Raw genomic sequence first — 57,671 nt, 5'->3', positions numbered from 1 at the left:
GCTGCTGAACACGTCCGAGGTGCACATGACGCTGTTCCTGCCGACCGACGTGGCGGGCGGACTCAAGCTGGGTGACGAGGCCCGCATCGTGCTGGACGCGGCGCCGCAGTTCGTCATCCCGGCGGTGGTGTCCTTCGTTGCTTCGGAGGCGCAGTTCACGCCCAAGTACGTGGAGACGGCAGCTGAGCGCGAGAAGCTGGTTTTTCGCGTCAAGCTCAAGGTGGCACCTGAGCTGGCCCGCCGCCATGCGCCCCATGTGAAAGCGGGGCTGACCGGGTATGGGCATGTGCGCAGCGATGCCAGCAAGCCCTGGCCAGCATCGCTGATGGTGAGGCTGCCCGCTGAGCGGGCTGGTCCAAGCGATCATCAACCGCGTTGACAGCATGAGTCACCCCAGTGAGATCGCCATCGCCGTGGATGTGCGAGACCTTGGCCACCGATACGGTGACACCCGGGCGCTTGAACATGTCAGCCTGCAACTGCCCGCAGGGCGCACCATCGCGCTGGTGGGGCCGGACGGCGTCGGCAAGTCGACCTTGCTGTCGCTCATCGCCGGCGTGAAGGTGATCCAGCATGGCCGTGTCCACGTGCTGGGTGAAGACCTGTCCAGTGCGTCGGCACGCGCCCGCTTGTCGCCTCGCGTGGCTTTCATGCCGCAGGGCCTGGGCCGCAACCTCTACCCGACGCTGTCGGTGGCCGAGAACATCGACTTCTTTGCGCGGCTGTTCGGCCAGGGCGCGGCCGAGCGCGAGGCGCGCATCCAGCGGCTGCTCGACGCCACGGGCCTGGCGCCCTTTCGCGATCGGCCTGCGGGCAAGTTGTCCGGTGGCATGAAGCAGAAACTCGGCCTGTGTTGCTCGCTGGTGCACGACCCCGATCTGCTCATCCTCGATGAGCCCACCACGGGCGTGGACCCGCTGTCACGGCGGCAGTTCTGGGCCCTGGTCGAAGCCCTGCGCGCCGAGCGCCCCGGCATGACGGTGATCGTGGCGACGGCCTACATGGAAGAGGCCGAACGCTTCGAGCACCTGGTGGCCATGAACGCAGGGCAGGTGCTGGTGTTCGACCGCACCGAGAACGTGCTGGCGCGCACGCCGCAGCACACGCTTGAAGCGGCCTACATCGAGTTGCTGCCGGAGGATGCGCGTGGCAGCAGCGAGCCGCTGATCATCCCGCCTCGCCCCGCAGCGGATGGGCCGCCCGCCATCGAGGCCCAGGGCCTGACGCGCCGCTTCGGTGACTTCATCGCCGTGGACAACGTGAGCTTTCGCATCGAGCGTGGCGAGATCTTCGGCTTCCTGGGCTCGAACGGTTGCGGCAAGACGACGACCATGAAGATGCTCACGGGGCTGCTGGACATCAGCTCGGGCTCGGCACAGTTGCTGGGCGCGCCCATCGACCCACGCAACCTCGAGACGCGCATGAAGGTGGGCTACATGTCGCAGGCCTTCTCTCTGTATGACGAGCTGAGCGTTCGGCAGAACCTGGTGCTGCACGCGCGCCTGTATCGCATGGAAGGTGATGTGGCCGAGCACGCCATCGGCGACGCACTGCAGCGCTTCGACCTGAGCGAACACGCCGAGGCCCGGCCCAGCGAGCTGTCGCTGGGCATCCGCCAACGCCTGCAACTGGCCGCTGCCTGCCTGCACAAACCCGAGGTGCTGATCCTCGATGAGCCCACCTCGGGCGTTGACCCGGCCGCGCGTGACCTGTTCTGGCGTCAGCTCGTGCAGCTGTCCAGGCAAGAGCAGGTCACCATCTTCGTGTCGACCCATTTCATGAACGAGGCCGAGCGATGTGACCGCATCTCGCTGATGCACCGAGGGCGGGTGCTGGCCGTGGGTTCGCCCCAGGCGCTGCAGCAAGCTCAAGGCGCCACGTCGCTGGAAGACGCCTTCGTGGCGCACCTGCAGGCGGCCGACACGACGGTGCAGGCGGCCCAGATGGCGGCCACGGCTCGCACGCCAGCCGCGCCTGCACAGAACACCCTCGCTGCCTCCCATGCGCCTGGTCCGACCTCGTTGCATGCTCAGGATGCCGCCGACACTTTGAGAAGCTCGGTGCGTGCGATGCGCGAGCGCACGCTGCTCGACTGGTGGGCCCGCACCTGGGCTTTCGCGCGCCGCGAGGCCATGGAACTCAAGCGCGACCCGATCCGCCTGACCTTCGCCCTGCTGGGTCCGATCATCCTGCTGGTCACGGCAGCGTGGAGCATCTCCTTCGACATCCAGAAGGCCAGCTTCACCGTGCTCGACCGCGACCAGACGCACGACAGCAGGCAGCTGGTCGAGCACTTCGAGGGCTCGCGCTACTTTCAACGCAAAGGCTCGGTGCAGACGATCGAAGACGGCGATGCCCTGCTGCGCGCACACGAGGTGGTGCTGGTGATCGAGATTCCGCCGGGTTTCGGGCGCGACCTTGTCCAAGGACGGCGCCCCGATGTGGCCCTGTACATCGATGGCGCACAGACCTTCACCGCCGAGAACGTTCGCGGTTATGCCCGAGGCATCCTGCTGGAGCACGCCATGCGCTTCGCACAGGAAACCCCGGGTCTGAAGGTGCCGACCTTGCCCGCGCGCCTGGAGCCCCGCTTTTCGTACAACCAGGCCTTTCGCAGCATCTACGCCTCCACACCAGGCCTTCTGATGCTGTGCCTGATCATCATCCCGGCCATGCTGACAGCGCTGGGCGTGGTGCGCGAGAAAGAGATGGGCTCCATCCTCAACCTCTATGCCTCGCCGGCCAGCGTGGGGCAGTTCCTGGTGGGCAAGCAACTGCCCTACATCTGCCTGGCCATGCTGAGCTACCTCAGCCTGGTGTTCCTGACCATCGTGGTGCTGCAGGTGCCGCTCAAGGGCAACTTCTTTGCGCTGAGCCTGGGGGCGCTGTGCTTCGTCTTCGCCACCACGGCGCTGGGCCTGCTGATCTCGGCCTTTTTGAAGTCGCAGGTGGCGGCCACCTTCGCCACGGCCATCGTCTGCCTGATCCCCTCCATCAACTTTTCGGGCCTGCTGTATCCGGTGTCCACGCTCACGGGTGCGGCGCTTTGGGTGGGCCAGGGCTTTCCGGCCTCGTGGTTCCAGCTCATCAGCCTGGGCAGCTTCACCAAGGGCCTGAGTTTTGACAGCTTCGGACCCATGTACGCGGCGCTGCTGGCTTTCGGCCTGGGCTACCTGGCGTTGGCGCGGCTGGCTGTGCGCAAGCAGGAGGCTTGAGACATGGGGCACGACACCCGCCAATGGCTGCTCAACGTCGCCAAGCTGTCGGCGAAAGAGCTGCGCAGCCTGCTGGGCGACCTGCCCCTGGTCGCGCTGATCCTGTTTGCGTTCACGATCTCGGTCTACACGACGGCCAAGGGCGTCAAGGCCGAGGTCTCGCACGCCTCGGTGGGCTGGATCGATGCCGACCAGTCGGCGCTGTCCATGCGACTGCGCGACGCCATCCGCGCGCCCTATTTCCAGCCACCGCGAGACATCACCACGCAGCAGGCCGGCCCGGCGCTGGACCGCGGCGACGTCATCTTCGTCATCGACGTGCCGCCGCATTTCGAGGCCGACGTGCTGGCCGGGCGCGCGCCCGCCATCCAGGTCACCGTGGACGCCACGGCCATGACGCAGGCGGGCCTGGGGGTGGCCTACCTCAATGAGGTCTTCCTGCAAGAGCTGCTCGGCTACTTCCACCAACAGGGCATCGACAGCCTGCTGCCTGCCCGCCCTGTCATCCACCTCGAGTTCAACCCCAACAACCAGTCGCACTGGTTCACCTCGGTGATGCTCATCATCACCAACATCACGGTGCTGGCCATCATCCTGGTGGGCGCAGCCGTCATCCGCGAGCGCGAACACGGCACCATCGAGCACCTGCTGGTGATGCCGGTGCGCCCCTCTGAAATCGCAATGGCCAAAATCCTCGCCAATGGCGGTGTGATCCTGCTGGCGGTGTGGCTGTCGCTGATGTTCGTGGTGCGGGGCTGGCTGGGCGTGCCGCTGCTGGGCTCGATCACCTTGTTCCTGCTTGGGACAGCGGCCTACCTGTTTGCCGTGACCTCGCTGGGCGTGCTGCTGGCCACGGTCACCTCGTCGATGCCGCAATTCGGTTTGCTGGCCGCACCGGTCTACGTCGTGCTGTACCTGCTCTCGGGCGCTGCCACGCCGGTCGAGAGCATGCCCGAGCTGATGCAGGGCGTGGTGCAGGTCTCGCCCACCACGCAGTTCGTCAAACTCACCCACGCCGTGCTGTACCGCGGCGCGGGCCTGGACATCGTCTGGCCGCAACTGCTCGCCGTCTCTGTGGCCGGGGCGGTCTTCCTCTTCATCGCGTTGTCGCGATTCCGTTCGATGCTGGCGCGGCAAGGCTGAAGCCGGCATCGTCAGCACAAGCCTGGAGCAAACCATGAGCGAATGCCCCCCGAAAGACATGAGCTGGAACGACTGGGTCCGCGCGCTGGACCGCCAGGTGCATGGCGACATCGGCCAGTTGATGAGCGGCATCTCGCCCATCCAGACCACGCTGGTCTACCTGGACTGGCTCTCGCACCTGATGATCTCGCCAGGCAAGCAGCTCGACCTCATCAAGCAGACCGCAGAAGACCTGAGTGCAGCCGTCACCAACCCGGCTCATGCGCACCTGGGCACCGACCCCCAGGGCCGGCCCTCAGACCTGCCCGACCGTCGCTTTGCCAGCGAGGGCTGGCAGCAATGGCCTTTCAACGCCTGGTCTCAGGGCTTTCACATCCTCGAGCGGGCCTGGCACCGCGCCACCCATGGCGTGCCGGGACTGAACCACCGCCACCAGGACATCGCCGCTTTCGCCGCCCGCCAGTGGCTCGACGTCTTCAACCCGGCCAACATCCCCTGGCTGAACCCGGACGTCATCTCCACCACCGCCCGCGAAGGCGGCATGAACCTCGTGCGCGGTGCCGCCAACTGGGCCGATGACCTGCAGCGCATCGCGCGCAACCTGCCGCCCGCTGGGGCAGAGGCCTTCAAGCCGGGCGAGAACGTGGCCATCACGCCAGGCAGGGTCGTGTTTCGCAACGACCTCATCGAGCTGATCCAGTACAGCCCCACCACCGAGACCGTGCACCCCGAACCCGTGCTCATCGTGCCGGCCTGGATCATGAAGTACTACATCCTCGACCTGGCGCCACACAACTCGCTGGTCAAGCACCTGGTTGACCAAGGCCACACGGTGTTCATGATTTCCTGGAAGAACCCCACGGAGGACGACCGCTGCAAGGGCCTGGACGACTACCGCCAGGATGGCGTGATGGCCGCGCTCGACACCATCGGCCGCATCGTGCCCGGCCAGAAGGTGCACGCCACCGGCTATTGCCTGGGCGGCACGCTGCTGATGATCGCCGCCGCCACCATGGGCCGCGAAAAGGACGATCGCCTCGCGTCGATGACGCTGTTCGCCGCGCAGGGCGACTTCACCGAGGCCGGCGAGCTGCTCATGTTCATCAACGAGAGCGAGGTCGAGCTCATCGAGTCGATGATGGCTCAGCAGGGCTACCTCAAGGGCTCGCAGATGGCTGGCACCTTCCAGCTGCTGCACGCCGACGACCTGATCTGGTCGCGCGCGCTCAAGAACTACATGCTCGGCCAGCGTGACCGCCCCAACGACTTGATGGCCTGGAACGCCGACACCACGCGCATGCCTTACCGCATGCATTCGGAGTACCTGCACAAGCTCTTCTTGCACAACGACCTGGCCGGTGGCCGCTACGAGGTCGATGGCCGCCCCATCTGGTTCACCGACATCCATGTGCCCTGCTTCGCAGTGGGCACCGTGACCGACCACGTCGCGCCCTGGAAGTCCGTCTACAAGCTGCACCTGCTGCCGCTGGACATCACCTTCGTGCTCACCAGCGGCGGCCACAACGCCGGCATCGTCAGCGAGCCCGGGCACAAGGGCCGCCACTTCCAGGTTCACCACCGCCCACCCACCGAAGCCTACGTCTCGCCCGAGCGCTGGCAGGCCGAGGTGCCCCACACAGAAGGCTCTTGGTGGCCCACATGGCAGGCTTGGCTGGCCACTCACTCGGGGACGCGCCAAGCGCCTCCGCCCATGGGCGTGCCGGGCCGCAAGCAGAAGCTGCCCGACGCACCAGGCCACTATGTCAAGCAAGCCTGACCCTCGCGCAAGCAGACAAGCGAGCAAACAGCCAAGGCCGAGACCATGAGCACGCCCGACACCCCCCGGCTGCTGGAAAACCGCTGCTACGACGAACTCGCCATCGGCGAGTCGGCCAGCCTCACCCGCACACTGACTCAGCAGGACATCGAGCTCTTCGCGCTGCTCAGCGGGGACGTCAACCCCGCGCACCTGGACGAGGCCTACGCCCGCGAGACGCCCTTTCACAAGGTCATCGCGCACGGCATGTGGGGTGGCACCCTCATTTCCACGGTGCTGGGCACGCGCCTGCCCGGCCCGGGCACCATCTACGTCAAACAGTCGCTGGCCTTCGTGCGGCCGGTGGGGCTGGGCGACGTGGTCACCGTCACCGTGACGGTGAAGCACAAGCTCGAGAACCACCGCGTCGTCCTCGACTGCCTGTGCAGCAACCAGGCCGGCAAGCCCGTCATCACCGGCGAGGCCGAGGTCATCGCGCCCGACGTGAAGGTGTGCCGCCCTGCCGCCCCCCTGCCTGAACTGCAGCTGCGTCACCACGAGGGTTTCACGCGGTTGATGCAACGTGTGCAAGACCTGAGGCCCATGCGCTGCGCCGTCATCCACCCGCTCGAGGCCACGGCCTTGCAAGCCGCCATGCAGGCCCAACGTGCCGGCCTGATCGAACCTTGGCTCGTGGGGCCGCGTGCTGACATCGAAGCCCTTGCGCAGACCCACGGCATCGACCTCTCGCCTGCACGCTGGCAGGACGGCGGCCCTGCTCAGAACCGAGCACCTGATGCAAGCACCAGCCTGCGCGAGGGACTGCAACTGATCCACCTAGGCAAAGCCGAGGTGCTGATGCAAGGCGCCGTGCCCACCCGTGAATTGCTGCAGGCCCTCATGGCTCGTGAAGGTGGGCTGCGTGCCACCCGCCGGATCAGCCATGCCTTCATCGCCGACGTGCCAGGCCGAGACGAGCCCCTGCTCATCACCGACGCCGCCCTCAACATCCAGCCCACCCTCGAAGCCAAACGCGACATCGCCCAGAACGCCATGGACCTGGCCCTGCAGATGGGACTGAGCCCACGCCTGGCGGTGCTCTCGGCCGCCAACGAGCCTGGCAGCACACTGACGTCGTCGGTGGACGCCCTGGCCCTGTGCAAACTGGCACAGCAAGGCCAGGTCACGGGTGGCCTCGTCGATGGCCCCCTGCCCTTCGATGCCGCCATCAGCCCGGAAGCCGCTCGGGTGCGACACGCCGATTCGCTCGTGGCGGGCCAGGCCAACGTGCTGCTCGTGCCCAACCTCGAAACCGGCGACATGCTGGTCAAGCAGCTGATCCACCTGGCCCACGCCGACGTGGCCGGCATCGTGCTGGGCGCCCAAGTGCCCGTGATCCTGCACAGCGCAACCGACACACCGCGCACACGCCTGGCGTCGGCCGCACTCGCATTGCTGCAGGCCCGCACCACCACCGCATCGAAGACCTGAACCTGAACCATGCATCAGCCACTTCAAGCCCTTGCGCCCCTCATCAGGCGTCCATTCCTGCCGCTCACCATCGGCGCATGGCTGCTGACCCTCACGGCCTGCACCACCATCGAAGTGAACTTGCCCCCTGGCCAGGTCCACGCTCCCGATCGCTTCACGCAAGTCAAGCCAGCCCCCCCCACCGATGACGAGCCGACTGACCTCTCTCGCTGGTGGCAAGGCATCCCCGATCCGACCCTGCATGCGCTGATCGAAAAAGGCCTGACCGCCAACGCCGACGTGCGCATCGCTGCGGCGCGCGTTCGCGAAGCCCGGGCCGTCGTCACCCAGGCCGAATCGGCCCTCTACCCCACCCTGGCCGCACTGGGCTATGCCGGACGCACCCAGCAGAACGAGGCGGGCGTGCAAACACCCAGCCAAGTGCAAGCGCCCACGTCGGTGCCAGGCCTGCCCTTGCCCCTGCCTAACCTGCCCCCCATCAGCCTGCCCAGCATCAACGCGCCCAAGCTGCCCATCAGCGCCTACAGCGGGCATGGCTTCGCGGCCACCTGGGAAGTCGACATCTTCGGCTCGCGCCGCAGCGACGCAGAAGCCGCCCGCAGCGCGGCCCTGGCCAACGAAGAGCGCCTGCACGGCGCCCAGTTGATGGTGGCTGGCGACATCGCCGCCAACTACGTCGAGGCGCGCAGCCTGGAGCGACGCATCGGCGTGCTCCAGCGCACCATCTCGCAGGCCGAGCGACTGCAACGCTACGCACAGGGTCGCTTCGACGCGGGCCAGGCCACGCGCTACGACGTCGACCGCGTGAGCGCGCAAGTGCAAGCCCTGCGCGGTGGCGCCGCCCCCCTGCAGACCTTGCTGCAATCGCGCCTGCGCCGCATGGCCGTGCTGACCGGTCAGGCACCTGAGCAGCTGCCCCAACTGCCCGCCCCCACCGCCCAGGCCCCCGCAGACGGCAGCGCCATCCCATCGAAGCTGCCCGCCGTGCTGCCCTCCGACGTGCTGGAGCGCCGCCCGGACGTGCGCGGCACCGCGCAGCTCGTGCGGGCCCGCGCGGCCCAACTTGGCAGCGCCAAGGCCGACCTGCTGCCGCGCTTTTACCTGGGCTTCCTGGCCAACGACGGTCGCATCGAGATTGGCGACCTCGGCGCCTCGGGCCGCTTCACCTCCTGGGGCGCAGGCTTGTACCTGCCCATCTTCGAGGCCGGCCGCATCCGCGCGCGCATCCGTGCCTCCGACGCCCAGCTGGAAGCCGCCATCGCTCAGCACGAGCAGACCGTGCTCACCGCGCTGGAAGACGTCGAGAACGCCTACGGCACCCGTCGTGCGCTGGATCAACGCTCCACTCAATTGCAATCGGCCTGGCTGACTGCAGATCAGGGCGCACGGCACGCCCAACGCCTCTTCGATGAAGGCAGCGGCCTGCTTCAGGGTGCCATCGAAGCCCGACTCTCTGCCCTGCAACGCGAAGACGAGCTCATCCAGGCAGAAACCGCGCGCGCCCTCGTCACCGTGGCCTTGTACAAAGCCGTCGGTGGCGGGTGGTCGGATCAACCCGCGCAGGACGCCAAACCTTAGTTGGCCATGCGGCATGACGCCGTGGCTGAATCAAGGCGCCCATCGACGCCCTCACGCCCACCCAAACAAACAGGCCGCGAAGGTTGCCCCTCGCGGCCTGCTTTGAAGATCAGATCAATTCAGATCAGTTCTTCGACTGGTCAACCAGCTTGTTCTTGGCGATCCAGGGCATCATGGCGCGCAGCTCGGCACCCACGGTCTCGATCGGGTGCACGGCGTTCAGGCGACGGCGAGCGGTCATGCTCGGGTAGTTCGTGCGGCCTTCCAGGATGAACATCTTGGCGTATTCGCCGGTCTGGATGCGCTTCAGAGCAGCGCGCATGGCTTCGCGCGACTTCTCGTTGATCACTTCCGTGCCCGTCACGTACTCGCCGTATTCGGCGTTGTTCGAGATCGAGTAGTTCATGTTGGCGATGCCGCCTTCGTACATGAGGTCAACGATCAGCTTGAGCTCGTGCAGGCACTCGAAGTAGGCCATTTCCGGAGCATAACCAGCTTCGGTCAGGGTCTCGAAGCCCATCTTCACCAGCTCGACAGCGCCACCGCACAGCACGGCTTGTTCGCCGAACAGGTCGGTTTCGGTTTCTTCGCGGAAGTTGGTCTCGATCACGCCACCCTTGGTGCCGCCGTTGGCAGCCGCGTAGGACAGGGCGATGTCACGGGCCTTGCCCGACTTGTCCTGGTACACAGCGATCAGCGAAGGCACGCCGCCGCCCTTGAGGTACTCGGAGCGCACGGTGTGGCCGGGGCCCTTGGGGGCGACCATGATCACGTCCAGGTCAGCACGGGGCACGACCTGGTTGTAGTGCACGTTGAAGCCGTGGGCGAAGGCCAGGGTGGCGCCTTGCTTGATGTTCGGGGCGACGTTGTTGTTGTACACCTCGGGGATGTTCTCGTCGGGCAGCAGGATCATGACGACATCGGCGCCCTTGACGGCGTCGTTGACTTCAGCGACCTTGATGCCAGCGGCTTCCACCTTGGACCAGGAAGCGCCGCCCTTGCGCAGGCCAACGGTCACGTTGACGCCGGAATCGCGCAGGTTCTGGGCGTGGGCATGGCCTTGCGAGCCGTAACCGATGATGGCGACGTTCTTGCCCTTGATCAGGCTCAGGTCGGCGTCCTTGTCGTAATAGACCTTCATGGGGTTCTCCGTAAGTCTCGGGCCGGTTGCGCACCGGCCTCGGTTCAGTGAGGGGTCAAAGAAAAGCGGGAAAATTCAGACGTTTGCACGCAAGCCGTCAAGCCTGCAGGCAGCCAAGCGTCATCACACGCGCAGGATGCGCTCGCCGCGCCCGATCCCGCTGGTCCCGGTGCGCACGGTTTCAAGGATGGCAGCGCGGTCGATCGCTTCGATGAAAGCGTCGAGCTTGGCAGCGTCGCCAGTGAGTTCGATGGTGTAGGTTTTGTCGGTGACGTCGATGATGCGACCGCGGAAAATGTCGGCCATGCGCTTCATCTCTTCACGCTCCTTGCCCACGGCGCGAACCTTGATGAGCATGAGTTCGCGCTCGGTGTAGGGGCCTTCGGACAGGTCCACCACCTTGACCACTTCGATGAGGCGGTTGAGGTGCTTGGTGATCTGCTCGATGACGTCGTCGGAGCCGGTGGTCACGATGGTCATGCGCGACAGCGAGGGGTCTTCGGTGGTGGCCACCGTCAGGCTCTCGATGTTGTAGCCACGGGCCGAGAACAGTCCCACCACGCGGGACAGGGCTCCGGCTTCGTTTTCCAGCAGCAGGGCAATGATGTGTTTCATGTTGATCGTCCTGGCAAGGCTCCTGGGTCATCGGGGCGGTAACCCCGGCGCTGTGGCCTCGCGGTTCGATGTGATTCGGTTGTGTCGTTCAGCCCGGTCGCTGCGGTCTGCCACCCGATGCGGGCGCCGGCAAGCGCCCGTCTGTGGCAGCCTGGGTCGGCCAGGCTCTCGTCTCGTTTCAGTGGATCAGAGGTCTTCCGAGCCCAGCAGCATCTCGGAGATGCCTTTGCCGGCCTGCACCATCGGCCACACGTTCTCGGTGGGGTCGGTGCGGATGTCCAGGAACACCGAGCGGTCCTTGAGCTTGATGGCTTCGCGCAGCGCGCCTTCCACGTCGGACGGGCGCTCGATCAGCATGCCGACGTGGCCATAGGCCTCGGCGAGCTTGACGAAGTCGGGCAACGCGTCCATGTAGGAGTGCGAGTAGCGGCTGCCGTAGTCCAGCTGCTGCCACTGGCGCACCATGCCCAGGTAGCGGTTGTTGAGCGACAGCACCTTGACGGGCGTGCGGTACTGCAGGCAGGTCGAGAGCTCCTGGATGCACATCTGGATCGAGCCTTCGCCGGTGATGCAGAACACATCGGCGTCGGGCTTGGCCAGCTTGATGCCCATGGCGTAAGGCAGGCCCACGCCCATGGTGCCCAAACCACCGGAGTTGATCCAGCGGCGCGGCTCTTCGAACTTGCTGTACTGGGCCGCGAACATCTGGTGCTGGCCCACGTCCGAGGTGATGTAGTAGTCGGTGCCAGCGGTCAGCTCGGCCAGCTTCTGCACCACGTACTGAGGCTTGATGACCTCATTCGAAGTCTTGAACTTCAGGCAGTCGCGCTTCTTCCACTCGTTGACCTGGTTCCACCAGGCAGCCAGCGCGTTCTGGTCCGGCTTGACCTGCGACTCCTTGATCTGGGCGATCATCTCGATCAGCACGTCCTTGACGTCACCGACGATGGGGATGTCGACTTTCACGCGCTTGGAGATCGAAGACGGGTCGATGTCGATGTGGATGATCTTGCGCTCGACCTGGGCAAAGTGCTTGGGGTTGCCGATCACGCGGTCGTCGAAGCGGGCGCCCACGGCGATCACCACGTCGGCGTTCTGCATGGTCATGTTGGCTTCGTACGTGCCATGCATGCCCAGCATGCCCAGGAAGGTCTTGTCGGACGCGGGGATGGCGCCCAGGCCCATCAGGGTGCTGGTGCTGGGGTAGCCCAGCATGTTGACCAGTTCACGCAGCTCGTTGGAGGCCTCGCCCAGGATCACGCCGCCACCGGTGTAGATGTAGGGGCGCTTGGCGCCCAGCAGCAGCTGCACGGCCTTGCGGATCTGACCGCCATGGCCCTTGCGAACCGGGTTGTACGAGCGCATTTCCACCGACTCGGGGTAGTGGAAGGCGGTGGTCTTGAGCGAGACGTCCTTGGGCACGTCCACCACCACGGGGCCAGGGCGGCCGGTGCGGGCGATGTGGAAGGCCTTCTTCATGGTCGCGGCCAGCTCGGACACGTCCTTGACAAGGAAGTTGTGCTTGACGATGGGGCGGGTGATGCCGACTGTGTCGCATTCCTGGAAGGCGTCCAGGCCGATGGCCGGGGTGGGCACCTGACCCGTGATGATCACCATCGGGATCGAGTCCATGTAGGCGGTGGCGATGCCGGTGATGGCATTCGTCACACCCGGGCCCGAGGTGACCAGGGCGACGCCGACGTCGCCGGTGGCACGGGCGTAGCCGTCGGCAGCGTGAACGGCGGCCTGTTCGTGGCGCACGAGCACGTGCTCGATGGTGTCTTGTTTGTACAGCGCGTCGTAGATGTACAGCACGGCGCCACCGGGGTAGCCCCACATGTACTTGACGCCTTCTGCCTGCAGGCAGCGCACGAGGATTTCAGAGCCGTTGATGACGTCGCCGGTGTTGGCGATCGCGGCTTGGGACATTTCCATGATGGAAGAACCTTTCAGAATTTCTCTAACGAAAAACGATCGGTGCCCCTCTACACCGACGCGCCCCGCATCAAAAATGCATGGGGAACGGCAGCAGCACTGCGACCACGGATGGCCGTGTGCTCGCCCTTGTGAGGCGGATTTGGAGCCTGCGCGGCCTGCCACGGATGCCCTGTGGGGCAAACGACTCAGGCCAGATCGAGATGACGCAAAACAAACATTATCGCACCCCTGCGAGCCAATTCAAGTCAAACCCGGCTTGACAAGGGCTGGTGCCATAATGCGGCCGGCTCGAAACCACGGCCCGAAGCGGCCCGCCCCAGCGCTTGACCCCCCTGCCCACGCCATCCCGAGAAGAAGAACTCAACGCCTTCCTCAAAGGTGTCGAGTCGCGCGCCTTCCGGCGCACGGTGTACGCGGTTCGCCAGGACGACGCCGCGCTCGACATCGTTCAGGACGCCATGATCCGGCTGGCGCAAAGCTACGCCGACCGCCCGGCCAACGAATGGCCGATGCTGTTCCAGCGCATCCTCTCGAACGCCACCCTGGACTGGTTTCGGCGCCAGAAGGTGCGCAACGCGGTGTTCACCAGCATGGAAGAGATGGCGGGCTCTGCCGGTGGCGAAGATGGGGACTTTGACCTGCTGGAGGTCCTGGACGTGGAGGACACCGGCACGGAAGCTGCTGAAGTTCAGGTCAGCCGAGCCGAAACACTGAAACAAATCGAAGAAGAAATCGGGCAGCTGCCAGCGCGTCAACGGGAAGCGTTTCTGTTGCGTTACTGGGAGGAACTGGATGTTGCAGAAACGGCTGCGGCCATGGGGTGCTCCGAAGGGAGCGTCAAAACCCATTGTTCGCGAGCGGTTGCCGCACTGTCCAAGGCCCTGCAAGCCAGAGGGATCACATTGTGAAAACGCGCCAGACCACCCAGCTGAATGACGCCCAGCGCGAAGCGCTGCAGGCTCGCTTTGCGCTGCGCGTGACAGCGCGCCTGAACGAGGGCAACCAGGGGTTGCCGCACGACATCACCGAGCGTCTGCGCATCGCGCGTGAGCAGGCGGTTGACGCCGCACGCCTGGCCCAGCAGACCCGCTTGGGCGCGGTGGTCACTGGCGAGCTTGCCCCGGTGGGCTCGGCCGCCCTGGCCGGGGTGGGCGCCCAAGGCACCACCGTGCTGGGCGGCTGGAGTGAGGCCGGTCAGGCGCGCCAACCTGGCCACGGTCGCCGCCTCGACGACGGCCCGCTCTCGTGGGGGTGGAAGCTGGCCACGGCTTTGCCGGTGCTGGCCCTGGTGGCCGGACTTTGGCTGGTGCACGCCTACCACGACCAGGAAAAAGTCGAAGCCACGGCCGACATCGACACCGCCATCCTGACCGACGAGTTGCCCCCGGACGCCTACGCGGACCCGGGCTTCGAAGAGTTCCTGCGAGGGGACGAGCGCACGCCGATGCGCCCCATCGAAGAAGCGATTCCCGAAGCAGATGGTGACCTCAGCAGCACCGACACCGAAGCCGCCGAGATCACCCCCTGAGGACGCCCAGCGCATGATTGATTCGTCCTCACCATCCCGATCGCTCTTGTTGGGCAGCCTGCTGGCACTGGGCTGCCTGGGCCTGCTCGGCGGCCTGGCCTGGCACCCCTCGGCGCAAGCGACCACCAACGCACAGCCTGCCGTCGCCTCGACGTTGGGGGCACCCAGCGACTGGTCCCAGCTCAGCGCCTCGCAGCGCAAGGCGCTGGCCCCCCTGGCCTCGCAATGGGCCAGCCTGGCACCGTCCAGCCGCGTGAAATGGGTTGAAGTGGCTCGCCGGTTCGATCAACTGGCGCCATCCGAACAGGCGCGCGTGCAAGAGCGCATGGCCAGTTGGGCAGCCCTGCCGTCCGACCAGCGGGGCGAAGCCCGCCTGCGCTATCAGCAGTCGCGCCAGCTGCCAGCCGGTCAGCGGCAGGAAAAGTGGCAGGCCTACCAGGCCCTGTCCAGCGAAGAAAAGCAGGACCTCGGCCGCCAGGCCCAGCGCCGCAGCAAACCGGTGATGCTGCCCGATCGGGTGGCCGGCCCGCGCGAGCCCGCCCAGGCCTTTGGCAACAAGCGCACGGCCAGCACCGCCGGCTCCCCCGCCAAGTCCAACACGGTGCCCAATGCCGTGACGGCCAGCCCTCGCCAGCCCACGGTCGTCTCGCCCGCCACCGTCAAGGCGGGCTCTGGCGCCACCACCAACCTGGTGACACGACAGCCTTCGCCCCCCATGCACCAGCAGGTGGGCATGCCCAAGGTCAACGCCGCCAGGGGCTCGGTCGATCCGGTGACCTTGCTGCCACGCACGGGTGCCCAGGGTGCAGCCATGGCCAGCCTGCCGGCTTCAGGACAGCGTCCTTGAATCGGCCCCGGCCAGGCTGTCGACAGCGGTGATATCGTTCGCGGCTGTTGATCGTCACCTCCCATGTCCGTCTTTTCCATCCCATCCCAGGGCGGTCTGAGCTCGGCTCAATTGACCGCCCGAGCCCAGGGCCCCGCCGCTCCGCTCGCCCGCCGCATGGCTGCCTTCACCTACGAGGGCGTTCTGCTTTTTGGCCTTGTGATGGCGGTGGGCGCGCTCTATAGCATCGCAGTCGGGCAGCGCCACGGTCTGCAAGGGCGCGAAGGCATGATGGCGGCTCAATTCGTGTCGCTGGCCGCCTACTTCATGTGGTTCTGGACCCATGGGGGCCAGACCCTGGCGATGCGCACTTGGCAAATTCGCCTGCTCGACGCCTCGGGCGGTCCGATCTCCTTGTGGCAGGCGCTGACGCGCTTTCTGCTTTGCTGGCTGTGGTTCATGCCCGCCTGGCTGGCCGGCTGGCTGGCTGGCTGGCACCAATCCAAGTACCTGCTTGGGGGCATGCTGGTCTGGGCCCTGTTCTACGCCGGCATCTCTCGCTTGCTGCCCAGGCAGCAGTTCCTGCATGACCTCGTTTGCGGCACCCGGGTCATCGACCACCGAGACCAGCTGCCCACCTGAGTCACCGATGGCGCATCACGGCGCCCTGCCCCTTATTCGAGCCTCCTCATGACCTTTTCTCTCTGTGTTTACTGCGGCTCCCGCGATGGCCTGGATCCAGCGCACCTGGCGGCTGCGCGCGAGGTCGGGCGTGAAATCGGTCAACGTGGCTGGCGCCTGGTCTACGGTGGTGGGCACACCGGGCTGATGGGTGCGGTGGCCGACGCAGCGCTGGCCGCTGGCGCCGAGGTCATCGGCATCATCCCCGACAGGCTGATCGAGCGCGAACTCGGTCACGGTGGGGTCACCGAGTTGCAGGTGGTCGGCAGCATGCACGAGCGCAAGCAGAGAATGGCCGAGCAGTCGGATGCTTTCATCGCCCTGCCCGGCGGCATCGGCACCATGGAAGAGATTTTCGAGATCTGGACCTGGCGCCAGCTCGGCTACCACCGCAAGGCCTTGTGCCTGCTCAACGTGGGCGGCTACTACGATGACTTGTTGCGCTTCATCGATCGCAGCGAGGACAGTGGCTTCCTGTGGCCTGACGTGAAGGCCTTGCTGCAAGTGGGCACCGACATCGGCACGCTGCTTGACAGCCTCGCGGCCGAAGCGGCAAGCCTCCAAGCACAAACGCCACCCGACCAGCTGACTGGCACGGGTGGCGTTGCGCCGGGAACCTGAGCCTGCCGAGGGCCGATCAGGCGATCAGCCCTGCAAGCTTGGCCGCGGGATCAGACTGCGGCTTCGTCGGTCTCGCCGGTGCGGATGCGCACGACCTGCTCGACCGAGGTCACGAAAATCTTGCCGTCACCGATCTTGCCGGTCTTGGCGGCCTTGATGATGGCCTCGATGCAGCGCTCGACGTCATCGCCCTTGACCACGACTTCGATCTTGACCTTGGGCAGGAAGTCGACCACGTACTCGGCGCCACGGTACAGCTCGGTGTGCCCCTTCTGGCGACCAAAGCCCTTGACCTCGGTGACGGTCAGGCCAGTCACGCCCACTTCAGCCAGCGCCTCACGGACTTCTTCGAGCTTGAACGGTTTGATGACGGCTGTGATTTGTTTCATGGTGAGAACTCCGGAAGATGCGTCGGTACTGAGGCTTGATTTAAGCACGACTGCCGTCATGCACGAAAGCGGGAGGTGATGGGATAACGCCAGTCTCGTCCGAAGGCCCGGTGTGTGATGCGGATGCCGATGGGGGCCTGGCGGCGCTTGTATTCGTTGACCTTGATGAGGCGGGTGACCTTGTCGACATCGGCGGGGGCAAAACCGGCGGCCACGATCTGCTCGATGGACTGGTCCTGCTCCATGTATCGCTCCAGGATGGCGTCGAGCACGTCGTACTCGGGCAGGCTGTCCTGGTCGGTCTGGTCGGGGCGCAGCTCGGCCGAAGGCGGGCGGGTGATGATGCGCTCGGGGATGGGCTCGACCTGGCCGGCGGCCGCGGCCTGGGCGTTGCGCCAGCGCGAAAGGCGGTACACCAGCGTCTTGGCCAGGTCCTTGATGACGGCAAAACCGCCGGCCATGTCGCCGTAGAGCGTGCAGTAGCCCGTGGCCATCTCGCTCTTGTTGCCGGTGGTCAACACGATGGCACCGGTCTTGTTGGACAGGGCCATGAGCAGCGTGCCGCGAATGCGGGCCTGGATGTTTTCTTCGGTGGTGTCTTCCGCCCGGCCCACGAAGAGCGGCGCCAGAGAGGTCTTGAAGGCCTCGAACTCGGGAGCGATGGCGATCTCGTCGTGGCGCACGCCCAGGCGCTCGGCCATGTCGCGCGCGTCGATCCAGGAGATGTCGGCCGTGTAGGGCGACGGCATCATCACGGTGCGCACCTTGTCGGCGCCCAGGGCATCGACCGCGATCGCCAGCACCAGGGCCGAGTCGATGCCGCCGGACAGACCGATGATGGCGCCGGGGAAGCCGTTCTTGCCCAGGTAGTCGCGCACGCCGGTGACCAGGGCCTGCCAGATCTCGGCTTCAGGCGGCAAGGGCGCGGTCATGGCACCACCAACGTGCCCACCCACCTGCACTCGCAGGTGCAAGGTGGCGACCTCGAAGCTGGGTGCACGGGCCATGACCTGGCCCGACGCATCGACCGCGAACGAAGCGCCATCGAAGACGACCTCATCCTGCCCGCCCACGAGGTGGGCGTACAACAACGGCAGGCGAACCTGGCGGGCGCGCTCGCCCATGCGCTGCTCGCGTTCGGCCAGCTTGCCGGCGTGGAAGGGCGAGGCGTTGAGCACGACCAGGACTTGGGCGCCGGCGGCCGCAGCAACTTGGGCCGGCTCCTCGAACCAGGCGTCTTCGCAGATCAGCACGCCCACCTTCCAGCCATCGGCATCCACCACCAGAGGCTGCAGGCCCGCATCGCGCCCGCTGGCGAAGTAGCGGCGCTCGTCGAAGACCTGGTAATTGGGCAGCTCGCGTTTGGCATAGGTGCCCACCACCTGACCGCCCCGCAGGGCGCTGGCGGCGTTGAGCAGGCGGGGCACGGCGTGCGAGCGGGTGCGCACACCTTCGTCGCGCTGGCGCTGCGGATGACCGATGATCAGCGTCAGGCCGACCAGGTCGGCCAGGTCGGCCGCGAGCTGGGACAAAGCCGCTTCACAGGCCCCCAGGAAGGCTGGGCGCAGCAGCAGGTCCTCAGGGGGGTAGCCGCACAGGGCCATTTCCGGCGTCACCACCAGGCGAGCGCCTTCGGCGTAGGCTTGGCGGGTCGCTTCGGCGATGAGGCGAGCGTTGCCGGCCAGGTCGCCGACAACAGGGTTGATTTGCAGCAGGGCTGCGTGAAGCACAGGAGCGGCCGCAGGGGTCACAGCGTTCATGGACATGGATCGGGCAGACAGCGCACCAGGCGCACAAGGGCAGGCCAACATGGTACCGGCAGCCGGCCGGCTGGCGTGGCTCGACCACCCTTCGCAGGTGGATTCAAGTGAGTGGGACACCTTGGTGGCGGGCATCGAAGGCGGCACGCCTTTCCTGCGTCATGGCTTCCTGAGCGCCATGGTCGACAGTGGCAGTGCCTGCTCGGAAACCGGCTGGCGACCGCGCTTCCTCATCGTGATCGATGCACAAGGCCACCTGCTCGGGGCCTGCCCGGTGTTCTTGAAGTCGCACTCCTATGGTGAGTACGTCTTCGACTGGGCCTGGGCCGACGCTCACGACCGCGCGCTGGCTGCTCACGGACACACCTACTTTCCCAAGCTGCTTTCGGCCTCGCCTTTTTCACCGATCCCCGGGGTGCGGCTGCTGGTGCGCCCCGGGCTGTCTGTGGCCGATGTGGCTTCGGTGCGGCGGCAGATGCTCCGGGCACTGAGCCAAGCCTGCGAAGAAAAGGGCTGGTCGTCGGCGCACCTGCTGTTCACGTCGCCCGACGAAACCAGGCTGGCCCAGGAGGCGGGCTGGCTCGTGCGGCAGGGCGTGCAGTTCCACTGGCACAACCGCGAACCCGAGCCTTACGCCAGCTTCGAAGACTTCCTGGCCAGCTTGCAGCGAGACAAGCGCAAAAAGATCCAGCAGGAGCGGCGCAAGGTGCGCGACGCCGGCGTCACCTTCGAGGTGCTGGAGGGCGCGGCCATCACCGAGGCGGACTGGGATTTCTTTCACCGCTGCTACACGCGCACCTACCTCGAACACGGTCAGCGTCCCTACCTGGATCGCCGCTTCTGGACGTTGGCCAGCCAGGCGGGGCCCGATCAGTGGATGATGTTCATCGCCAGCCTGGGCGGCGAACGCATCGCGGCATCGCTGCTGGCTGTCGATCCGCTCAACCGACTGGCTTTTGGTCGCTACTGGGGCGCCGTGCACGCGGTGTCATGCCTGCACTTCGAGGCCTGCTATCACCTGCCGCTGTCCTGGTGCATCGAGCGGGGCATGCGCCGCTTCGAAGGGGGCGCGCAAGGCGAGCACAAACTGGCCAGAGGCCTGCTGCCCAGCCCGACGCGCTCGGTGCACTGGCTGCGCCACCCTGGCCTGCGTGAAGCCGTGGCCGATTTCTTGCAACGGGAGTCGCAAGGCATCGGTCGCTACGTGGACGAGCTCGAGGACAGGGCACCGTTCAAACCCTCTGGCGAGTCGACGCAAGCAGGTACAACATCCACTGAATAAAACAGGCTGAGACAACCCGCCATGCAAGGCACCCCATCGCCAAGCCCCCCCGCCCCGGTCTTGCCCACCATCCTCGACATCGAGGCCTCCGGCTTCGGCCCGGGCAGCTACCCCATTGAGGTCGGCTTTGTCACCAGCGAGGGAAAAGCGTGGTGCAGCCTCATCCGACCCGAAGCCGACTGGCAACACTGGGACGACGAAGCCGCCTCCATGCACGGCATCACCCGCGCGCACATCGAGCGACACGGCCGCAGCGTCGCTGACATCGCCAACGCGCTGAACGAGCGCCTGCGCGGCCAGACCGTCTACTCGGACGCCTGGGCTCACGACTACGCCTGGCTCAATCGCATCTACGAGTCGGCCAAGCGCAGCCCCAGCTTCAAGCTCGACAACCTGCGCGCCCTGCTCGATGAGCAACAGGCCGCGCACTGGCACGAGGTCAAGGCATCGCTGACCGGCACGCTGGGCAGTCAGGGCCACCGCGCCAGCGCCGACGCCCGGCTGCTGCAGCAAACCTTCCTGGCCGTGCAGGCTTGGCGCATGGCCGAGGTCTGAGTCAAGTTCAGGTCGGCGCAAAAAAACCCCTTGGGCACTCAAGTCACCGCGGGCGTGACCGAAATCCCCATCACTGTCCTCTCAACAGTCGGGGTGTCCATGTCGTCGCTGATGTCTTCGGTGAACATGGGGACGCCCACCAGCCCTTTCCACCCAGCACACCGCGCCTCCGGGCTGGTTTCGCTGGCCTGCCTCGCGGCAGGGCTCGCGTTGACGTCCTCTCATCAAGTGCCGGTCCAGGTGGCCGGCCTGTTCCTGGCCGGGGCCTCCGGCTGGATGAGCTGGCGGGCCCACGCCCGCATGCGTCGGGCGCTGGAGCTGGCCCACCGCAACGAGTCCACCTGGCAGGCCTGCCTGCAGGGCAGCCAGGACGCGGTCATGGTGCTGGAGCGCCGCAACGACATGATGGGCCGCTTCATGGGCTACACGGTCGTGCAGGCCAACCACCAGGCGCATCAGCTGTTCCGCACAGATGGGCTGCCGCTGGTGGGGCAGTTGCTCAAGGACGTCGTGCCAGAGAGCGAACATGGCAACTTCCACCAACGGGTGCGGCTGGCCGCCGAATCCGGGCAAGCCCAGGTCGACGAACACGCCAGCGCCTCGCCTGAGCGCCAGCAAGCCCAGCGCTGGCTGCACCATCAAATCATCCCCTTGCCGTCCGGCATGGCGCTGATCTCGCGGGACACCACCGAGGTCCACGAATCCATCCAGGCCTTGCGCGAACAGGAAACCTTCTACCGCAGCGCGGTCGACAGCCTGCCGATGGCGCTCTACGCCCGCAGCGCCCGAGCGCACAACCAGGGCCGCTACATCGTCTGGAACCGACAGGCGGCCGAGACCATGCAGATGTCGGCGGAGCAGGTCCTGGGGCGGCGGGCCTGCGACGTCATGCCCAGCGAGATCGCGCAGCGGGGTGACGCGCACGACCAGTTGGTGGTGCGGGAGCCTCGCACGCGCTTCTTCCCCAACCTGCCCTTCCAAACGCCTCAAGGCGAACGCCTGATCGACCTGATCAAGACACCGGTCTACGGCGTTGACGGGCAACTGGACCACATCCTGTCGATCGCCACCGACGTGACCGAGAGCCGGCGCGCGGCCGAGCAGCTCAAGCTGGCATCCCGCGTGATGGATGAAACCGCCGACGCCGTGGTGGTCAGCGATGCGCTCGACCGCATCGTGATGGTCAACCCGGCATTCCTCAAGCTGATGGGATTGAGCCGTCAGGAGGTCATCGGTCAGGGTGCGGAGTTGCTGGGTTTGACCCCGCTGCGCGAAAGCCACCTGCCCGGCGTCGAGGCCGCTTTGAAGTCAGGCCAACGGTGGGCGGGAGAGTGCGCGCTGGTGGGTGCGGACGGGCGCTCACTGGAGACCTGGCTGGCCGTGACCACCCTGCGAGGTGAAGACCAGCGCCTGTCACAACACATCCGCGTGCTGACCGACATCTCCGTGCTCAAGGCTCAGCAGCGCGAGCTGGCCGAGCAAGCGCGCCGCGACAGCCTCACCGGCTTGCCCAACCGCCGCGTGTTCGTCGAGCGCCTGCGCCAGGCCATGGCCCGCGCACGCCGCAAGCCTCAGACGCTGGCCGTCATGTTCATCGACCTGGACGGTTTCAAGGCCATCAACGACCGCCTCGGCCACGCAGCCGGCGACAAGCTGCTCATCGAGGTCGCGACACGACTGGAGTCCTGCGTGCGCGACACCGACTGCGTCTGCCGCCTGGCGGGTGACGAGTTCACCATCATCCTCGAAGGAGCAGGCCACCCGACCGAGGTGCACCGCATCGGCCAGCGCATCCTGGAGCGCCTGGGTCAGCCCTGCGTGATCGGCGAGGAAACGATCTGGCCATGCGCCAGCGTGGGCGCGGCGTTGTTCGAAGCGCAAGACAGCCACGACAGCCTGTGTCAGCGCGCCGACGCCGCGATGTACACCGCCAAACGCGCGGGCAAAGCCCGCTTCGTGCTGCAGGGTGACGAGCTGGCACCGCATCGCCCCCCATCGGCGCAACAAGCCTGCGCCTGAGGCCTGCATTCCCCGCGATCGAGGGGCGCACCACAACGGTGCCACGCGCCCGCCATCCGGATCACCCTGGTATAAACACCAAGCCCCAACGGACAGCCTGCTGGATGCAGGCTGTCGTCGTTTCGCCCAACCTTCCCTTTTGTCGCGCATGCAGCCTCACGACCGCCCCGCTTCTCACTTCGTCGCCACACAAAAAGTGCCGACCAGTCGACCTGCGGGGACCCAGCGGCAGCGTGTCGTCATCGTCGGCTGCGGCTTCGGAGGCCTGGAAGCCGCCAAAGCGCTGGAGGGCGCCAATGTGGACGTGGTCGTCATCGACCGCACCAACCACCACCTGTTTCAGCCCTTGCTCTACCAGGTGGCGACCGCCGGCCTGCCCGCACCCGCCATCGCCGCGCCCATCCGGCACGTGTTGCGCAAGCAGATCGCCCAGGGTCACCTGACGGTGCTGATGGGCGAGGTCACGTCGATCGACACCGCCTCGTCGTGCGTGGTGCTCGATGGCGGCGAACACCTGCACTACGACCAGCTCATCGTGGCCGCTGGCGCCACCCACAGCTACTTCGGGCGGGACGACTGGGCCAAGTACGCGCCCGGCCTCAAGACCCTGGGCGATGCCTTCACCATCCGTCGCCGGGTGCTGACCGCGTTCGAGCAAGCCGAGCGCGAGCCCGATCCGGCCAAGCGCGTACCCTGGCTGACCTTCGCCGTGGTCGGTGCCGGCCCCACCGGCGTCGAGATGGCCGGCACCATGTCCGAGATCGCTCAGCACACCCTGAGCGCCGAATTCCGCCGCATCGACTCGCGCGACGCCCGCGTCATCCTGCTCGAAGGCGCACCGCGCGTGCTCGGCACCTTCACCGAAGACCTGTCACAGCGCGCCAAGGAACAACTCGAAGGCCTGGGCGCCGAGGTGCTGCCCGGCGCCAAGGTGACCAACATCACCGCCTTCGGCATCCACTACGACGTGGCCGAGAAGCAGCCCGATGGCAGCAGCCGCAACGTCTCGCACTTCTTGCCCACCCGCACGGTGATCTGGGCTGCCGGCGTGGCGGCCTCACCGCTGGGCAAGGCCCTGGCCAAGAGCACCGGCTGCGAGCTCGACCGCGCTGGTCGCGTGGTGGTGCAACCTGACCTGACCATCCCCGGCCACCCCAACATCCACGTGGTGGGCGACCTGGCCAGCGCCAAGAGCTACCTCGACCCGCACAACCCCACGCCCGTGCCAGGCGTGAGTCCCGGCGCCAAGCAGATGGGCCGCAAGGCCGCCTTCAACATCATGCGCCGCATGAAGGGCCTGGAGCCTCAGGCCTTCCGCTACTTCGACTACGGCTCGCTGGCCACCATCGGCAAGCGCGCGGCCGTGGCCATGATCGACCTGCCCTTCACCAAAAAGCAGGTGCGCTTCAGCGGCTTCTCAGCCTGGCTGTTCTGGCTCTTCGTGCACGTGTACTTCCTGATCGGGTTCCGCAACCGCATGGTGGTGATGATGGACTGGGCCTGGGCCTACTTCACCTCGCAGCGCCACGCCCGCGTCTTCCCAGACCCGCACGCGCTGGAGCCGCACAAGGTGCTGGTGAGCGTGGCAGATGCGCGCGCCACGCCGGCAGCACCCGTTGCAGCGGCAGCCACCGCGGCAGCCACGGCACCCAGCCAGGCCGGCTGAAGCCTTGCGCCCCAGCCCGCGATCAGGATCGCCTTGGGCCGACTGGTCGACGTTGCCAGGTCCCACCGTGGATGACAACGGGCGCTGGCAGGTCATGCCCGGCGTGGCAACATCGGGCCTGAACGCCTGACGCACCAGGCCCGAGCAGGACCCACCCGTGAACGCCCCCACACACACTTCCCCTCACGCCGCCCGCCTGAGCACCTTGCGCGCCCACATGGCGGCCAGGGGCTGGCAGGCCGTGCTGCTGCCCAGCAGCGACCCGCACCTCTCCGAATACCTGCCCGAGCGCTGGCAGGGCCGAGCCCACTTCAGCGGTTTCACCGGTTCGTCGGGCACGCTGCTCGTGGCCGCAGATCGTGCCGCCGTCTTCACCGACAGCCGCTACTGGACGCAGGCAGAAGCCGAGCTCGCCGGCACGGGGGTGGAGCTGGTCAAGCTCGACGGCGCCTTCAACCCGGCGTGTGCCGAGTGGCTGCAGGCGCTGGGCCTCAAAGGAGAAGCTGCAAGAGCTGGCAGCGACGGCGCAACGCTCACGCTGGCCACCGACGGCGCCGTCATGGGCCTGGCCCAGACCCAGCAACTGCAATCGACGCTGAAGGACGCCGGCTGGCGCCTGCACACCCGGGACGACGTGCTCGAAGGTGCCTGGCCAGAGCGCCCTGGCCTGCCAACGGCCCCGGTTTACGAGCACGTGCAGCCACACGCATCGACTTCGCGCGCCGACAAATTGGCCAACGTGCGCCAAGCCCTGGCCGAGCGTGGCGCCACCCACCACTGGATCGCCACACTCGACGACCTGGCTTGGCTGCTGAACCTGCGTGGCGCCGACGTCGAATACAACCCGGTCTTCCTGGCGCACCTGCTGGTCTCGCCCGACGGTGCCGAGCTCTTCGTGGGCGAGGGCAAGGTCGATGCCACCCTGGCCGCTCGGCTGGCTGCCGATGGTGTGCAATGCCGCCCCTACGAGCAGGCCCTGCCCACCATCGCCAAACTGCCCAACAGCGCCGTGCTCTGGCTCGACCCCAAGCGCACCACCTGGGGCTTGCGCGAGGCCGTGCCTGAAAGCGTGCGGGTGATCGAGGCCATCAACCCCAGCACCCTGGCCAAGTCACGCAAAACAGACGCCGAGGCCGCGCACATCCGCGAAGCCATGGAGCGCGACGGCGCGGCCATGTGCGCCTTCTACGCCTGGCTCGAACAAGCGCTGGGCCACGAGCACGTGAGCGAGCTCACCATCGACGAGCGCATGACCGCCGAGCGAGCCAGGCAGCCCGGCTACGTGTCGCTGAGCTTCCCCACCATCGCGGGCTTCAACGCCAACGGCGCCCTGCCCCACTACCGCGCCACGCCCGAGGCCTTCTCACCCATCAGCACACCACAGGGCCTGGTGGCCGAAGGACTGCTGCTGATCGACTCGGGCGCGCAGTACCTGGGCGGCACCACCGACATCACCCGCGTGTGGGCCATCGGCACGCCCACCGCGGCGCAAAAGCGCGACTTCACGCTCGTGCTCAAGGGCACGCTGGGGCTGTCGCGCACGCGCTTCCCACTGGGCACGCTCGCGCCCATGCTCGACGCCATCGCGCGCGCGCCGCTGTGGGCAGAAGGCCTGGACTTCGGCCACGGCACCGGCCACGGCGTGGGCTACTTCCTGAACGTGCACGAGGGCCCGCAGTCCATCTCCAAGGCCATGCCCAACCCGGACATGGCCATGCACCCGGGCATGATCACGTCGATCGAGCCGGGGCTGTACCGGCCAGGCCAGTGGGGCATCCGCATCGAGAACCTGGTGCTCAACGTGCCCGTGGCGCCCGCCGTGCCCGATGCCGAGCCGGGCACGCCTGAACACGGCCATTACCTCGCCTTTGAAACGCTGAGCTTGTGCCCGATCGACACGCGCTGCATCGACCTGGGCCTGATGCGCCCCGACGAGATCGACTGGCTCAACGCCTACCACGCCGAGGTGCGCCGCCGCCTGTCTCCGCACGTGAGCGGCGAGGCCTTGAGCTGGCTGGTGCGACGCACCGAGCCCATCTGATCAACACCTGCTCCGGCCGGCTCACACACAACCGGCCAGCCGCTCCACATCGGGGATGACGATCTCGCGCCGGTTCACCGCGATCAGGCCGCGGGACTGCAAGTCATGCAGGATGCGCGAGAAGTGCTCGGGCGTGACCGACAACAGCGAGGCGATCGTGCCCTTGCTGGCCGGCAGCGACACCGTGCAAGCCGACGTGGCCGCCTGAGGACTCGTGCGCAGCAGGTAGCTGACGACGCGCTGCGCCGCGCTGTGAAGGGTCACGGCTTCGATGTCGCGCACCAGGCGGTTGAGTCGCCCGGAGACATCGGCCAGCAGCTTGACGGCCAACTTCGGCTCCGCCTGCAACTCCACCAGCAACTGGGTTCGCGGCAACAGCAACAGCTGCGCTTCGGTGAGCGCGGCCGCATGGCTGACATGGCGCATCACGCTTGAGCCCTGCCCAGTCACATCGGCCAGCAACAGCGAGCCGCCAAGGCTCGCGGGGGCCGACACCACCTCGATCACCTTTTCCTGGCCATTGTCTGCCCGGGCGTACACCTTGATCTGCCCCTTGATGACCACGTAAAGCCCCTCGCTGACATCCCCCGAATGGAACAACTCGTCCCCACGGGCGAGGTGGATGCGCTGAGCCGACGCCGCCATGCGCGCCAGGGTTGGCTCAGGGGCTTCGCGAAACAGGTTCAGCCCGCGCAGGACATGGCCTGCGTCGAACGGGGCGGGTGGCATCTCATGCTCCTTCGGGGTTCTGCACGCCCTGAATTCTGAGAAGCCCCGTCTGCAACGGACTTGATGTCGCGCAAGGATTGCCTGCTTGCCAGGCCCTCGCTCCGAGCGCAAGCGCGTGCCACGGGCAGAACCAAGTGACAACCCTTAGGCATCAACACATTACATGGATTAGCATAAGCAATCATTCGATGTCACAAGCATGGCGACCACCCCAAAAAACCTGATCCTCAACCTGCTGCTCGCTGCAGCGGGCGAGCCGTTGAGCGCGAGCGACGCCGTGGCCTCCTGCCAACTGTTCGGCATCCGGGAAAACAGCGTGCGTGTGGCCCTGGTGCGCCTGAACGCAGCAGGGCTGATCGAGTCGGTGGGCCGAGGCGCCTACCGACTGGGCCCCCAGGCGGCCACGTTGGCCGCCGACATCGCCAGTTGGCGCCACGCCGAGCAACGCGTCTGCGATTGGGACGGTGGCTGGCTGATGGTCAGCACCGCCGGCCTGCGGCGCAGCGACCGAGCCGCCTTGCGCTTACGTGAACGCGCGCTGGCTCTGGCTGGTTTCGAGACCCTTGCACCCGAGTTGCATGTTCGCCCCGACAACCTGATCGGCCATGCCGAAGGCGCTCGCCACCGCCTGCAACAACTGGGCTTGGATCCTGACGCCCACGTGTTCGTGGCCCGCGAGCTGGCGCCGGAACTCGACCAACGAGCCCGCCAACTCTGGGCAGGCAAGCACCTCGACCAAAGATACGCCCGCACCCGACACAAGCTCGAGACCTGGCTGCAAGGCGCCGACCAGCTCGAGCTCGAAACGGCCGCCCGGGAAAGCTACGTCCTTGGCAACGAAGCCATCCGGCAACTCGTCTTCGACCCATTGCTGCCTCAACCACTGGTGGACGTTTCGGCACGGCGCGACTTCCTGCAAGCCGTGATCGACTTCGACGCCGCCGGACATCGGATCTGGCAGAGCCTGCTCCCCTCGTTGCGCCACAACTCGGGCGACAGCAACCAGAGCGCTGGCAGCAGCGAGCCCCGCCCTCCACAGACCGAAGCGCACTCAGCACAGCGGCGCTGGACCCACTGACCCCCTTTGCCGCAGCAACCCACCGCCAACGACCACCCCATGCGCGCCCCCACCTCTTCGAACGCCCCCCAATCGGCCCTCGCCCAAGATGCCCAGGTCGAAAGCGCCACGCCCACCGAGCTGCCGACGGCCACGCGCAGGAGGCTCAAGGACCTGTTCACCCGAGAGCAACTGGCCACGCTGACCGAGCGCTCGGACTGGCTCGGGGCCTGGGCCATCGCCTCCACCTGGGGCGTGATCGCTGCCGCCTTCGCGGTGCTGGCCTGGTGGCCCAGCGTGTTCACGTTCGTGCTGGCCAGCATCGTGATCGCCGGCCGCCAACTGTGCCTGGCCATCCTGCAGCATGAGGGCTCGCACGGCACGCTGTTCAAAAGTCGCTGGGCCAACGACGTGCTCACCGACTGGCTCTGCGCTCGCCCCATCTGGCAGAACCTGCCCAAGTACAAGGTGCATCACTTCGGGCACCACACGCGCACCGGCACGCTGGAGGACCCGGACATCTCGCTGCACGCCGACTACCCCGTGACCCGCGCCTCGCTGCTGCGCAAGGTGCTGCGCGACATCTCCGGCCTCACCGGGCTGAAGTTGACCTACGGCTTGTTCATGATGGACGCTGGCGTGTTCAAGTGGACGGTGGCCAACCACATCGAGCGCCTGCCCCAGGCCGGCCGCACCTGGCCCGAGCGCATCGCCACCACCGCGAAGAACATGGCCCCCGTGGTGCTGACCAACCTGCTGCTTTGGGCCGCGCTGGCCGCGACGGGGCATGCCTGGCTGTACTGGGCCTGGGTGGTGGCCTACCTCAACGTGCTGCCGCTGTTCGTGCGCATCCGCTCCATCGCCGAGCACGGATGCCTGCCGCGCTCGCCCGACATGTTCCTCAACACCCGCACCACGAAGGCTGGCTGGCTGGCGCGCATGACGGTGGCCCCTGTTCATGTGAACCACCACATGGAGCACCACGTGATGGCATCGGTGCCTTATCACCGACTGCCGCTGATGCACAAGTGGCTGCGCGAACGGGCAGGTGTACCAGAGGCCCCTGCTTACCTGCAAGTGCTCAAACTGGCCAGCGACGGTCAGCCTCGGACGTCGAGCCGCCGATGAGACAGGTGACCTGGACCGTCCTGCCGAGAAACCCATGTGGCGCTCAGCGGCGCTTCATGGTCCGGTCACGATGCCAGGGCGCCCACCAGGCATGCCAGGCAAAAGGCAGCACCACAACCAGCCCGACAACGAGGTGCACCCAGGCTGCCAACACCGAAAGCCACTCGTCTCCCAGGTAATAGATGCCCAGGGCGCTGCCAGCCAGCATCGACAGCAGGCACACCAGCACGGCCCCGCTGACTCGCTGCAGCTTGCGTCGCCAGCCCGCGCGCATGTGCACGGTCCACAAAGCCCCCACCACCCAGGTGCCGAACATGGCGCTCAAAGCGTGCCAGGCGGCAACTCCCACCCGCTGCGAACCATCGAGGTGCCAGGGCACGTCCACCTCCGCGCGCATCATCAGCATGGATGGCGCCAACAAAAGGCCGCTGAGCAAAAGCGATAAAGCCACGGCCATGAGACCAGGGCGGAACCAGCGGGGATGAGCGTTCATGGCGAAAATCGGTGCAAGGGAACCACCTGTGCGGCCCCGATGGCGGCGCCCTCGATCAGGCAGCCCCCCAGTTGTCGAATGACGGCCACCCGCCCAGTCTCGGGGCACGCAGCGGCCACCTTGGTCAGCGCATCGGCACGCCATGCACGCTTGGCCAACACGGTCCACACACCCGGCGCTGGCGCCTGCCCATCCGGGGCCAGGATGTGGGCCGGCCAACGCGCATGGGGTCCGGGTTGCTCGTCTTTCAAGTTCTTTTGGGACCGAACCATTGAGGTGGCCAATGCGGCCTGATGCAGCGTGCCAATCGGCACCAACCGTCCATCGGCCTCGCGTCGATGCATCGGCACCAGGGCATCACCGAATGCACGCACATCGCCGCCTGCGTTCACCCAGCCTGCCACGGCCCCCGCGCGCTGCAGCGCCGAAACCGCCAGGTCCACCGCGAAGCCTTTGGCCACGCCGTCGAGAGTCAAGCGCAAAGGCCGATGCAGGCGCACCCAACCCCGTCCAATCTCGATGTCATCAACATGCCCACGTGGCAACCAATTCCGTCCGTGCTCTGGCAGCACACCGACTTCGGTCAGCAAGCCGCCCACGGTGATGTCGAACGCGCCACCGCTGCGCCGCATCAGCGCACACGCCAAGCGCAGCAGGCGAAGGGTGTGGCGATGCACTGGCACGCACACGCCATGGGTGGCATTCAGGCGAGACAACTCGCTCGACGCATCCTGCACGCTCCAGTCGCGCTGGGCCCGCTCGATGACCCGCCAGGCCTGGTCCACCGCATGCGCGGCACCAGGCCCCTCCGCGTGGACCTCGGCGAAAGTGCCCAACAGGGGCCGCATGCGGCGCACCACCTCCACGGAGTTCAAGCCTTCACCAGGAACAGCTTGTGGATGGCAAGCAGGCGTTTGACGCCGTCCATCACATTGCGGCACGACAGGGTGGCGCCCGTGATGTTGGGCACGTCCTCGTCCAGCTTGAAGGGGTCAGACAAGTTCTTGCCAACCAGGTGTCTGCGCCAGGTCGCCTCACGGATCTGCCCGCCGTGCGTCTCGCGGTACTCCATCACCTCCACGCCCAGGACGCGCCCATCTGGCGATATCGCCACGGCGTAGGTGATGAAGTCATGCTTGCCGATGACGTCGTCCACGATGAACCAACCTTGCAGTTGGCCATCCCGCTCGGCGCGCCACACCCTCTGGGCATCCCACCGCTGGCGCAGGCCGGAGGCCGCCTTGATGCGGTCCTTCTGGGCATCGTCGAATTTGAGCGATGCCTCGGCAAACACCTTGGCAGACGGGAACAAAGCCGCCTGGGCCTGAGCCACCGACAGGTAACTCATGGCATGGGTGGGCGGAGCGGCCACGGCCAGGGCCGCCACCGGCAACAGGAATGCGCTCCAGTCACGCGTCGTGCTCATGCCCGGCTCCTTCAGAAGTTGAAACCCACCTTCAGGCGGATTTCCTGCTTCGTCTTCTCAATGAGATGCAGTTTCTCGGTCTGACCTTCGTACTTCTCGCCGCCCCCGCGAACCTGCTTGAACCAGGTCAGCGTGACCCACCAGTCCTTGGCGCCGTAGTGCAGGCTCGGGCCCGCGAAAACGGACCAGCGCTCCTTGCCGACATCGGTCTCGTACTCGGCTTCGTACTGGGTTTCTGCGCCAATGAACCAGCCAGGTGCGAAGCGGTAGGTCAGGCCCGTGGACAGCTTGGTTTCGATCTCCACCTCGGGTTCGGTGGACCATTCGAAATCTTCAGGCAGGTTGCCGATCGCTGCGCGCTTGGCGTAAGTGGCTTCCAGCGCAGCGTTCGTCACCCAGACGACCTGGCCCTCGGCAAAGTACTTCTGCAGCTGCGCCCCCAGCTCGAATTTGTTGGCTTTCTTCTTCTGGCCGGAATGGGGGTCCACCGTGTTGCGGGTGTACTCGAACGTACCCGACAGACCAATGTCGTCCTTGGCTGGACTCAGGAAGTTGTACTTGGCTTCCAGAGAGAAGCCGGCCGGCTTCAGGTCAAAAGACTTGTCGCTTGGCAAGTAGCCGTTGATCAGCAAGCCGCTGGTCGACAGTGACATCAGCTTGACCGCGCCCGACACCGTCAGGCGGTTGGTCACGCCGTACTCCAGCTCGGTCGGTAGTCGGTGGCGCGGTAGGTGCCTTCGCCCTTGTCGCTGCGGTGGGTGACGAACTGGTAGAGCTCGAACGATCCCTGGGGCAGGGTCTCGCTGCCACGGGCGTAGCCAAAAAGGTTTTCATCGGCGTGCGCATGGGTGCCGAGGACAGCCAGGGCCAGGGCCGAGGCGCGCAGGGTGCGTGAAGGGTTCATGGGAGGCTTTTTGATGTGCGATTGAACTTTACGAATCTTAATGCGATTGATTCGCATCTTGGTTCAATCCAGATCAAATCACCCCGTTTCAGGGGCAGCCCCGAATCAACCCATCACCACCGGCCCGCCCTTGGCCAGCGCCCGCTGGTAGGCAGGACGCCCTTCCATGCGCTTGGCATAGGCCAGCAAGTTGGGGTGCGCGGCCGCCGCATCCGAGCGCGACAGCAAGGCCGAGACCGCAAAACTCATCTGGAAGTCGGCCAGGCTGATCTGATCGCCGGCAAACCAGGTGTGACGCCCCAGGTGGTCTTCGATGAAGGCCAGCGAGGTGTTCACGTTCGGGTCGATCAACTGCTTTTGCACGCGCTTGCACAGCTCCCGCGCGATCGGCTTGACAAAAAAGGGCATGGGCTGCGTCGGGATCGTCATGAAGACCAGCTTCATGACCAGCCAGTTCATCAACGAGCCTTCCGCAAAGTGCATCCAGAAACGCACCTGGCGGTGCTCCGGCGTGCCCACAGCGGGCACCAGGCGCGCCGCATCACCCGGGGCCTGGCGGCCGTATTGCTCGACCAGGTACTCCAGGATGGCGCCAGACTCCGCGATGACCTCACCCCGGTCGGTGATGACGGGTGACTTGCCCAGCGGGTGAACCTGCTTGAGCTCTGGCGGCGCCAGCTTGGTGACAGGGTGGCGTTTGTAGACCTTGAGCTCGTAAGGTTGGCCGAGCTCTTCCAGCAGCCACAGGATCCTCTGTGACCGAGAGGTTTCGAGGTGATGAACGGTGATCATGCGCAAAGCATAGCGTGCTGTGGTGCAGCATGCACAAGCGGGGTTACCTCGGGGTGATCCGTTCGGACGATGCGGACGTGACCGAAGTGGCGGTCGGCGCCACCATGGCAGCGTCGCCCAGCCCACCGCCAGCCGACTGGTAGAGCGTGATGAGCGCGTCCAGCCGGTTGAAGCGGTTGAGCGCCAGGTTGTTTTCGGCCTGGCGGCGGGTTTCCTGGGCGTCCAGCCAGGTTTTCAGGGGCACGGCACCGGCGCGGTAGCGGGCCTCGGAGAGGCGTTCGCTGTCGCGCGCGGCGGTGACGGCGGTCTGCAGTCGCTCGCCCTGCTGCTCGTAGCGCAGGCGCGAGGCCAGTGCGTTGTCCACCTCTGACAAGGCCGTGTACCAGCTCTGGCGAAAACCCCGGATGGCCAGCTCGTGGTCGGTTTTCGAGATGTCGACGTTGCGCTGCACGTCGCGCCACTGCACGAAGGGCAGCAGCAGGCCTGCCCCCAGCGTGCCCACCGGGTCGGCCAGCACTCGGCCGAGCTCGCTCGAGCTGCCGCCCACGCTGCCGGTCAGCGTGAGCTTGGGGTAGGCGGCAGCGCGCGTGGCGTCCACCTGGGCCAGGGTCTTGCGCAGGCGCAGCTCGGCGGCGCGCAGGTCGGGGCGGCGGCTCAAAAGCTCGGCCGGAGCGCCCGCAGGCACCGCGGGCAGCGCACCGTCCGGCAGTCGGCTCGCCTCATCCAGTGCCACGCCAGGCGGGCCGTCGAACAAGATCGCCAGGGCGTTGCGAGCCTGCGTGCGTTGCAGCAGGAACTGGGTGTGCGCGGCCTCTTGTGCGGCCAGCGATTGCGTGGCCTGCGCCACCTCCAGGCCCGAGACGGCGCCCTGCCCCTTCTGGGCCTGCACCAGCTCCAGCGTGCGCCGCGCGTACTCGATGCTCTGCTGGCTGGCCTCGACGCGCTGATTCAGGTAGCCCACCTGCCAATGCAGGCGCGCCGTCGTGCCCACCAGGGCCAAGGCTGCGGCCAAGCGGTCTTCCTCGGTGGCCTGGGCCTCCCAGTCGGCGGCGCTGCGCAGGGCGGCCACGCGCCCCCACAGATCGGCCTCCCAGCTCAGGCCGAGCGAGGCGCTGTTCAGGCGCGTCGTGTCACCGCCATCAAGTGGGCGCGACGCGGTGGAGCTGCCCTGCAGCGTCACCGTGGGCAACTGGTCGCTGGCGGCCTGGCCGGCCAGGAGTTGGGCGCGGCGCACCTTCAAGGCGGCTTGCGCCAGGTCGTTGTTGCGCGCCAGGGCGTCGCGGATCAATTGGTGCAGCGCCGGGTCATCGAACGCCAGCCACCAGGGGGACAGTCCTTGCGCGGCCTCGCCGGCTTGCGCGGCCTCAGCCAAGGACTTCACATCGGTCGCGCCACCCGCGTCGGCATTGGCCGACACGTAGCTCGCCGGCACGGTCAGCGCCGGCTGCTCATAAGGCGTCGTGACACACCCGGCAAGCAGGGCGCTGGCGCTCGCCAGCATCAGCGCGCACAGGCAGGCCGAAGCCACCGGCCTGCGCCGGTTCAAGTCGTGTTCGTTCATGGACATGTTCTTCATTGCTCGCTGGGCCCGGGCCTCACTGCCGGCTCAGCGCATCCACCGGGTCGAGCTGGGCCGCACGGCGGGCCGGCAGGAAACCAAACACCACGCCGATCAGCGATGACACACCAAAGGCCGTCACGATCGAGGCGGTCGAATAGATCATGCTGAAGCCCGTGTTGAACTGATCGAAGATCACGCCCAGGCTCAACGCCAGCGCGATGCCCAGCCCACCGCCGAGCAAACACACCAGCACCGCCTCGATGAGGAACTGGCGCAGGATGTCCGACTGCCTGGCGCCCACGGCCATGCGCACACCGATCTCCTGCGTCCGCTCGGTGACCGACACCAGCATGATGTTCATCACGCCGATGCCGCCCACGATCAGCGAGATCACCGCGATCGACGAGATCAGCAGCGTCAGCGTCTGCGTCGTGCTCTCGATGGTCTGGCGGATGCTGTCGCTGTTGCGCACGAAGAAATCCTTCGAGCCATGGCGCTGCGTCATCAGCTTGGTGATGCCCTGCTCGGCCGCCGACGGGTTGGCGCTGTCGCTGATGCGCACGGTGATGCTGCGCAGGTGGTTCTGGCCCATCAGGCGCCGCATCGCCGTCGTGTAGGGCACCCACACATTGAGGTTGTCCGACATGTTGAAGCCGCTCTCGGACGGCGCGGTCACGCCGATGACCCGCACCGGCACGCTGCCCAGGAAGATCACCTGCCCCACCGGGTTCTCGCCATTGGGGAACAGCGCGGCCTGGGTGTTCGGATCGATCACGGATTCTTGCGTCTGGCGGCGCACGCTCTCGTCGTCGAAGGCCTGGCCTTGCGCGATGTCGTAGCCCTTGACGCGGAAGAACTGGTCGCCCACGCCCGTGACATTGGCCGTGGCCTCCACGTTGCCGCGGCGCAAGGTCACGCTGGTGCTCACACCGGGTGTGACGCTGTCGACGTAATTCAATTGCGCCAGCGCGTTGGCATCGCCCGGCACCAGCGTGCGGATGCGCCCCGCCTGCCGGTCCCCGAAGTTCTTGCCGGGGTAGATGTCGATGGTGTTGGTGCCCATCGCGGCGATGTCCTTGAGCACCCGCTGACGCGAGCCTTCGCCCAAGGCCACCATCGAGACCACGGAGGCAATGCCGATGATGATGCCGAGCATGGTCAGCAGCGTGCGCAGGCGGTGCCCGGCCATGGCGCGCAAGGCCATGGTGAAGGCCTCGGTGAAACGCCCCCACACCGCCGACCAGGACGCGTCGGGCTGCACGGCAGGGCGCGCAGCCCGGTGCCCAACCTGCTCGACACCGTCGGTTCGGCGGTCGGCGATGATGCGACCATCGGCCACCTCGATGATGCGCTGCGCGTGCGCCGCCACCTTGGCATCGTGGGTCACGATGATGACCGTGTGGCCGTCGGCGTGCAGCTCCTTGAGGATGCGCATGACCTCTTCACCACTGACGCTGTCAAGCGCGCCGGTGGGCTCGTCAGCCAGGATGACATCGCCGCCGTTCATCAGCGCCCGCGCGATCGACACACGCTGCTGCTGACCGCCCGAGAGCTGGCCCGGTCGGTGCCCGGCGCGGTCTTGCAAGCCCAGGCGCTTGAGCAAGGCCAGCGCGCGCTCATGGCGTCGCGCCGGGCTGTGCCCCGCATAAATGGCCGGGATCTCGGCGTTGCCCAGCGCGGTCAGGTCACCCATGAGGTGATAGCGCTGGAAGATGAAACCGAAGTGCTCGCGCCTCAATCGGGCAAGGTCATCGGGCGCCATGTCCGCCGTGGGCTGACCGGCCACGCGGTAGCTGCCGCGCGAAGGCCGGTCCAGGCAACCCAGGATGTTCATCAGCGTGGACTTGCCCGAACCGGACGCGCCCATGATGGCCACCATCTCACCGGCATGGATGCCCAGGTCGATGCCCTTGAGCACGGCCACCGTGCCATCGCCCGAGGGGAACTCGCGCCAGAGGTCACGCACCTCGAGCAATGGGGCATCGGCACCTGGCTGCTTGGGCGCACCTTGCGCGCCCCGCCCGGCCTGGATCTGATCGATCTCGCTCTTCATCAGAACATGCCCGGCGGACGGCGCGAGCCGCCCGAGCCACCACCGGCCGAGGCCTCGCCCACGACCACGCGCTCGCCTTCTTTCAGGCCCGACAGCACCTGCGCCTGCACGCGGTTGTTCAGACCCACCTTGACCTGGCGATCGACCACGCGCTGTGCGCCGCCCGGCTCGCCTTCGAGCACCCGCACCGCGTACGTGTCGTCCTTGCGGTTGCGCTTGCCCAGCGCCGAGGCGGGTATCGCCAGCACGTCATCGGCCTTGGCCAGCACGATGAAGACCTGCGCCGTCATGGCCACACGCAGCTTGCCATCGGGGTTGGGCACCTCGAACAAGCCGTTGTAGTAAACAGCCGACGTGGTCGACGACGAGGTGCTCGTGGTCGTCTTGGTGCTGGTGTCAACCTGCTCCGATTCAGGCGATGGCTCGATGGTGCGCAGCCTGGCCTCGTAGCGCTTTTGGGGCTCGCCCAGGATGGTGAAGTACACCGGCAGGCCCGGCTGCACCCGCACGACGTCGGCTTCGGAGATCTGCGCCTTGATCAGCACGCGGTCCAGGCGCGAGAGCTTGATGATGGTCGGCGCCGACTGCACGGCGTTCACGGTGCGCCCCTCTTCGGCGATCACGCCCGTGACCACGCCGTCGATGGGCGCGAGGATGCGCGTGTAGCCCAGGTTCACACGTGCCGTGTCCACCGAAATGTTGGCCTGCCTGATCTGGGCCTGCAAGGCGTTGATGTCGGCCCGGGTGGTGGCCAGCGTGGCCTCGGCGCCATCGAGTTCTGCCTTCGAGGCCGCATCGAGCTTGAACAGGCCTTGTTGACGTTTGAACGTGATCTCGGCCTGCCTGTACAAGGCTTCCTTGGCTTGCAGTTGAGCCTGCAGCAAGGCCACCTGGGCTTCGGCGTTGCGCAGGGTGTTGTTCTGGGTGGTGGAATCGATTTCGGCCAGCAACTGGCCCTGCTTGACCTGGTCGCCCAAGGCAACGTGCAAGCGCTTGATCTGGCCCGAGACCTGGGCACCCACGTTGACATCGCGCTCGGACTTGATCGTGCCCGATGCCAGCACCGTGTCCTCGAGGTTGGTGCGCTCGACTTCGGCCGTGATGACTTCGGGCGCCGGGGCCTTCTTGATGAACTTGGCGTACACCCCCCAGCCCGCCAGCGCGAGCACCCCCAGGATGGCGAACAGGCGCCAGCCGGCCCACCAGGACTTCTTGTTTGCGGTTGTCATGCCTTGAGTTTCGCAGGGCTGTGTTGTGGCTCTCAGTCTCGCAGGTTAAGCGAAGTAAAGTGAGGGCATGCACCCCGTCACCCTCGTCACCGGCGCCAGCCAGGGCATCGGCGCGGCCACCGCCCGGCTGCTCGCTCAACGCGGCCACGCCCTGCTCATTCACTTCGCTCACCGCGCCGACCTGGCGCAGGCCGTCGCCGATGACTGCCTGCGCCTGGGGGCGCCGCAAGCCATCATCGCCCAGGCCGACCTGGCCAACGAGGAGGAGGTGCTGGCCTTGTTCGCCCGACTGGATGCCTCTCTGCCCCGGCTGACAGGCCTGGTCAACAACGCCGGCATCGTCGATCAAACGGCGCGGCTCGACGAGATGAGCGCAGAGCGCCTGCAGCGCATGCTGGCGGTCAATGTGCTCGGGCCCATGCTCTGCGCACGCGAGGCCGTCAAGCGCATGTCACGACGGCATGGCGGACAAGGTGGCGTCATCGTCAACGTCTCCAGCAGCGCGGTGCGCACCGGTTCGCCCGCCTTGTACGTGGACTACGCGGCCAGCAAGGGCGCCATCGACGTGTTCACCGGCGGGCTGTCAAAAGAAGTGGCCGGCGAAGGGGTGCGCGTGGTGGCCGTGCGCCCAGGCATCACCGACACCGGCATCCATGCCACAGGTGGCGAGCCCGATCGTGCCAGCCGCATGGCGCCGCAGTTGCCCATGGGGCGTGCTGCCCAAGCCGAAGAAGTCGGTGAGGCCATTGCCTGGTTGCTGTCCGACGCCGCCAGCTACACGGCAGGCGCCATCCTCGACGTCACCGGCGGGCGCTGAGCAGCTCCAGCAGCAAGCGCACGCGGGCCTGTGCGGGCGTCCAGTTGCCCGCAGCGGGCCAAGTGTCGCCCTCGCGCGGCTGCACCCCGCCACGGGCCACGCGACTGCTTCGCCACACGGCCACGCCTGCATCGCGGGCGCGCTGCAGGGCCGCTTCCAGCTCTTCATGCACCGTGCCGTGGCCCGTGCAGGCCACGACCACGCCATCAAGCTTTTGCCCTGATGACTGGGCATGCGCCAGCGCGGCATCGACCAGCCAGCCGTCGGCATCGGCGTGGCTGGTGACGACCTCCACCCTCGGCGGCTGAGCAAACTGCAACCATCGCCAGCCACGCGCCTCCGGTTGCGGCCACGGCGCACGCTCGTCCAGCACCTCGGCACCACCTCCGTCGAAGGCATCGATGGCGTGACTGTGGGCCTTGCGCACATCACGCGCCGACCAGGTCCGGCCGGCCACCGCCACGGCCACCCCGCCCTCGCCACGCTGCGCAGCAGCCTGTGCCAGGCGCACGGCCTGCGTGAGGTTGGCCGGGCCGTCGGCATCGGGCGCGGTGGCCGGTCGCATGGCCGCGGTCAGCACGATGGGCTTGCGGCCATCGTGCAAGGCATGCAGCAGGCAGGCGGTCTCTTCCAGCGTGTCGGTGCCGTGGGTGATGACGATGGCCGAGACGGTGTCATCGCGCATCGCGTCCTCGAGCGCTCGTCCCAGGGCCTGCCAGGTGGCCCAGCCCATGTCCTTGCTGTCGACCTGAGCGACTTGCAGCGTGACCAAAGGGATGCCAGCCAGATCCGGCACGGCGCTGACCAATTTCGCCACGCTCAGTTGCGCAGCGCGGTAGGCCCAGCTGCGATTCGGATCGGACGCCGTGCCAGCGATGGTGCCGCCGGTGCCCAGGATCAGCACATTGGGCATGCGGCCTCCTTGCCTTGCTCGCGCGTGCCGAGGTTGCGCCGAGGCGACGCCAGGCACGGCGCGCCCAACAAAACACTGGACAAACAAACAGCCCTGTATAAAATGACAGTCATTCGCTTCATCGCGCTGCCTGCATGGCAGCTCCAACCAGATGGCCGACGATAAACCCAAACTCACCCCGCGCCAGCAGCAGATCTTCGAGTTGATCCAGCGCAGCATCGCGCGCACCGGTGCGCCGCCCACCCGGGCGGAGATCGCATCGGAGCTGGGTTTCCGCTCGGCCAACGCTGCGGAAGAGCACCTGCAGGCACTGGCCCGCAAAGGCGTGATCGAACTCGTCGGCGGCACCTCGCGCGGCATCCGTCTCAAGGCCGGCACGCTGCGCACCGTCAATGAAAGCCGCCGCGAAGAGTCCAGCAGATCCGGCAAGTCTGTCCTGCCATTCAACCTGCCATTGCCAGGCCTGGAGCAACTGGTTCTGCCCCTGGTCGGTCGCGTGGCCGCTGGCAGCCCCATCCTCGCGCAGGAGCACGTCGAGCAAACCTATGCGGTCGAGCCCGGTTTGTTCTCCCGCAAGCCCGACTACCTGCTGCGGGTGCGCGGCATGAGCATGAAGGACATCGGCATCCTCGACGGCGACCTGCTGGCCGTGGCCCAGGCACGTGAAGCCCGCAATGGTCAGATCGTGGTCGCCCGAATTGGCGACGAGGTCACCGTCAAGCGTTTTTTGCGCACACCGCAGGGCATTCAGCTCCTGCCCGAGAACCCCGATTTCGAGCCCATCCTCGTATCGCCCGAGCAGGACGACTTCGAGCTTGAAGGTTTGGCCGTCGGGCTGATCCGCAACCAGCCCTTGAACTGACCTGACAAGGCATCACAACTGAATCGACGTGTTTTTTGGCGCCCCAGCAGTTGATCGTGCAGATTCAACCAAGGGGCAAGGTGGCCACCGCGGGTGGCGGGCATTGGTGCCGGGCAACTGGCGCGATTCCCGCGGAGGCTTGAGCAATCGAATCCTGCCGAACTTCACAGCTTTCGGAGTTCACCATGATTCACCACCTCGCACGCGCCCTCGCAGTCCGTCACAACACCAGCGCCCTGGCAGCGGCAGGCGCCTCCGAGCCAGGCTCGGCGCAACGGCCAGCCAGTCAGCAGCCGGTGCGCCCTCGCCCACTCACGCCTTGGGGCACGCCGCCGCGCGGCAACCTGAGCCGTGTCATTGATTTCCCCCGTGCAGCACAGGCGCCCTTTGGGAGCGGTCCAGCGGGTCAGCAAGCCCGGGCTGTGCGCATCTCGGTCGATCCGCACGACGCCCGTCGTACCGTGATCGCAGGCAAGTTTGCCGAAGTGTGCGCAGCGCTGGACCGCCTTGTGCTGGAGCAAGAAGCACTGGCCTGAGTCGCCCTGACTTCTTCCGAGCGATCAACGCTCTGGGCGCTGTGGTCGTTTCAGTCGAAGCTCTTGCCAAGGGCATCGTGAGCTCGGGCTTTGGAGCGTGAACGAGGGGGCATTTGGATCAGGGTGGATTCATGCGTTGGCGGGTGCGTGGCTCGGTGGATGGGGGGGGTGTGATCCGGCCCTGCGCGGGGCACCACCGCGAGCGTGGTCCCGGAGCAGGCCCCCTCACCCCTTGACCGTTGCTCAACGTGAGCCCAACCCCAACCAACCACTCGCCAACTCAAACAACCAAGCGCATCCACCCAGGGCCGCCTGAAAACAACCAAAACAAAACCCCGCGGCCGACTGGCGGCACGCGGGGTTTCGAATTTTCACCTCCGAGCCCCAAAGCCCATTGGTGAACAGCCATTGGCCTGGCATCAGCCCATGTGCAGGCCACCGTTGACCGAGAAGTCGGCACCGGTGGCAAAACCGGCCTCGTCGCTCGACACCCAAGACACCATCGAGGCGATTTCCTCCGGCGTGCCCAGGCGCTTGACCGGGATGGTGGCCACAATCTTGTCCAGCACGTCCGGACGGATCGAGCGAACCATCTCGGTGCCGATGTAGCCCGGCGACACGGTGTTCACCGTCACACCCTTGTTGGCCACTTCCTGGGCCAAGGCCATGGTGAAGCCGTGCATGCCCGCCTTGGCGGCCGAGTAGTTGGTCTGACCGAACTGACCCTTCTCGCCGTTGACCGAGCTGATGTTGACGATGCGGCCCCAACCACGGTCCACCATGTCGTCGATGACCTGCTTGGTCACGTTGAACAGGCTGTTGAGGTTGGTGTCGATGACCACGTCCCAATCGCCCTTGGTCATCTTGCGGAACATGCCGTCCTTGGTGATGCCCGCGTTGTTGACCAGCACGTCGATGGGGCCGTGTTCGGCCTTGGTCTTCTGGAAAGCTGCAACGGTCGAGTCCCAGTCGGACACATTGCCCACCGAGGCGTAGAAGGTGTAGCCCAGGGCCTTTTGCTCTTCCAGCCACTTGGCGTGGTCACGGCTCGGGCCGCAGCCGGCGATGACCTTGAAACCGTCTTTGTGCAGGCGCTGGCAAATGGCGGTGCCAATGCCACCCATGCCGCCGGTGACGTAGGCTACTTTCTGACTCATGTGATGCTCCTCTGTGGGCTGTGAACTGTGAAGGGATCGCGCATTGGATGCAGGCAAGCGCGATGAAAGCGATTCGGATGCTGCGCGCGAAGAGCGCGGATCAACGCTCGATGGTGAGCGCCACGCCCATGCCGCCGCCGATGCAAAGAGAGGCAATGCCTTTCTTCGCGTCTCGGCGCGCCATCTCGTGCAGCAGGGTCACCAGGATGCGGCAACCCGACGCGCCGATCGGGTGACCAATGGCGATGGCACCGCCATTGACGTTGACCTTGCTCGTGTCCCAACCCATTTCCTGGTGCACGGCACAGGCCTGGGCGGCAAAGGCTTCGTTGATTTCCAACAGGTCGAGGTCGGCGGCTTTCCAGCCAGCGCGCTCCAGTGCGCGACGCGCCGCAGGCACCGGGCCCATGCCCATGATGGCCGGGTCCAGCCCCGCACTGGCGTACGAGGCGATGCGGCCCAGCACCTTCAGGCCCAACTGCTCGGCACGCTTGGCGCTCATCACCATCACGGCAGCCGCGCCGTCGTTGATGCCGGAGGCATTGCCGGCGGTCACGCTGCCCGCCTTGTCGAAGGCCGGACGCAGGCCAGCCAAGGCTTCGGCACTGGTCTTGCGATTGATGTATTCATCGGCATCGATGCTAAGCGGATCGCCCTTTTTCTGGGGAATCAACACCGGCACGATCTCGTCCTTGAATCGGCCTGCATCCTGCGCAGCCGCGGCTTTTTGCTGCGAGGCCAGCGCCAGCGCATCCTGCGCCTCACGGCTGATGCCGTACTGCTTGGCCACGTTCTCGGCCGTGATGCCCATGTGGTACTGGTTGTAGACGTCCCAAAGACCGTCGTTGACCATGGTGTCGACCATGCTCCAGTTGCCCATGCGCTGACCTTCGCGCGAGTTGGGCACCACGTGCGGCGACAGGCTCATGTTCTCCTGGCCGCCGGCGATCACGACGTCGGCATCGCCATCGCGGATGGCCTGGGCGGCCAGCATCACGGCCTTCAGGCCCGAGCCGCAAACCTTGTTGATGGTCATGCCTGGCACGGCATGGGGCAGGCCGGCCTTGATGATGGCCTGACGGGCCGGGTTCTGGCCACAACCGGCTTGCAGCACCTGGCCCATGATGACCTCGCTGACCTGGTCGCCGGGCAGACCGGATCGACGCAGCAGATCACGGATGACGGTGGCGCCCAGTTCGGCCGCCGGGGTTTTGGCGAGCGCGCCGCCGAACTTGCCCACTGCGGTGCGGGCCGCGGCAACGATCACGATGTCGGTCATGGTGAGTTCCTTGTGACTTCGGTTGACGTGACCAGGGCCGCTCGTGGCGACCCCGGGGATCAGGCCTTGCGTTTGACGTAACGACCGGGCGCGGCCTCGATGACAGGGTGCTGCCGGCTGCCAGGCTGCTTGGGCGCGGGCACCATCTTGCCCGCTTGTTCAGCAAGCCAGCCCGACCACACCGGCCACCAACTGCCAGGCTGCTCGGTGGCGGTCTCCATCCAGGCCTGGGCTGTGGCAGGCAAGGTCCGTGCCGAGCTGACCCAATGGCTGCGCTTTTTCTTCTCGGGCGGGTTGATCACGCCAGCGATGTGACCAGACGCGCCAAGCACGAAGGTCTTCGGGCCACTGACCACTTGGGATGAGGCATAGGCGCTGTCCCAAGGCACGATGTGGTCTTCGCGCGAACCGTAGATGAAAGTCGGCATGTCCAGGCGGCGCATGTCCAGCGGCACACCGCAGACCTTGACCGCACCCGGCTTGCACAGCTTGTTTTCCAGGTAGGTGTTGCGCAGGTACCAGGTGTACATGGGGCCCGGCAGGTTGGTGCTGTCGCTGTTCCAGTACAGCAGGTCGAAAGCCGGCGGCAGCTCACCTTTGAGGTAGTTGCCAATGACGTAGTTCCAGACCAGGTCGTTGGCACGCAGGAAGGAGAAGGTGGCCGCGAGCTCATTGCCTCGCAGCAGGCCTCCGCCCATCGGGCTGTCGGCGCCCATCGTCATCTCGCGCATGCGCACCATGGCCTCGTCCACGAAGACATCCATCGTGCCCGTGTTGACGAAATCCAGGAAGGCGGTCAGCAGGGTCAGGCTGCGAACGGGCTTGCGGCCTTGCGCGGCCAACGTCGCCAGCGCCGTCGCCAGCAAGGTCCCGCCCACGCAAAAGCCCAGGGCGTTGATCTGATCGGCACCGGTGACTTCCCGGGTGACGTCGATGGCGCGCGTGACGCCATGCTCGACGTAATCGTCCCAGGTGGCTTTGGCCAGGCTGTCATCGGCATTGACCCAGCTGACCATGAACACCCGGTGGCCCTGCGAAAGCAGGTAGCGCACCAGGGAGTTGTCAGGCTGCAAGTCCAGGATGTAGTACTTGTTGATGCAAGGCGGCACGAACAGGAACGGCACCTCGTGCACCTGCGGCGTCAGTGGCTTGTACTCGATGAGCTGGAAGTAAGCGTTCTCGAAGACCACCGAACCCTGGGTGGTGGCCACGTTCACACCCACTTCGAACACGCTCTCGTCCGTCTGCGACATGTGCCCTTGGCGGATGTCGTTGAGCAGGTGGCTCAGGCCCTGGGTCAGGCTCTCACCCTTGGTGCTGACGGCTTTGCTCAGCGCCTCCGGGTTGAACGCCAGGAAGTTGGCTGGCGAGGCTGCATCGGCCCATTGCTGAACAGCGAAGCGCACACGCTGGCGGGCCTTGTCGTCGCCGGTGAGGTTGTCGGCCAGGCGCTGCAAAGTGCGCGCATTGAGCAAGTACATCGAGGCCATGAAGGCGCTGCCTGGCGACTGGCTCCATTCGGGCGAAGCAAAGCGCTTGTCGCTCACCTTGACCGCATCAGGCTGCTGCAGGGCCTGGTTCCAAAGCTCGCCGGCCTGCCGCAGGTAATCCTGCTGGATCGATTGCAGTTGCTCGGCCGGGATGTTCAGGCCGGCCAGCGATTGCAAGGTGGCGCCCAGGCTCTGACCCATGGCGCCAACGGCTTGACCCACCGGCTCCAGTCCCTTGGTGAAATCGGAGGTGCCCAGGCTTTGAGCATTGGCAGCCGCCCCCAACCAGGGGCGCCAGGCTTGCGCCAACTCAGCCACACCAGCCACCTCGCCAAGCTTCGCCAAATCAAACCCTGGCAAGGCCGGCTTGCCAGCCAGCAGCTGGGACCAGGCCTGGGTCGCGGTGGAGAACGGGTCACCAGCTTGACCCGAGGCCGTTGCCCGCGCAAACGGAGCCTCGGTCGATGAGGCCGATGCGCCCGCCGCAGCGCTGGCAGGCCGACTCGCACCCGACTCGGCCGGCGAAACCCGGGCCGCCCGTTTGGCGGCCTTGGGTTTGGCGGCTGCGCCCTGGGTGGCGCCCTTGCGCGCAGGCTTGGCGGACGATGGGCTGACCTTCAGGTCCTCGACGGAGGCAGCGGAGGCGGCTTTGGCTTTGACGTTGGCCTTGGCAGGAGCCTTGGCGGAGCCCATCGACGCAGCGTCGGACGGGGCCACGGATGCAAGCAACTCGCGCTTGGCGCGAGACCTCTGAGCGACAGCCATATGTCTCCTGTTTCCGGGCTCTCTCCGGATTCGTCCGGAATCATGAACCGCGTTTGTTTCCGTATTCTGAACCTTGGGCAACGAATGTGAAGGGGCTTGCGGCCGTCTTTGGCATCATTCCAACATGCCCTGCGCGTCCGCGGTGTGGGCGAAGACCCTGGCATGCGCCAGACGAAGCCCTGACTCGGGACTTGAAAATGTGGATCGTTGCGATCGCCTGGATGTACGTGACCTTGATGATGGCCCTGGCCGAGGCGACCAACCCGCAGGGCACGGTGCTGGGCGCCATCTTCACGTTCCTGCTCTATGGCGTGGGCCCGCTGGCACTGGTGCTGTACCTGATGGGGGCGCCGGCTCGCCGCAAGGCCATCCGCCAGGCAGAACGCGCCGAGCTCGAAGCCCGGGCCCAGCCGCAGCTGGCCGATGCCACCGGCTCAGACGGGGCGCAGACAAATGGCGGCAGCCTGCCGACCACTGATCCCGTCGCGCCGGTGCGAGAAGAACCGCCCGGGCGCTGAGACCGTGCAGGCATCGCCACCATCGATGTGGCGAAGGCCCAGCGCCTGCAGGCGATCGCGGGCCAGACCAGGCAAGTCGGCCCACCACTTGCCTGGTCTGTCGGCGCAAGGCCTGAAGCGAGGCGCCGCGACGCCCTCCACCGGAGTCACGCCGAAGCCGACGAGCACATCGGGACCCACCTCAAAGGCCTGCGGCCCGATGCAAGGCCCCAGCCAGGCGCGCAGGTCTGCCGGGTCGGCGCCCGTGGCTTCGCACAGGGCCAGCACGCCTGTGTGAGCAATGCCCCGCCCCGTTGGGCAAGCCGGACCATTGCCTGCCAAACCCCGCCACCCGGCGTGCAGGGCCGCCACACCTCGGCCCTCGGGCGCGGCCAGGAGGATGGGCAGGCAATCGGCCACCATCACCACGCAAGCCACGCCTGGCTCGGTGCTCAAGGCGCCGTCAGCCTGGATAGGGCTGGCTGCACCCACCGCAGAATCGGACCGCAGGCGCACCACTGTTTCACCATGCACCTGCGACAGGAAGACCGGACGGGCCGGCAAGCACCTCGCCAGCACCTCGCGGTTGGCGTGCACGCGAGCGGGGTCGTCTCCAACGTGGTCCCCCAGGTTGCAAGACGCCCAGGGATCCGGGCTGACGCCCCCCGTGCGTGCCGTCATCAAGGCCGAGACTCCGGGGCCCATGGGCACCGCCATCCAGCCCTCGGGCAGGGCCGACGGATCGGCGAGTCGGGCCGCGTTCGAGCTGGCAGGGATGGGGCTTGGTTCGGTCACTTCGTGCAGCTTGGCTATGATCCCGCCCGCATGCTAACGCGCCCTCAAGCCCACCTGGCCCCGTCGCCCGCACGGGTCCGCATCTCCCGCAGTCGCCAGGACGCCCGCCGCGTCGGGCCTGGGCCTGTGTCGCCTCGGATGCGGCAGTGGCTGTCGGCTCCGGGCTCGCTGACGGCCAGGCTGCGCCTTCACGGCACCGTGCGGGTGGAAGTGCTGGCGCAGGGTCGGCGTCGCTTGTGGCCTCAGGAACGCCGGGCCCTGGGCTGCTGCGTGGGTCACGTGCGCGAGGTGGTGCTACACATCGATGAATGTCCGGCGGTGTGGGCGCGCAGCAGCGTGCCGGTGCGCGCGGTCAAGGGGCCTTGGCAGGCCATCCGGGGGCTGGGCACGCGACCTTTGGCGGAGCTGCTCTTCAGTCACCGGGCCGTGTGTCGGGGGCCTTTGCGGGCCTTGCGGCTGCGAGCTCATGCCCCCGCGGGCGCCCACATGGCCAGGCAATGGGCTGCGCTGAGCAAGGGCCAGCCCCCCGCCAGCCAGCCCTCGCCGCCCCCACGATGGGCTCGCCATTCGCTGTTTCACCACCACGGCCAGCCTTTGCAGGTGCTCGAAGCCTTTGCCCCCTGGGTGAGCGCTCGCAACTGTCGCCAAGGCTGAGTGCCGCGTTGAAGCCGCCGGCCCTTTTTACCCAGGGTGGGCCGTGCGCATGCCCTACACTGCAAGCCATGCTGTTTTCACGCCGAATCGAGCACTGTCAGGTCTGTGGCACCCCGGTGGAGCACAAGGTGCCCACCGATGACAACCGCGAGCGCGCGGTCTGCCCGGCGTGCCAGCACATCCACTACGTCAACCCACTGAACGTGGTTGGCACCCTGCCCGTCTGGGGTGAACAGGTGCTGCTGTGCAAACGCAACATCGAACCTCGCAAGGGCTTCTGGACGCTGCCAGCCGGTTTCATGGAGCTGGGTGAGACCACAGAAGAAGGGGCAGCCCGCGAGACTGACGAGGAAGCCGGGGCCCGCATCGAGATGCAAGGGCTGTACTGCGTGCTCAATGTGGTCAGCGCCGGGCAGGTGCACCTGTTCTACCGCGCCCGCCTGCTTGACACCGACTTCAACCCCGGGCCCGAGACGATGGAAGCGCAACTCTTCCATCAGCACGAGATCCCCTGGGACGAACTCGCCTTCCGCACGGTGCGGATGACCCTGGAGCGTTTTTTCGCTGATCGAAAAAAGGGTCAATTCGACGTGCATTGCGCCGATATCCGTTGAGCATGCCGTGCGGGGCCCCCTCGTGCGGCGAGCGCCCCATTGCACGAAAGACGCCTTGACCGCATGAACGCGCCCCAGGACACCCCGCTGGCCGCCACGCCGAACACCAACGCAGCCCCCGTTGCGACGCCGGCGCAGCCCCCCACCCAGCCTGCCACCGAAGCTCAAGACGCCCCGACGCGCTTGCGCGAGGACCTGCTCAAAGCCGACCCGCTGCTGGACTGCCTGATCGAGGTCTGCCGCGTGCACGGCCTGCCCGCCTCGCGTGCCGCCCTGAGCGCCGGCCTGCCCCTGAACCAGGAGGCGCTGCCCGTGTCGCTGCTCGAGCGCGCCGCCGCCCGCGCCGGCCTGGCGACCAAGCTGCAACGCTGCGACCTGGCCTCGATCGACGAGGCCACCCTGCCCGCCATCTTGCTGCTCAAAGGCGATCAGGCCTGCGTGCTGCTTGGCACAGAGCAAGGCCAGGCCCGGGTGCTGATGCCCGAGACCGGACAGGGCGCCGTGCGCCTGCCCTTGAGCGAGCTGAATCAACGCCACACCGGCGTGGTTGCCTTCGTGCGACCGCACTTCCGCTTTGACGAGCGCACCCCGGCCACCCGCAAGACCCGCTCGAGCCATTGGTTCTGGGGCCCGGTGCTGGCGCAGCGCTTCGTCTACCGTGACGTGCTGTGGGCCGCGTTGCTGGTCAACCTGTTCGCGCTGGCCTTCCCGCTGTTCTCGATGAACGTCTACGACCGGGTCGTGCCCAACCACGCGGTCGAGACGCTGTGGGTGCTGGCCATCGGCGTGACGCTGGTGCTGGGCGCCGACCTGTTCATCCGACTGCTGCGCAGCCATTTTGTGGACGAGGCCAGCGCGCGCATCGACGTGCAGATCTCGGCCACGCTGATGGAGCGCGTGCTCGGCATGCGCCTGGAAAACCGCCCGCATTCGGTGGGCTCGTTCGCTTCCAACCTGCGGGGCTTCGAGCAGGTGCGCGACTTCATCGCTTCGAGCACGGTGACCGCGCTGATCGACCTGCCCTTCGCGCTGCTGTTCGTCATCGTGATGGCCTGGATCTCACCCTGGCTGATGCTGCCTGTGCTGACGGTGTTCGGGCTGATCGTGCTGTCGGGCTACGTGCTGCAACACCGCCTGCACGCCCTGTCTCAGACCACATACCAGGCTTCGGCGCAGCGCAACGCCACGCTCATCGAGAGCCTGACAGGCATCGAGACCATCAAGACGCAAGGCGCCGAGAACATCATTCAGAAACGCTGGGAGCGGGCCAACCAGTTCCTGGCCGAGCTCAACGTGCGCATGCGACGCCTGTCGTCGGCGGCCATGTACGGCACGGCGACGATGCAGCAGTTCGTCTCGGTGTGCATCGTGCTGATCGGCGTCTACCTGATCTCCGACAAGCAGCTCACCATGGGCGGGCTGATCGCATCGACCATGCTGGCCGGGCGGTCGCTGGCCCCCGCAGGCCAGATCGTTGGCCTCTTGATGCAATACCAGGGTGCGCGCACGGCCATGGAGTCGCTCGAGCAGATCATGGCGCAGCCGGTCGAGCGCCCTGCCGAGACGACCTTCATCCACCGCGCCGAGCTCAAGGGCGAGATCGAATTCCGCCACGTCTCGTTCGCCTACCCGGGGCGCCGCGAAGCCTCGCTCGACGACATCAGCCTGCGCATCCAGCCGGGCGAAAAGGTCGCGCTGATCGGCAAGGTGGGCTCGGGCAAGACCACGCTGCAAAAGCTCATCCTCGGCCTGTACCAGCCCAGCAAGGGCGCGGTGCTGATCGACGGCATCGACATGCGACAGCTCGACCCGGCCGACCTGCGGCGCAACATGGGCCACGTGGCTCAGGACGTGACACTGTTCTACGGTTCGCTGCGCGACAACATCACCTTCGGCATGCCGCACGCCACCGACGAGGCCATCCTGGCCGCCACCGAGTCGGCCGGGCTGAGCGACTTCGTCAAGCGCCACCCTCAAGGCTTTGACCTGCAGGTGGGCGAACGTGGCGAGCTGTTGTCGGGCGGGCAGCGCCAGAGCGTGGGCATCGCGCGGGCGATCTTGCACAACACCCCCATCTTGCTGCTGGACGAGCCGACCAGCGCCATGGACTTCTCGACCGAAGCGTTCGTGACCCAGAAGATGCAGCAGCACTGCCAGGGCAAGACGGTGGTGCTGGTGACGCACCGCACCTCGATGCTGGCTTTCGTCGACCGCGTGATCGTGATCGACCAGGGCAAGGTGGTGGCCGACGGCCCGCGTGACCGGATCATGCAGGCGCTGTCTGCGGGCCGCATCACACGCGCATCTTGAAGCAGGAGGACACCAACATGAACACCGCCCTGCTCCACATCGGCCAGCGCATCGTCACCGGGCTGGAGGCCGTGCGCCAAAAGCTCTCCCCCGTCATCAACCCCCTGCTCGACCGCCTCAGCGGCCCCCTCGTCACGCCGGATGCGGCCAAGCGCGCCGGCATCGACCTGTTCGAACAGGAGGCCGATGCGGTCATGTCCACCGAGGGCACGCGCGGCGCACAGAAGCTCGTTCGCGGCGCGCTGCTCGTGACGGTGCTGCTCGTCGTCTGGGCCTCGTTCGCCAAGATCGACGAGGTCACCAAGGGCGAGGCCAAGGTCATCCCCTCCAGGCAACTGCAGGTGATCCAGTCCTTCGATGGTGGCGTGGTCTCCGAGATCCTGGTCAAGGAGGGCCAGGTGGTCGAGGCAGGTCAGCTGCTGCTGAAGGTGGACGAGACCCGTGCCACCTCGGGCGTACGCGAGAGCGCGGCGCAGGCCTTCGCGCTGAAGGTCAAGCTGGCGCGGCTGAAGGCCCTGGCCGAGGGCAAGGCGTTCGTGCCGCCCGAGCCTTCTACCGCCGACAACGAAGAGGTGCGCATCGTCGAAGAAGAGCGCCAGCTCTACGATTCGCGCCGCTCGGAGCTCAGCGCGCTCGTGGGCATCAGCGAGCAGCAACTGGCCCAGCGTCACCAGGAGCAAGCCGAGGCCCGCGCCCGCCGCGATTCGGCCGCACGCAACCTGGAGCTGTCGCAACAGGAGCTCACCAAGACGCGACCGCTGCTGTCTTCCGGCGCCGTCTCGGAGGTCGATGTGCTTCGACTGGAGCGCGACGTGACGCGCGCCCGTGGCGAGATGGAGCAGGCCAGCGCACAAATCGCGCGCATCCAGGCGGCCATCTCGGAGGCCACACGCAAGATCCAGGAAACCGACCTGTCGTTCAAGAACGAGGCACGCAAGGAGCTCTCGGACGTGCTGGGCAAGCTCAACGCCATCAACGAAGGCGCCGTGGCCCTGGCCGACAAGGTGGACAAGTCGCAGGTGAAGTCGCCCGTGCGAGGTCGCGTGCAGCGCCTGCTGGCCAACACGGTGGGTGGCGTGGTCAGCCCGGGCAAGGACATCGTCGAGATCGTGCCACTGGACGACGCGCTGGTGCTCGAGGCCAAGATCCAGCCTCGCGACATCGCCTTCATCCATCCCGGCCAGGCCGCGACGGTGAAGTTCACTGCCTACGACTTCGCCATCTACGGCGGGCTGGACGCCGTGGTCGAGAACATCAGCCCGGACACCGTGACCGACGAGCGCGGACAGAACACCTTCTACGTGGTGCGCGTGCGCACCAAGCAGGCCAACTTCAGCGAGAAGATGCCCATCATGCCGGGCATGACCGCGGAAGTAGACGTGCTCACGGGCAAGAAGACGGTGATGTCCTACCTGCTCAAGCCGGTGTTGCGTGCGCAAAGCCACGCGTTGCGCGAGCGCTGACACCCCTGCGGCACCCCCTCACTTAAGCGCCCGTCACGCCTGGGAAGGCGTGACTTCCTTCCTGCAGAACGCCCGCCCCAAGGCCGATATCCGATTGGCCCTTGGGGCGGGCGTTTTCACGCGTGCGCCTGCCCTTTGAGGACCGACCCTTGCCCTTTGGCCGGCTTAAGCACTCACGAAACTGGCCCAGGCCAGCAATCGTTCACACAAAGCCGCCGACGGGATTGGTTTGGGAGAGGGGTCGGAAGAGATACTCATCACGCAGTTACATTTTGAGAGGTTCCCATGGCCAAGTTGTCCACCCAAGCCCCTTCCGGCGTTGTTTCGAGCCTGCAAGGGCGCGCCCAGGTCATCCGCCAGGGACAAGAAACCGCCGAAGCCCTGCAGGTGGGTGACACGCTGATGCCGGGCGACCGACTGCTGGGCAGCGCGGACGCTTCTTTGCAGATCGCGGAAAGCTCGGACGCCAACGCGCAGGTGTGGACATTGGCCTTCGGGGACAACAAGTCGTCCGGTCAGGCCAAGGGAACTGCCAAGCCGGCGGCCAATGCCGCTGACGGCAAGTCGCTCGACGATGTGATTGGCGCGATCGAGCGCGGTGAAGAAGAAGACGCCACGGCGGCGGGCCTGACCGGCGGTGATGGCGCCGCAATGGGCGAAGGCCTGCGCGTGGAGCGCATCGTCGAGGTGGTGACGCCTCAGTCGTTCAACGCGTCGTCGAACAACGACGGCCTGCAAGGCCAGATCCAATCAACCTCGTTGCTCGACGACGGCAACCAGGCGCCCGTCTTTGCGGATGGCGGCCAAGGCGGATTCGACCCCGCCACAGGCAACTACCGATTCATCACCGACGAAGACACACCGGTGTCTGGCCAGGTCAGCGCTTCGGACGCGGATGGCGACGCACTGGTTTTCGGGAAGGGCTCGGACCCCGCCAACGGCACCGTGGTGGTGAACGCGGATGGGTCCTGGACCTACACGCCCAACCAGGATTTCAACGGTCCCGACCTCTTCACGGTGACCGTCTCTGATGGCAAGGGCGGCACCGCCACCTCCACGGTTTTCATCGGTGTCACCCCAGTCAACGACCCACCCAAGTTCGACGACCCGAGCAACCCGAACTACGACCCGGTCACTGGCAACTACAAGGCAACCACGCCTGAAGACACCCCGGTGTCCGGCACCGTCAAGGCCAAGGATGCCGATGGTGATGCGCTGACCTTTGCCAAAGGCAGCGATCCCAAGAACGGCACCGTCGTCGTCAACGCCGATGGCACTTGGACTTACACCCCGTCCAAGGACTACAACGGCTCGGACAGCTTCACGGTCACCGTCAGTGACGGCAAGGGCGGCACCGCCACTTCCACCGTCAACATCGGTGTCACGCCGGTCAACGACCCGCCCAAGTTCGACGATCCGAGCAACCCCAACTACGACCCGGTCACCGGCAACTACAAGGCCACCACGCCTGAAGACACGCCGGTCTCCGGCACCGTCAGGGCCAAGGACGCCGATGGTGACGCGCTGACCTTTGCCAAAGGCAGCAACCCAGCTCACGGCACCGTGGTGGTCAACGCCGATGGCACCTGGACTTACACCCCGTCCAAGGACTACAACGGCTCCGACAGCTTCACCATCACCGTGAGCGACGGCAAGGGCGGCACCGCCACCTCCACCGTCAACATCGGCGTCACGCCAGCCAACGACCCACCCAAGTTCGACGATCCGAGCAACCCGAACTACGACCCCGTCACGAGCAACTACAAGGCGACCACGCCTGAAGACACCCCTGTCTCCGGCACCGTCAAGGCCAAGGATGCCGATGGTGATGCACTGACCTTTGCCAAGGGCTCCAACCCAGCTCACGGCACCGTCACCGTCGATGCAAACGGCAACTGGACCTACACGCCCAGCAAGGACTACAACGGCTCCGACTCGTTCACCATCACCGTCTCCGACGGCAAGGGCGGCACCGCCACCTCCACCGTCAACATCGGCGTCACGCCCGCCAACGACCCACCCAAGTTCGACGATCCGAGCAACCCCAACTACGACCCGGTCACCGGCAACTACAAGGCGACCACGCCGGAAGACACACCAGTGTCCGGCACCGTCAAGGCCAAGGACGCCGATGGCGATGCGCTGACCTTTGCCAAGGGCTCTGACCCCAAGAACGGCGCCGTCGTCGTCAACGCCGATGGCACCTGGACGTACACGCCCAGCAAGGACTACAACGGCTCCGACTCGTTCACCATCACCGTCAGTGACGGCAAGGGCGGCACCGCCACCTCCACCGTCAACATCGGTGTCACGCCAGCCAACGATCCGCCCAAGTTCGACGATCCGTCGAACCCCAACTACGACCCGGTCACCGGCAACTACAAGGCCACCACGCCTGAGGACACCCCTGTGTCCGGCACTGTCAAGGCCAAGGATGCTGACGGCGATGCGCTGACCTTCGCCAAGGGCAGCAACCCAGCTCACGGCACCGTTGTCGTCAACGCCGACGGCACCTGGACTTACACGCCCAGCAAGGACTACAACGGCTCGGACTCGTTCACCATCACCGTCAGTGATGGCAAGGGTGGCACCGCCACCTCCACCGTCAACATCGGTGTCACCCCGGTCAACGACCCGCCCAAGTTCGACGACCCGAGCAACCCGAACTACGACCCCGTCACCGGCAACTACAAGGCCACCACGCCTGAGGACACCCCGGTGTCCGGCACCGTCAAGGCCAAGGATGCTGACGGCGATGCGCTGACCTTCGCCAAGGGCAGCAATCCAGCTCACGGCACCGTTGTCGTCAACGCCGATGGCACCTGGACTTACACCCCGTCCAAGGACTACAACGGCTCGGACTCGTTCACCATCACCGTTTCCGACGGCAAGGGCGGCACCGCCACCTCCACCGTCAACATCGGTGTCACCCCGGTCAACGACCCGCCCAAGTTCGACGACCCGAGCAACCCGAACTACGACCCCGTCACCGGCAACTACAAGGCCACCACGCCTGAGGACACCCCGGTGTCCGGCACTGTCAAGGCCAAGGATGCCGATGGTGATGCACTGACCTTTGCCAAGGGCAGCAACCCGGCTCACGGCACCGTCACCGTCGATGCGAACGGCAACTGGACCTACACGCCCAGCAAGGACTACAACGGCTCCGACTCGTTCACCATCACCGTCAGTGACGGCAAGGGTGGCACCGCCACCTCCACCGTCAACATCAGCGTCACGCCGGTCAACGACCCGCCCAAGTTCGACGATCCGAGCAACCCGAACTACGACCCCGTCACTGGCAACTACAAGGCCACCACGCCTGAAGACACCCCTGTGTCCGGCACTGTCAAGGCCAAGGATGCTGACGGCGATGCGCTGACCTTCGCCAAGGGCAGCAACCCAGCTCACGGCACCGTCACCGTCGATGCGAACGGCAACTGGACTTACACCCCGTCCAAGGACTACAACGGCTCCGACTCGTTCACCATCACCGTCAGTGATGGCAAAGGCGGCACCGCCACCTCCACCGTCAACATCGGTGTCACGCCGGTCAACGATCCACCCAAGTTCGACGACCCGAGCAACCCCAACTACGACCCCGTTACCGGCAACTACAAGGCGACCACGCCTGAGGACACCCCGGTGTCCGGCACTGTCAAGGCCAAGGATGCTGACGGCGATGCGCTGACCTTCGCCAAGGGCAGCAATCCAGCTCACGGCACCGTTGTCGTCAACGCCGACGGCACCTGGACTTACACCCCGTCCAAGGACTACAACGGCTCGGACTCGTTCACCATCACCGTCTCAGACGGCAAGGGCGGCACCGCCACCTCCACCGTCAACATCGGCGTCACGCCGGTCAACGCCCCACCCAAGTTCGACGATCCGTCGAATCCCAACTACGACCCGGTCACTGGCAACTACAAGGCGACCACGCCGGAAGACACACCAGTGTCCGGCACCGTCAAGGCCAAGGATGCCGATGGTGATGCACTGACCTTTGCCAAGGGCAGCAACCCGGCTCACGGCACGGTCGTCGTCAACGCCGATGGCACCTGGACGTACACGCCCAGCAAGGACTACAACGGCTCGGACAGCTTCACGGTCACCGTCAGTGACGGCAAGGGCGGCACCGCCACCTCCACCGTCAACATCGGTGTCACCCCGGTCAACGACCCGCCCAAGTTCGACGATCCGAGCAACCCCAACTACGACCCGGTCACCGGCAACTACAAGGCGACCACGCCGGAAGACACTCCTGTCTCCGGCACCGTCAAGGCCAAGGATGCCGATGGTGATGCGCTGACCTTTGCCAAGGGCAGCAACCCAGCTCACGGCACCGTGGTGGTCAACGCCGACGGCACCTGGACTTACACCCCGTCCAAGGACTACAACGGCTCTGATTCGTTCACCGTCACCGTTTCCGACGGCAAGGGCGGCACCGCCACCTCCACCGTCAACATCGGTGTCACCCCGGTCAACGACCCGCCCAAGTTCGACGACCCGAGCAACCCGAACTACGACCCCGTCACCGGCAACTACAAGGCCACCACGCCTGAGGACACCCCTGTGTCCGGCACTGTCAAGGCCAAGGATGCCGATGGTGATGCGCTGACCTTTGCCAAGGGCAGCAACCCAGCTCACGGCACCGTTGTCGTCAACGCCGACGGCACCTGGACTTACACGCCCAGCAAGGACTACAACGGCTCGGACTCGTTCACCATCACTGTCAGTGACGGCAAGGGCGGCACTGCCACCTCCACCGTCAACATCGGTGTCACACCGGTCAACGATCCACCCAAGTTCGACGATCCGTCGAACCCCAACTACGACCCGGTCACCGGCAACTACAAGGCCACCACGCCTGAGGACACCCCTGTGTCCGGCGCTGTCAAGGCCAAGGATGCTGACGGCGATGCGCTGACCTTCGCCAAGGGCAGCAATCCAGCTCACGGCACCGTTGTCGTCAACGCCGACGGCACCTGGACTTACACCCCGTCCAAGGACTACAACGGCTCTGATTCGTTCACCATCACCGTCAGTGACGGCAAGGGTGGCACCGCCACCTCCACCGTCAACATCGGCGTCACGCCGGTCAACGCCCCACCCAAGTTCGACGATCCGTCGAACCCCAACTACGACCCCGTCACCGGCAACTACAAGGCCACCACGCCTGAGGACACCCCTGTGTCCGGCACTGTCAAGGCCAAGGATGCTGACGGCGATGCGCTGACCTTCGCCAAGGGCAGCAACCCAGCTCACGGCACCGTTGTCGTCAACGCCGACGGCACCTGGACTTACACCCCGTCCAAGGACTACAACGGCTCGGACTCGTTCACCATCACCGTTTCCGACGGCAAGGGCGGCACCGCCACCTCCACCGTCAACATCGGCGTCACCCCGGTCAACGATCCGCCCAAGTTCGACGATCCGTCGAACCCCAACTACGACCCTGTCACCGGCAACTACAAGGCCAGCACGCCTGAAGACACCCCTGTGTCCGGCACCGTCAAGGCCAAGGATGCCGATGGTGATGCACTGACCTTTGCCAAGGGCAGCAACCCGGCTCACGGCACCGTTGTCGTCAACGCCGACGGCACCTGGACTTACACCCCGTCCAAGGACTACAACGGCTCCGACTCGTTCACCATCACCGTCAGTGACGGCAAGGGCGGCACCGCCACCTCCACCGTCAACATCGGTGTCACGCCAGCCAACGATCCGCCCAAGTTCGACGATCCGTCGAACCCCAACTACGACCCGGTCACCGGCAACTACAAGGCCACCACGCCTGAGGACACCCCTGTGTCCGGCACTGTCAAGGCCAAGGATGCTGACGGCGATGCGCTGACCTTCGCCAAGGGCAGCAACCCAGCTCACGGCACCGTTGTCGTCAACG

Annotated in this window: 45 protein-coding genes and 1 pseudogene (1 of these 46 running past the window's edge); 27 read left to right on the top strand and 19 right to left on the bottom strand. The window is 66.2% G+C overall.

All coding sequences use genetic code 11. The features are described 5' to 3' along the window. The 6 genes in view from ABG80_RS16470 to ABG80_RS16445 are tightly spaced (at most 45 nt apart) and all read left to right on the top strand, a layout consistent with a single transcriptional unit that may run on beyond the window. On the top strand, window positions 1-379 hold the final stretch of the coding sequence (locus ABG80_RS16470) for an HlyD family secretion protein (protein WP_058088716.1). It extends 638 nt beyond the left edge of the window; the window shows 379 of its 1,017 coding nt (coding positions 639-1,017); its start codon lies beyond the left edge, outside the window; its stop codon occupies window positions 377-379. A 4-nt stretch (window positions 380-383) separates the two neighbouring features. Continuing rightward, window positions 384-3,215, top strand: coding sequence for a ribosome-associated ATPase/putative transporter RbbA (gene rbbA, locus ABG80_RS16465; RefSeq protein ID WP_058088715.1), 2,832 nt, complete (start codon window positions 384-386; stop codon window positions 3,213-3,215). A 3-nt stretch (window positions 3,216-3,218) separates the two neighbouring features. Beyond that, window positions 3,219-4,358 (top strand): ABC transporter permease, encoded by a 1,140-nt coding sequence (locus ABG80_RS16460; protein WP_058088714.1) that lies wholly within the window; start codon window positions 3,219-3,221, stop codon window positions 4,356-4,358. A gap of 34 nt (window positions 4,359-4,392) precedes the next feature. After that, the gene (locus tag ABG80_RS16455) at window positions 4,393-6,135 is read left to right on the top strand and encodes a PHA/PHB synthase family protein (protein WP_058088713.1); all 1,743 of its coding nucleotides are present in this window, start codon (window positions 4,393-4,395) and stop codon (window positions 6,133-6,135) included. 45 nt (window positions 6,136-6,180) lie between these two features. After that, window positions 6,181-7,605 (top strand): bifunctional enoyl-CoA hydratase/phosphate acetyltransferase, encoded by a 1,425-nt coding sequence (locus ABG80_RS16450; RefSeq protein ID WP_058088712.1) that lies wholly within the window; start codon window positions 6,181-6,183, stop codon window positions 7,603-7,605. A gap of 9 nt (window positions 7,606-7,614) precedes the next feature. Beyond that, window positions 7,615-9,183 (top strand): TolC family protein, encoded by a 1,569-nt coding sequence (locus ABG80_RS16445; RefSeq protein WP_058088711.1) that lies wholly within the window; start codon window positions 7,615-7,617, stop codon window positions 9,181-9,183. A gap of 124 nt (window positions 9,184-9,307) precedes the next feature. Here ABG80_RS16445 and ilvC read toward each other — a convergent pair whose 3' ends face one another. The 3 genes from ilvC to ABG80_RS16430 all read right to left on the bottom strand — a co-directional run bounded on the left by ilvC (window position 9,308) and on the right by ABG80_RS16430 (window position 12,874). Continuing rightward, entirely contained in the window at window positions 9,308-10,324 is a 1,017-nt protein-coding gene (gene ilvC, locus ABG80_RS16440) for a ketol-acid reductoisomerase (protein WP_058088710.1), read from the bottom strand. A 123-nt stretch (window positions 10,325-10,447) separates the two neighbouring features. After that, window positions 10,448-10,939, bottom strand: coding sequence for an acetolactate synthase small subunit (ilvN, locus tag ABG80_RS16435; RefSeq protein WP_058088709.1), 492 nt, complete (start codon window positions 10,937-10,939; stop codon window positions 10,448-10,450). A gap of 186 nt (window positions 10,940-11,125) precedes the next feature. After that, entirely contained in the window at window positions 11,126-12,874 is a 1,749-nt protein-coding gene (locus ABG80_RS16430) for an acetolactate synthase 3 catalytic subunit (protein ID WP_058088708.1), read from the bottom strand. 326 nt (window positions 12,875-13,200) lie between these two features. Between ABG80_RS16430 and ABG80_RS16425 the strand changes: the two genes are divergently transcribed. The 5 genes from ABG80_RS16425 to ABG80_RS16405 all read left to right on the top strand — a co-directional run bounded on the left by ABG80_RS16425 (window position 13,201) and on the right by ABG80_RS16405 (window position 16,533). After that, window positions 13,201-13,785 carry an RNA polymerase sigma factor gene (locus ABG80_RS16425; protein WP_235513905.1) on the top strand — a complete coding sequence of 195 codons (585 nt, stop codon included), beginning with the start codon at window positions 13,201-13,203 and terminating at the stop codon, window positions 13,783-13,785. Beyond that, window positions 13,782-14,405, top strand: coding sequence for a DUF3619 family protein (locus ABG80_RS16420; protein ID WP_058088707.1), 624 nt, complete (start codon window positions 13,782-13,784; stop codon window positions 14,403-14,405). Before ABG80_RS16425 ends, ABG80_RS16420 begins: the two co-directional genes overlap by 4 nt. Before the next feature lie 13 nt (window positions 14,406-14,418). Continuing rightward, window positions 14,419-15,252, top strand: a complete 834-nt coding sequence (locus ABG80_RS16415) for a DUF3106 domain-containing protein (protein ID WP_160322567.1) — start codon at window positions 14,419-14,421, stop codon at window positions 15,250-15,252. A 63-nt stretch (window positions 15,253-15,315) separates the two neighbouring features. Next, entirely contained in the window at window positions 15,316-15,873 is a 558-nt protein-coding gene (locus tag ABG80_RS16410; RefSeq protein ID WP_083506203.1) for an RDD family protein, read from the top strand. A 48-nt stretch (window positions 15,874-15,921) separates the two neighbouring features. Beyond that, entirely contained in the window at window positions 15,922-16,533 is a 612-nt protein-coding gene (locus tag ABG80_RS16405) for an LOG family protein (protein WP_058088705.1), read from the top strand. A 50-nt stretch (window positions 16,534-16,583) separates the two neighbouring features. On the opposite strand, the gene ABG80_RS16400 is transcribed toward ABG80_RS16405, so the two are convergent. Further along, on the bottom strand, window positions 16,584-16,922 hold the full coding sequence (locus tag ABG80_RS16400; RefSeq protein WP_058088704.1) for a P-II family nitrogen regulator: 339 nt from the start codon (window positions 16,920-16,922) through the stop codon (window positions 16,584-16,586). Between the two features lie 56 nt (window positions 16,923-16,978). Then, window positions 16,979-18,682 (bottom strand): NAD+ synthase, encoded by a 1,704-nt coding sequence (locus tag ABG80_RS16395; RefSeq protein WP_058088728.1) that lies wholly within the window; start codon window positions 18,680-18,682, stop codon window positions 16,979-16,981. Here ABG80_RS16395 and ABG80_RS16390 point away from each other — a divergent pair. The 5 genes from ABG80_RS16390 (at window position 18,681) to ABG80_RS16370 (ending at window position 26,245) form a co-directional block, all read left to right on the top strand. Then, window positions 18,681-19,964 carry a GNAT family N-acetyltransferase gene (locus ABG80_RS16390; protein ID WP_235513904.1) on the top strand — a complete coding sequence of 428 codons (1,284 nt, stop codon included), beginning with the start codon at window positions 18,681-18,683 and terminating at the stop codon, window positions 19,962-19,964. The two genes, ABG80_RS16395 and ABG80_RS16390, sit on opposite strands and share 2 nt — an antisense overlap. Window positions 19,965-20,024: 60 nt before the next feature. Beyond that, a complete protein-coding gene (locus tag ABG80_RS16385) occupies window positions 20,025-20,519 on the top strand; it encodes a 3'-5' exonuclease (RefSeq protein ID WP_235513903.1) in 495 nt (164 codons plus the stop codon). A 210-nt stretch (window positions 20,520-20,729) separates the two neighbouring features. After that, window positions 20,730-22,538: a diguanylate cyclase domain-containing protein gene (locus ABG80_RS16380; RefSeq protein WP_235513902.1), complete on the top strand. Its 1,809-nt coding sequence runs from the start codon at window positions 20,730-20,732 to the stop codon at window positions 22,536-22,538. 148 nt (window positions 22,539-22,686) lie between these two features. After that, entirely contained in the window at window positions 22,687-24,204 is a 1,518-nt protein-coding gene (locus tag ABG80_RS16375) for an NAD(P)/FAD-dependent oxidoreductase (RefSeq protein ID WP_083506202.1), read from the top strand. Window positions 24,205-24,361: 157 nt separating this feature from the next. Then, window positions 24,362-26,245 (top strand): aminopeptidase P family protein, encoded by a 1,884-nt coding sequence (locus tag ABG80_RS16370; protein WP_058088701.1) that lies wholly within the window; start codon window positions 24,362-24,364, stop codon window positions 26,243-26,245. Between the two features lie 21 nt (window positions 26,246-26,266). Here ABG80_RS16370 and ABG80_RS16365 read toward each other — a convergent pair whose 3' ends face one another. Continuing rightward, entirely contained in the window at window positions 26,267-26,974 is a 708-nt protein-coding gene (locus ABG80_RS16365; RefSeq protein WP_058088700.1) for a Crp/Fnr family transcriptional regulator, read from the bottom strand. A 199-nt stretch (window positions 26,975-27,173) separates the two neighbouring features. Here ABG80_RS16365 and ABG80_RS16360 point away from each other — a divergent pair, with 199 nt between their 5' ends. Together ABG80_RS16360 and ABG80_RS16355 are read left to right on the top strand one after the other, a co-directional pair. Beyond that, window positions 27,174-28,052, top strand: a complete 879-nt coding sequence (locus ABG80_RS16360; protein ID WP_058088699.1) for a PaaX family transcriptional regulator C-terminal domain-containing protein — start codon at window positions 27,174-27,176, stop codon at window positions 28,050-28,052. 39 nt (window positions 28,053-28,091) lie between these two features. After that, entirely contained in the window at window positions 28,092-29,159 is a 1,068-nt protein-coding gene (locus ABG80_RS16355) for a fatty acid desaturase family protein (RefSeq protein WP_083506208.1), read from the top strand. A gap of 43 nt (window positions 29,160-29,202) precedes the next feature. Here ABG80_RS16355 and ABG80_RS16350 read toward each other — a convergent pair whose 3' ends face one another. The 8 genes and pseudogenes from ABG80_RS16350 to ABG80_RS16315 all read right to left on the bottom strand — a co-directional run bounded on the left by ABG80_RS16350 (window position 29,203) and on the right by ABG80_RS16315 (window position 37,617). Next, window positions 29,203-29,652: a hypothetical protein gene (locus ABG80_RS16350; RefSeq protein WP_152987675.1), complete on the bottom strand. Its 450-nt coding sequence runs from the start codon at window positions 29,650-29,652 to the stop codon at window positions 29,203-29,205. Then, a complete protein-coding gene (locus ABG80_RS16345; RefSeq protein ID WP_058088697.1) occupies window positions 29,649-30,518 on the bottom strand; it encodes an FAD:protein FMN transferase in 870 nt (289 codons plus the stop codon). The genes ABG80_RS16350 and ABG80_RS16345 overlap by 4 nt, the downstream gene beginning before the upstream one ends. Window positions 30,519-30,523: 5 nt before the next feature. Beyond that, complete coding sequence (locus ABG80_RS16340; RefSeq protein ID WP_058088696.1) at window positions 30,524-31,078, bottom strand: FMN-binding protein; 555 nt, start codon at window positions 31,076-31,078, stop codon at window positions 30,524-30,526. A gap of 11 nt (window positions 31,079-31,089) precedes the next feature. After that, window positions 31,090-31,982 (bottom strand): annotated as a pseudogene (locus ABG80_RS16335) (DUF6662 family protein). Window positions 31,983-32,087: 105 nt separating this feature from the next. After that, window positions 32,088-32,774, bottom strand: coding sequence for a glutathione S-transferase family protein (locus tag ABG80_RS16330; protein WP_058088695.1), 687 nt, complete (start codon window positions 32,772-32,774; stop codon window positions 32,088-32,090). Window positions 32,775-32,817: 43 nt separating this feature from the next. Beyond that, window positions 32,818-34,335: an efflux transporter outer membrane subunit gene (locus ABG80_RS16325; protein WP_235513901.1), complete on the bottom strand. Its 1,518-nt coding sequence runs from the start codon at window positions 34,333-34,335 to the stop codon at window positions 32,818-32,820. A 34-nt stretch (window positions 34,336-34,369) separates the two neighbouring features. Then, window positions 34,370-36,388 (bottom strand): MacB family efflux pump subunit, encoded by a 2,019-nt coding sequence (locus ABG80_RS16320; protein WP_083506200.1) that lies wholly within the window; start codon window positions 36,386-36,388, stop codon window positions 34,370-34,372. Then, window positions 36,388-37,617, bottom strand: coding sequence for an efflux RND transporter periplasmic adaptor subunit (locus tag ABG80_RS16315; protein ID WP_058088694.1), 1,230 nt, complete (start codon window positions 37,615-37,617; stop codon window positions 36,388-36,390). The genes ABG80_RS16320 and ABG80_RS16315 overlap by 1 nt, the downstream gene beginning before the upstream one ends. A 67-nt stretch (window positions 37,618-37,684) precedes the next feature. Here ABG80_RS16315 and ABG80_RS16310 point away from each other — a divergent pair, with 67 nt between their 5' ends. Continuing rightward, window positions 37,685-38,434 carry an SDR family oxidoreductase gene (locus ABG80_RS16310; RefSeq protein ID WP_058088693.1) on the top strand — a complete coding sequence of 250 codons (750 nt, stop codon included), beginning with the start codon at window positions 37,685-37,687 and terminating at the stop codon, window positions 38,432-38,434. Here ABG80_RS16310 and ABG80_RS16305 read toward each other — a convergent pair. Continuing rightward, window positions 38,418-39,347: an asparaginase gene (locus tag ABG80_RS16305; RefSeq protein ID WP_058088692.1), complete on the bottom strand. Its 930-nt coding sequence runs from the start codon at window positions 39,345-39,347 to the stop codon at window positions 38,418-38,420. The two genes, ABG80_RS16310 and ABG80_RS16305, sit on opposite strands and share 17 nt — an antisense overlap. Window positions 39,348-39,498: 151 nt before the next feature. Here ABG80_RS16305 and lexA point away from each other — a divergent pair, with 151 nt between their 5' ends. Further along, window positions 39,499-40,209 carry a transcriptional repressor LexA gene (gene lexA, locus ABG80_RS16300; protein ID WP_058088691.1) on the top strand — a complete coding sequence of 237 codons (711 nt, stop codon included), beginning with the start codon at window positions 39,499-39,501 and terminating at the stop codon, window positions 40,207-40,209. A gap of 185 nt (window positions 40,210-40,394) precedes the next feature. Next, window positions 40,395-40,745: a hypothetical protein gene (locus ABG80_RS16295; protein ID WP_058088690.1), complete on the top strand. Its 351-nt coding sequence runs from the start codon at window positions 40,395-40,397 to the stop codon at window positions 40,743-40,745. Window positions 40,746-41,164: 419 nt separating this feature from the next. Here ABG80_RS16295 and phbB read toward each other — a convergent pair whose 3' ends face one another. The 3 genes from phbB to phaC all read right to left on the bottom strand — a co-directional run bounded on the left by phbB (window position 41,165) and on the right by phaC (window position 44,872). Then, window positions 41,165-41,902, bottom strand: a complete 738-nt coding sequence (gene phbB, locus ABG80_RS16290) for an acetoacetyl-CoA reductase (protein ID WP_058088689.1) — start codon at window positions 41,900-41,902, stop codon at window positions 41,165-41,167. Window positions 41,903-42,002: 100 nt separating this feature from the next. Then, window positions 42,003-43,181 carry an acetyl-CoA C-acetyltransferase gene (locus ABG80_RS16285; RefSeq protein WP_058088688.1) on the bottom strand — a complete coding sequence of 393 codons (1,179 nt, stop codon included), beginning with the start codon at window positions 43,179-43,181 and terminating at the stop codon, window positions 42,003-42,005. A 59-nt stretch (window positions 43,182-43,240) separates the two neighbouring features. Further along, window positions 43,241-44,872 (bottom strand): class I poly(R)-hydroxyalkanoic acid synthase, encoded by a 1,632-nt coding sequence (gene phaC / locus ABG80_RS16280; protein WP_058088724.1) that lies wholly within the window; start codon window positions 44,870-44,872, stop codon window positions 43,241-43,243. 761 nt (window positions 44,873-45,633) lie between these two features. Here phaC and ABG80_RS16275 point away from each other — a divergent pair. Beyond that, window positions 45,634-45,954 carry a hypothetical protein gene (locus tag ABG80_RS16275; RefSeq protein ID WP_058088687.1) on the top strand — a complete coding sequence of 107 codons (321 nt, stop codon included), beginning with the start codon at window positions 45,634-45,636 and terminating at the stop codon, window positions 45,952-45,954. Here ABG80_RS16275 and pgeF read toward each other — a convergent pair. Continuing rightward, on the bottom strand, window positions 45,871-46,728 hold the full coding sequence (pgeF, locus tag ABG80_RS16270) for a peptidoglycan editing factor PgeF (protein ID WP_321166064.1): 858 nt from the start codon (window positions 46,726-46,728) through the stop codon (window positions 45,871-45,873). The genes ABG80_RS16275 and pgeF overlap by 84 nt on opposite strands. A gap of 30 nt (window positions 46,729-46,758) precedes the next feature. Between pgeF and ABG80_RS16265 the strand changes: the two genes are divergently transcribed. The 5 genes from ABG80_RS16265 to ABG80_RS16245 form a co-directional block, all read left to right on the top strand. Then, a complete protein-coding gene (locus ABG80_RS16265; protein WP_083506199.1) occupies window positions 46,759-47,382 on the top strand; it encodes a chorismate--pyruvate lyase family protein in 624 nt (207 codons plus the stop codon). 68 nt (window positions 47,383-47,450) lie between these two features. Next, window positions 47,451-47,996 (top strand): NUDIX hydrolase, encoded by a 546-nt coding sequence (locus tag ABG80_RS16260; RefSeq protein ID WP_058088685.1) that lies wholly within the window; start codon window positions 47,451-47,453, stop codon window positions 47,994-47,996. A gap of 63 nt (window positions 47,997-48,059) precedes the next feature. Then, window positions 48,060-50,306, top strand: coding sequence for a type I secretion system permease/ATPase (locus ABG80_RS16255; RefSeq protein WP_083506198.1), 2,247 nt, complete (start codon window positions 48,060-48,062; stop codon window positions 50,304-50,306). A gap of 17 nt (window positions 50,307-50,323) precedes the next feature. After that, entirely contained in the window at window positions 50,324-51,769 is a 1,446-nt protein-coding gene (locus tag ABG80_RS16250; protein WP_058088721.1) for an HlyD family type I secretion periplasmic adaptor subunit, read from the top strand. 285 nt (window positions 51,770-52,054) lie between these two features. Further along, the coding region (locus ABG80_RS16245) for an Ig-like domain-containing protein (protein WP_058088684.1) at window positions 52,055-57,671 on the top strand (5,617 nt) is incomplete at its 3' end.

Origin of the sequence: Aquabacterium parvum (genome assembly GCF_001447195.1) — a bacterium.
Classification (GTDB): Bacteria; Pseudomonadota; Gammaproteobacteria; order Burkholderiales; family Burkholderiaceae_C; genus Aquabacterium; species Aquabacterium parvum.
This window is presented reverse-complemented; position numbering and strand designations above follow the sequence as displayed.

Excerpts from the sequence above, each read along its gene's own strand:
- rbbA (WP_058088715.1), top strand. The coding sequence starts at position 384 with ATGAGTCACCCCAGTGAGATCGCCATCGCCGTGGATGTGCGAGACCTT.
- ABG80_RS16460 (WP_058088714.1), top strand. The coding sequence starts at position 3,219 with ATGGGGCACGACACCCGCCAATGGCTGCTCAACGTCGCCAAGCTGTCG.
- ABG80_RS16455 (WP_058088713.1), top strand. The coding sequence starts at position 4,393 with ATGAGCGAATGCCCCCCGAAAGACATGAGCTGGAACGACTGGGTCCGC.
- ABG80_RS16450 (WP_058088712.1), top strand. The coding sequence starts at position 6,181 with ATGAGCACGCCCGACACCCCCCGGCTGCTGGAAAACCGCTGCTACGAC.
- ABG80_RS16445 (WP_058088711.1), top strand. The coding sequence starts at position 7,615 with ATGCATCAGCCACTTCAAGCCCTTGCGCCCCTCATCAGGCGTCCATTC.
- ilvC (WP_058088710.1), bottom strand. The coding sequence starts at position 10,324 with ATGAAGGTCTATTACGACAAGGACGCCGACCTGAGCCTGATCAAGGGC.
- ilvN (WP_058088709.1), bottom strand. The coding sequence starts at position 10,939 with ATGAAACACATCATTGCCCTGCTGCTGGAAAACGAAGCCGGAGCCCTG.
- ABG80_RS16430 (WP_058088708.1), bottom strand. The coding sequence starts at position 12,874 with ATGGAAATGTCCCAAGCCGCGATCGCCAACACCGGCGACGTCATCAAC.
- ABG80_RS16415 (WP_160322567.1), top strand. The coding sequence starts at position 14,419 with ATGATTGATTCGTCCTCACCATCCCGATCGCTCTTGTTGGGCAGCCTG.
- ABG80_RS16410 (WP_083506203.1), top strand. The coding sequence starts at position 15,316 with ATGTCCGTCTTTTCCATCCCATCCCAGGGCGGTCTGAGCTCGGCTCAA.
- ABG80_RS16405 (WP_058088705.1), top strand. The coding sequence starts at position 15,922 with ATGACCTTTTCTCTCTGTGTTTACTGCGGCTCCCGCGATGGCCTGGAT.
- ABG80_RS16400 (WP_058088704.1), bottom strand. The coding sequence starts at position 16,922 with ATGAAACAAATCACAGCCGTCATCAAACCGTTCAAGCTCGAAGAAGTC.
- ABG80_RS16390 (WP_235513904.1), top strand. The coding sequence starts at position 18,681 with ATGGACATGGATCGGGCAGACAGCGCACCAGGCGCACAAGGGCAGGCC.
- ABG80_RS16395 (WP_058088728.1), bottom strand. The coding sequence starts at position 18,682 with ATGAACGCTGTGACCCCTGCGGCCGCTCCTGTGCTTCACGCAGCCCTG.
- ABG80_RS16375 (WP_083506202.1), top strand. The coding sequence starts at position 22,687 with ATGCAGCCTCACGACCGCCCCGCTTCTCACTTCGTCGCCACACAAAAA.
- ABG80_RS16365 (WP_058088700.1), bottom strand. The coding sequence starts at position 26,974 with ATGCCACCCGCCCCGTTCGACGCAGGCCATGTCCTGCGCGGGCTGAAC.
- ABG80_RS16360 (WP_058088699.1), top strand. The coding sequence starts at position 27,174 with ATGGCGACCACCCCAAAAAACCTGATCCTCAACCTGCTGCTCGCTGCA.
- ABG80_RS16355 (WP_083506208.1), top strand. The coding sequence starts at position 28,092 with ATGCGCGCCCCCACCTCTTCGAACGCCCCCCAATCGGCCCTCGCCCAA.
- ABG80_RS16350 (WP_152987675.1), bottom strand. The coding sequence starts at position 29,652 with ATGAACGCTCATCCCCGCTGGTTCCGCCCTGGTCTCATGGCCGTGGCT.
- ABG80_RS16340 (WP_058088696.1), bottom strand. The coding sequence starts at position 31,078 with ATGAGCACGACGCGTGACTGGAGCGCATTCCTGTTGCCGGTGGCGGCC.
- ABG80_RS16330 (WP_058088695.1), bottom strand. The coding sequence starts at position 32,774 with ATGATCACCGTTCATCACCTCGAAACCTCTCGGTCACAGAGGATCCTG.
- ABG80_RS16325 (WP_235513901.1), bottom strand. The coding sequence starts at position 34,335 with ATGAACGAACACGACTTGAACCGGCGCAGGCCGGTGGCTTCGGCCTGC.
- ABG80_RS16320 (WP_083506200.1), bottom strand. The coding sequence starts at position 36,388 with ATGAAGAGCGAGATCGATCAGATCCAGGCCGGGCGGGGCGCGCAAGGT.
- ABG80_RS16315 (WP_058088694.1), bottom strand. The coding sequence starts at position 37,617 with ATGACAACCGCAAACAAGAAGTCCTGGTGGGCCGGCTGGCGCCTGTTC.
- ABG80_RS16310 (WP_058088693.1), top strand. The coding sequence starts at position 37,685 with ATGCACCCCGTCACCCTCGTCACCGGCGCCAGCCAGGGCATCGGCGCG.
- ABG80_RS16305 (WP_058088692.1), bottom strand. The coding sequence starts at position 39,347 with ATGCCCAATGTGCTGATCCTGGGCACCGGCGGCACCATCGCTGGCACG.
- lexA (WP_058088691.1), top strand. The coding sequence starts at position 39,499 with ATGGCCGACGATAAACCCAAACTCACCCCGCGCCAGCAGCAGATCTTC.
- ABG80_RS16295 (WP_058088690.1), top strand. The coding sequence starts at position 40,395 with ATGATTCACCACCTCGCACGCGCCCTCGCAGTCCGTCACAACACCAGC.
- phbB (WP_058088689.1), bottom strand. The coding sequence starts at position 41,902 with ATGAGTCAGAAAGTAGCCTACGTCACCGGCGGCATGGGTGGCATTGGC.
- ABG80_RS16285 (WP_058088688.1), bottom strand. The coding sequence starts at position 43,181 with ATGACCGACATCGTGATCGTTGCCGCGGCCCGCACCGCAGTGGGCAAG.
- phaC (WP_058088724.1), bottom strand. The coding sequence starts at position 44,872 with ATGGGTCAGAGCCTGGGCGCCACCTTGCAATCGCTGGCCGGCCTGAAC.
- ABG80_RS16275 (WP_058088687.1), top strand. The coding sequence starts at position 45,634 with ATGTGGATCGTTGCGATCGCCTGGATGTACGTGACCTTGATGATGGCC.
- ABG80_RS16265 (WP_083506199.1), top strand. The coding sequence starts at position 46,759 with ATGCTAACGCGCCCTCAAGCCCACCTGGCCCCGTCGCCCGCACGGGTC.
- ABG80_RS16260 (WP_058088685.1), top strand. The coding sequence starts at position 47,451 with ATGCTGTTTTCACGCCGAATCGAGCACTGTCAGGTCTGTGGCACCCCG.
- ABG80_RS16255 (WP_083506198.1), top strand. The coding sequence starts at position 48,060 with ATGAACGCGCCCCAGGACACCCCGCTGGCCGCCACGCCGAACACCAAC.
- ABG80_RS16250 (WP_058088721.1), top strand. The coding sequence starts at position 50,324 with ATGAACACCGCCCTGCTCCACATCGGCCAGCGCATCGTCACCGGGCTG.